This window comes from Roseovarius sp. BRH_c41 (assembly GCF_000961715.1).
GTDB lineage: Bacteria > Pseudomonadota > Alphaproteobacteria > Rhodobacterales > Rhodobacteraceae > Roseovarius.
This window is the reverse complement of the sequence record NZ_LADY01000070.1, coordinates 1-57,671: the sequence shown is the minus strand read 5'-3', so window position 1 is coordinate 57,671 and position 57,671 is coordinate 1. Positions and strand designations below refer to the sequence as shown.

Below are 57,671 nucleotides of genomic sequence, written 5' to 3'. Positions count from 1 at the left end.
CTTGGTAAATGCCACCAGCGGCCTAGACGTCAGAGAGGCCCGCGCGGGATACGCAGACCTCGCATCCGAACTGAATCGGACCGCACGTGAATCCGAGCGCCTGCGCGCCGAAACGATTCAAGTTGCGAACGCCCAAGAACAGGCCACCAGAGAGGCCGAACAGCGAACCGCCGCCCTAAATAGGCTGCGCGCCGCCCATGATCCGCTGTTCGCCAATTCGCAGCGATATGAAACCGCCCTGCGCGAAATTCAAACGCTCGAAAGCGCCGGTGCTCTATCAGCCGGACGCGCTGCACTGGCCCGCGAACAGGCCAGCCAATCGCTACTCGCCGCCAGTTCGGCGAATACAGCCTATGCCCGCACCGCCCAGACGTCGAACTTTCACACCGCCAATATGGCGGCGCAGTTTAACGATATTGGCGTCATGCTGGCCTCGGGACAATCGCCCCTGATTTTGGCCGTCCAGCAAGGCACGCAGATTTCGCAGGTCCTGAATCAAATGGGGAGTCGGGCCTCTATTCTGTCCACCCTGAGGGCGGGTTTCGCGTCTATGGTTTCGCCCGTTTCACTTCTGACCATCGGTGTAATCGCAGGCGGTGCCGCCCTGATTCAATGGGCGGCGGGTGCCCTTGGCGCGTCCGAAGAGACGCAATCTTTTTCGGACGCCCTGTCCGCCGCTGACTCCGCTATTAGCACCCTGCGCAGCGCTACAGACGCCCTTGCGGGTGGCAATCTTGAACGCCTGCGCGAACAATATGGGGCCGTGAACAGTGAGCTAGACGCCCATCTTGAACGATTGCGCAAGGTCGCAGAACTTGAGGCGGGACTCGCCAATTCGGCCCTAATCGACTCGATCCGGGGCGAACTGACCAGCGACGGCAACATATTCACAAACGATGTGGACGCGGTCCGTCGCGCATTTGAAACGACGAACGACCAAGCGCGGACCCTCTTGTCCTTGATGCAGGACGTCAAGAGCGCTCGCACGTTTCAAGAGCAAGCGGACGCGGTCACACGTCTAAGACAGGCCGTCGAATCCACCACCGGCGGACTCGACAAGGCCGAAGGGTCTGCAGCCGGTGTATTGACGCAGCTTGTTCGGTCTGAGGATGCAGCCCTTCGACTCCTTGCGGCGCAGAATGGCACGACCAGTGCGACGGACAACGCCGCCGCCGCCGCCAGTTCTCTTGCTGGTCAGGTCGGGACCGCCGCCAATGAAGCCGCCCGTCTTTTGGCAAATCTGGGGTCTGCCCCCGCCGCCCTGTCCGCCATTGGTAAGAGTGTGCAAGAACAGATTGGCGAGATTCAGGCCCAAAACAAGAGTCTGAATCTTCAAATTTCGCAGGGGCTTAACGCAGCGACGGCAAACCGCCGGGTGCAGTTGGACCAAGTAATCAGCGATGCAATCAAGCGCGGCGAACCGCTGGGCGCTGACCAGATCGCCCCGCGCCTTGAAGAGATTGCAGCCCTAGAAAAGGCCGCAAAGACGCAAGAGTCTTTGCGCAAGACATTGGCAGAGGCAAATCGCCCCGTTTCCACTGGCGGCGGTGGTGGTCGCGGCGGGTCCCGAACAACCGCCCTTACAGAAGAACAGAAAGCAATTGAGCAAACGACGCAGACCATGCGGGAACGGTTGACCAGCCTGCAAGCTGAAAATGTCGCCATTGGTCTGGTCACATCTGGCCAGTTTGAAACGTCCGAAGCGGCGCGGTTGATGGCGCAGGCCATGATGGAAGGCGGCGGCGCGGTGGACGCCCAAACGGAAGCGATGATCCGTCAAATCGACGTCGCCCAGAAGTTGAACAATGAACTGCAGAACGCCGCGAGTCAGGGGGCCAAGGCATGGCTCGACGCCGTGCCGTCCTACGCTAAGGCGGGCAGGATCATCGAAGAGGAGGTGCTTGATTCCATTTCCGCCGAAATCGCAAATTTGGCAAAGACCGGGGAACTAAATTTCGCCCGCCTTGCGGACTCAATTTTGAACACAATGATTGATTTGGCGGCGCAGCTTGCAACAAAGGAACTTGCTGGGCTGTTCGGCATAGGCGGCGGTGGTGGCGAAGGGTCTTTCCTATCGGGTCTTTTCGGCGGTGGGGGCGACGGCGGCGGCTTTCTTGCAGGCCTATTTGGGGCGGGGTCAGAGGGTGGCTATTCGGGCAACCTACCGGGGCGCGCGGTCGCGCCGATTTCAGCATTCCGACATGCGCCGCACTTTTCAGAAGGAACGGCGAACACCAGCGGAATCCCGGCCATTCTTCACGATAACGAAGCGGTCATACCTCTATCCAAGGGGCGCAAGGTCCCTGTTGAAGTAACCGGCGGCGCAAATGGCGGCGCAGCGCAGATGCTACAGTATTCGCCCACCTATAATATCACCACACCCGACGCCGATAGTTTCCGAAGATCGCAAAACCAAACTGCGGCGGATGGTCTGTCCGCAGCCCAACGCGCCCTGCGCAGGAACGGGTGAGATCATGAGCCGACTCGGAATCCACGCCGCCAAAATCGAAGCAATCCGCGAACAGCGCGGGCTAACGCCCGCCGGTTTCAGGACGGACGGAACGGACCCCGAAGCAACATCAAAGGAAGCGATGTTGCAGGACCTGTATCACCGGGCAGACGCGCGCCTTCCTGCAGGACTAGGTTACACCACGCCCCCTGAGCCTGCGTCCGACCCCGAAGAATAGGCCCGCGTTAGGGGGGGCAAAGTACCATAGAAATTAGGGGGAAAGTACCATAGAAACCGACCCCGAATTTCCCTTAAGTTCCTGTTTTTATTGGATTTTTGTAGTGGTGGGTGATAAGGGATTTGAACCCCTGACATCTTCGATGTGAACGAAGCGCTCTACCACTGAGCTAATCACCCGCCGTGGGGGCTTTTAGCGTCACTCTTCGCCCTGTGCAACCTCATCTTTCATGTCATCGTCACTGTCCTGATCATCGGTCCCGGCATCCGATCCGGACCCCGCTTTCGGCTGCCTGATCTTGGCCACGATGATCCGCGCATTCGCGACATCACGGACCCGGTTGATCTTGATCTTGCCCATTGGCGGCAGGTTCAATTCGCGCCCCTCGGCCAACGCCTCGCCCAGCACTTCAAGAACCGCCTCAACGACGGGCTTGGCGTATTTCTTCTTGATATCGCCCTTGCCCAGAACCTTGTCGATCAGTTCCTGCTTTTTCAACTCCGGCCCGGCATCTGCCGGGATCGTGTCCGTCACGGTCAGGGCGATGACATTATCCGCCGCACTGTTCTGGGGCGCGATGACCGCCGCACTCTCGACCACGGGGACGGGTTCTTTGACCACGCTGGGTTTGCGCGCCGTCTTGGGCTTGGCCGCGCTCGTTCTGGTCGTGCTTTTGGTCGATGTCTTGCGCGGGCTCGTTGATTTGGCCTTGGTCGTCATGATGCGCCTCAATTGTTTCGCTGCTGGAAACACGCTAGCGCGCAGCACGACATAACGCCAGACAGAGTTGCGCCGTCACAGGAATAGGCGCTCAACTATCCATCTTGAGCGCGGAAATGAACGCCTCTTGCGGGATGTCCACCTTGCCGAACTGGCGCATCCTCTTCTTGCCGGCCTTCTGCTTTTCCAACAGCTTCTTCTTGCGCGTGGCATCCCCGCCATAACACTTGGCCGTCACATCCTTGCGCATGGCCGAGAGCGTTTCGCGCGCGATGACCTTGCCGCCAATCGCCGCTTGAATCGGGATCTTGAACATATGGCGCGGGATCAGATCCTTGAGCTTTTCCACCATGGCGCGGCCACGCATTTCCGCGCGGTCTCGGTGCACCATCATCGACAGCGCATCAACCGGCTCATCGTTCACAAGGATCGACATTTTCACAAGACTATCCTCGCGGTAGCCCTGCAGCTGATAATCAAACGAAGCATAGCCCTTGGTGACCGATTTCAGCCGGTCATAGAAATCGAACACCACCTCATTGAGCGGCAGATCATAGACCACCATCGCCCGATTGCCGGCATAGGTCAGGTCCATCTGGATGCCGCGCCGATCCTGACAGAGCTTGAGCACATCGCCGAGATACTCATCCGGCACCAGAATGGTCGCCTTGATCCGAGGTTCCTCGATATGGCTCACATAGGTCAGATCCGGCATGTCGGCGGGGTTGTGCAGATCGGCGCGCGTGCCGTCCTTCATAAAGAGGTGATAGATCACCGACGGGGCGGTGGTGATCAGGTCGATATCGTATTCGCGCTCAATCCGGTCGCGGATCACCTCAAGGTGCAAGAGACCCAAGAACCCACAGCGAAAGCCAAAGCCGAGCGCCGCCGAGGTTTCCATCTCATAGCTGAAAGAGGCGTCATTCAGCGCCAGCTTCTCGATCGCGTTGCGCAGATCCTCAAACTCGTTCGAATCCACCGGGAAGAGGCCACAGAACACCACCGGCACCGAGGGTTTGAACCCCGGCAACGCCTTGGCGCAGGGGCGTTTTTCGTGGGTGATGGTATCGCCCACCTTGGTGTCGCGCACCTGCTTGATCGAGGCGGTGATAAACCCGATCTCGCCGGGCCCAAGGCTCTCGACCTTTTCCATCTGCGGCCGGAATACGCCGATCCGCTCGACGTTATAGGTGGCCTCGGTCTGCATCATATGGATACGGTCGCCCTTTTTCATGCGTCCGTCCATGATCCGCACCAGAACGACCACGCCCAGATAGGCGTCATACCAGCTATCCACCAGCATCGCCTTGAGCGGCGCAGCCTCGTCGCCCTTGGGCGCGGGCAGATGCTTGACGATGGCCTCCAGCGTCTCGGCAATGCCGACGCCGGTCTTGGCCGACACACGGATTGCACCGGAGGCGTCAATCCCGATCACATCCTCGATCTGTTCGGCCACCCGGTCGCATTCAGAGGCGGGCAAATCAATCTTGTTCAGGATCGGCACGATCTCATGGCCCGCATCAATCGCCTGATAGACATTGGCCAGCGTCTGCGCCTCGACGCCCTGCGTGCTGTCCACCACCAAGAGACTGCCTTCGACCGCGCGCATGCTGCGGCTGACCTCATAGGCAAAGTCGACATGGCCCGGCGTGTCGATCAGGTTGAGCACATAGGTCTCGCCGTCCTGCGCCTTGTAATCAATGCGCACGGTGTTGGCCTTGATGGTGATCCCGCGCTCGCGCTCGATATCCATGGCATCGAGCATCTGCTCTTTCATGTCACGGTCCTGAACCGTCCCGGTCGACTGAATCAACCGGTCGGCAAGCGTGGATTTCCCGTGGTCGATATGGGCCACGATCGAAAAATTGCGGATGTGAGCAAGGTCTGTCATAGCCTTGGCATATGTATGGGAATAGGCGTTTGGTCAAGGTGGGATGATGCGCGCCCACCGGCGCAGGGGCCCACCCGCGCCCGATCAAACACAGTCCGGGCTTTTGTCCCGCCCCATAGGGGTCTAAGGGGGATCAACGCCCCTTTTTTTACCGGAGTTTCCTGTTATGTCCTGCGCCCTCTGTGCCACCGATGCCCCCCTCACCCCCTATCCCGTGACGGGCGGCCCCGACGGGGCAAGCGTCAGCCTCTGTGCCACCTGCGCCGATCAGATCGCGGGCACCCCAGACCCGGAGCATTGGCGCTGTCTGGCCTCAACCATGTGGTCCGAGGATACCCCGACGCAAGTTCTGGCCGCGCGCATGCTCACTCGCCTCAGCGACCATGACTGGGCGCGCGATCTCAGCGATCAGCTCTGGCTCGATGATGACACCCGCGCATGGGCCGACAATATCCCCCGCGACAGCGGTCACCGCGACAGCAACGGCGTGCCCTTGGCCCAAGGCGATACCGTGGTCCTGATCAAGGATCTGCCGGTCAAGGGTGCCAATTTCACCGCCAAACGCGGCACTGCGGTGCGTGGCATCGCGCTGGTCCACGACAACCCCGCCCATATTGAAGGCCGGGTCGAGGGCCAGCGCATCGTCATCCTGACCGAGTTCGTCAAGAAACGCTGAACCCTAGCCCCGGAACACCGGCGCACGCCCGGCCAGATTGGCGGAAATCTGCTCCATCTGGTCCGGCTTGCCGATCAGCGCGGCCTGCTCACGACTTTCCGCCATCAGAACGGCCGCCTCATCGGCGCCGCTTTCGGCCAGACCAATCAGGCGCTTGGCGGCCCGTATCGCCGCCGGGCTCTTGCCCGCAATCTCGGACGCCAAATCGCGCGCCATGGCCAGCGGATCATCGGCCAGTTCCGTCACCAACCCCCAATCCCGCGCCTGCACGGCTGAGACGGGCCGCGCCGTATAGGTCATGCGCCGGATCACGTCCGACCGGGTCAATTTCGGCAAGAGCGCCATGCCGCCCATGTCCGGGATCAACCCCCATTTCATCTCCATGATCGCCAGTTCCGTATCCGGGGCCGCAATCCGCACATCCGCCCCCAGCGCAAGCTGGAATCCCGCGCCGTAAACCGCGCCATGCAGCGCCGCGATGACCGGCACCGGCAGATCCCGCCAGACCATCACCACCGCCTGAAAGAGATTGCCGGTGCCATGCGTGCGCGGCAGACACAGCGCCTCGGGATCACCTGCCGCCAATTGCGCAAAGCTCATCACATCGAGACCTGCGCAAAACGCGCGGCCCTCGCCCGACAGCACCACAGCGCGGATATCCGCATCACTCAGCGCCTGCCCCGTCGAAACAAGCGCCTCTGCCATCTCTGGATCGACCGCATTGCGCTTGTCCGGACGGCTCAGCGTGACATGTGCGATATGATCCTTGATCTCGGTCGTGACTCGGGCCATGGCCAATCCTCCCTTTTGCACCATGAAACACCACAGCCCTGCCGCAGACCAGCACAACGTCGCGGCACACCCTTGCAAGGCTCTGCCGCATCCCGTTAACTGCGCCCCATGACATATCCGCGCTATACCCCGCTGATCCAAAGCCTGCCCGCCGCTGTCCCCTTCGTTGGGCCGGAAGAGCAGGAACGCCAACGCGGCGCGCCCTTTGCAGCACGCCTCGGGGCCAATGAAAACCTCTTTGGCCCGTCCCCCAAGGCGCTTGCCGCACTCCGCGCCGAGGCTGAAAATGTCTGGAAATACGGCGACCCCACCAGTCATGACTTGCGCGCGGCGCTTGCCGACCACATGCGCGTGGCGCCAGAGAATGTGCTGGTGGGCGAAGGCATCGACGGCCTTTTGGGCAATCTTGTGCGGCTCGTGGTTGGCCCCGGTGATGCGGTCGTCACGTCGGACGGGGCCTATCCCACCTTCAACTACCATGTGACGGGATTTGGTGGCACGCTGCACAAGGTGCCGTACCGCGATGATCGCGAAGACCTGCCCGCCCTCATCGCCCGCGCGCATGAGCTCGGCGCAAAACTGATCTACTTCGCCAATCCCGACAATCCGATGGGCACATGGGTGCCGGGCGCGGATATTGTGACCGCCCTCGACACCCTACCCGACGGCTGCCTTCTCTGCCTTGACGAGGCCTATGTCGAGTTTGCGCCCGAGGGAACGGCGGCAGAGATTGCCGCCGATGATCCCCGCGTCATCCGCATGCGTACCTTTTCCAAGGCTTACGGCATGGCCGGGGCCCGCATCGGCTATGCGGTGGGGGCCACAGCCCTGATCAAGAGCTTCGACAAGATCCGCAACCATTTCGGCATGAACCGCATGGCGCAAGCCGGGGCACTCGCCGCGCTCCGCGATACCGATTGGCTGGCACATGTGCAGGCCGAGGCGCGCCGCTCCCGCGACAGCATCGCGCGAATCGCCAAAGAGAACGGGCTGAGCGCGCTGCCCTCGGCCACCAATTTCGTCACCGTCGATTGTGGCCGCGACGGCGACTTTGCCCGGCGCGTTCTGGCAGGGCTGGTGGCACGCGGCGTCTTCGTCCGCATGCCCTTTGTCGCGCCACAGGATCGCTGCATCCGCATCAGTTGCGGTCGGACAGAGGAGATGGAGACCTTAGCCAGAACCTTGCCCGAGGCTCTGACCGAGGCAGATCATGCGCCCGACTCCGTCCAAAATTGACCTCGCCGCCCGTGGGACATCGTAAAGGCTGCGACGGCACCCGGTGAACGTACGTTCACACCGCACAAACGTACGGCTCAGTCCTCCGCCTGCGCCGCCGCGATCAAGTCGCGCACCTGCGGCCCCAACCCTTCGACAATCCGTGCAACACCTTCTGCATTGGGATGAATGCCATCCGCCTGAAACAACTTTTGCAGCGTAGACGGATCACCTTCACCCAGCCCCGCAAAGAAATCAGGCATGAAGAGCGTGTCATAAACCTCTGACAAATCAGGGTAAATTGCATCAAATGCCATCTTGTAATCTGCCCCGTAATTGCCCGGCGCTCTCAGGCCAACCAACAAGACCTCGACCCCTTGCGCGTCTGCCACGCGCAGAATTTCCTCTATATTCCGGCGACTTACCGCCGGATCAATGCCCCGCAACAGATCATTGCCGCCCAGTGCCACAATCATCGCATCCACCTCAGGCGTCAGGCTCCACTCCACCCGCGCAGCCCCGCCCGCCGTGGTGTCACCGGACACGCCCGCATTGATTAACTCCGCCTCAACCCCTTGATTATCCAACCACTTCCGCATCTGCGGCACCAGCCCATCCTGCTCTGGCAGGCCATATCCTTGGGTCAAACTGTCCCCCAATGCCAGAACCGTGACCGGTTCTGCGGCCATCGCGGGGCTGACAAGGCAGAGAAACGCCGCTACCACCTTGGCAAAGGGCCGCAGCACCCCATATGACAGAAAACCTTTGTAAATCAGGCGCAAACGCATGAGTTCTCCTCTTCTGTCCCTCACCGACGTCACATTGTCGCTCGAGGGAAACGCCGGTCTTGTGCGAATACTCCACGGGATTACCCTGGATGTCCACAAGGCCGAGACATTGGGTCTGATTGGACCCTCCGGTTCCGGCAAATCCTCGCTCTTAATGCTCATGGGCGGCCTGGAACGCGCCACCGCCGGTCAAGTCATGGCAATGGGAAATGACCTCTCATTAATGAACGAAGACCAGTTGGCCCGCCTGCGGCGCGAGAATTTTGGTGTTGTTTTTCAATCGTTTCACCTTATTCCAACTATGACAGCATTGGAAAATGTGGCCACTCCGCTTGAACTCGCAGGCGTCGCAAACGCCTATGAGCGCGCCCAAGAGGAACTCCTCGCTGTGGGTCTCGCATCCCGGTCAGGTCACTACCCATCGCAGCTCTCGGGCGGCGAACAACAGCGCGTGGCCCTCGCCCGCGCCGCAGCCACGCGCCCGGCGATCATCCTTGCGGATGAACCCACCGGCAATCTCGACAGCTCCACAGGCGCTTCGATCATCGAACTACTCTTCGACCTGCGCGACCGCCACGGCGCAACCTTGGTGCTCGTGACCCATGACCCAGAGCTTGCCCGTCGCTGCGACCGCGTTGTCAGCCTGCGCGACGGCCGCGTCGAGGTCGCAGCATGAGTCTGCGCATAGCGGCCCGCCTTGCCCGCCGCGAGTTGCGCGGTGGCCTGCGTGGGTTCCGCATCTTTCTGGCCTGTGTGATCCTCGGCGTAGCCGCCATCGCCGCCGTCGGAACCCTGCGCGAAAGCATCCGCGCCGGTATGGTCGAACAGGGTGCCGCAATCCTTGGCGGCGACGCCGAACTTGAGCTGACCTATCGCTTTGCCACTGAGGCCGAGTATAACTGGATGGCGCTAAATGCCGATGCGGTCTCGGAAATTGCTGATTTTCGCTCTATGGCGATTGCCCCTGACGGACGTCGCGAACTGACGCAACTGAAGGCTGTCGATCACTCTTACCCTCTGGTTGGCAACGTCGTTCTCTCACCCGACATGCCACTGGATGTGGCGTTTGGCGGTGCCGGCGGCCTGCCCGGCGCGGTGATGCAGCCAATTCTGGCGGCGCGGTTGGGCATTACAGTGGGTGACACATTTCGCTTGGGCGAACGTGAGTTTCGCCTGATGGCCGAACTGGTGAAAGAGCCGGATCAAACCCGCGCAGGCTTTGGCCTCGGCCCACGCACCATCGTCAGCCGCGCCAATCTGGACGGCTCCGGATTACTTAGCCCCGGCTCACTATTTACCACGAAATACCGCCTTCTCCTGCCCGAGGGCGCAGACCTCGCCGCGCTGGAAACCCGCAGTCTCCAAGAGCTGGATGGCTCCGGCTTTCGCTGGTCCGACGCCCGCAACGCCAGCCCCCGCGTGGCTGAATTCGTCACCCGCCTGGGGGCGTTTCTGGTTCTGGTGGGCCTCTCGGGGCTTGCGGTGGGCGGCGTCGGCATCTCGGCGGCTTTGCGGTCCTATCTTGCGGGCAAGGTACAAGTCATCGCGACATTGCGCACGCTGGGGGCCGATCAACGCACGATTTTTCTGACGTATTTCATACAGGTAGGCGTTCTATCCCTGATTGGCATCATCGGCGGCCTCATTCTCGGGGTGGGCGTGCCGGTGCTGCTCGGACCCGTTATCGCGGCGCGATTGCCCGTCCCGGCGATTTTTGCCCCCTATGCCGCTCCGATGGCCGAGGCGGCGCTCTACAGCGTGCTGAGTGTGCTTATTTTTACGCTCTGGCCCCTCGCCCGCGCCCGAGAGGTCCGCGCCGCGGCCCTTTACCGCGAAGCGGCAGGTGCCGCCCGCCGCTGGCCCGGCTGGCCGTGGATTGCGACAAGCCTCGGTCTTATTGCAGCCCTGCTCGTCGCCGCTATCATCTTCTCGGGCAATCTGCGCCTCACACTTTGGACCGCAGGCGGCATCGGCAGTGCGCTCTTGGTCCTGTCTCTGGCCGCTATGCTGGTCCAGAAACTGGCCCGCACTCTGCGACCTCGCCTGCGCGGGCGCCCCGCTTTTGGCTGGGCCTTGGGTGCCATCGGCGGGCCGGGCACCACCGCCGGATCGGTCATGCTCTCGCTCGGTCTTGGCCTCGCCGTTCTGGCTGCAGTCGGCCAGATCGATGGCAACCTGCGCCGCGCCATCGCCGCCGACCTGCCTGAACGCGCGCCCTCTTTCTTCTTTGTCGATCTGCAAAAGGACCAGATGGAGTGGTTCCTCGAGCGGCTAGAGACCGACCCCGCTGTCAGCCGCATCGACAATGCGCCCATGCTGCGCGGCATCATCAGCCGCATCAATGACCGCCCTGCGACCGAAGTCGCACCCGGACATTGGGTGGTCGAAGGCGACCGCGCCGTCAGCTACGCCGACGCCCTGCCCGCCCGGACGGAACTTACCGCCGGCACTTGGTGGGGCGAGGGTTACACCGGGTCGCCGCAACTCAGCTTTGCCGCCGAAGAGGCCATGGAAATGGGCATCGGCATCGGCGATGAAATCACCATCAACATTCTCGGCCGCGACATCACAGCGCCCATCACATCGCTGCGCGAGGTGGATTTCTCCAGCGTCGGCATGGGCTTTGTCCTTTTGATGAACGAGGCTGCTGTGGCCGGTGCTCCGCATACGTTCATCGCCACAGTCTATGCCGACGATCAGACGTCCGAGGAAACGATTCTGCGCGATGTGACCGACCGCTATCCCAATGTCACCGCCATCAACGTCCGCGATGCGCTGACCCAAGTGACAGATCTCTTGGCGGGCCTCGCCTCGGCCACGTCATGGGGCGCGTCGGTGACTCTGCTCACCGGCTTTCTCGTGCTCATCGGCGCGGCGGCGGCGGATCAGCGCGCCCGTACCTATGAAGCGGCGATTCTCAAGACCCTCGGCGCCACGCGCGCCCGAATTCTCTCCAGCCTTATCCTGCGTGCCCTCATTCTCGGGGGGGCGGCGGGACTGGTGGCGCTAGGGGCCGGCATCGGCGGTGGTTGGGCGGTCAGCCATTTCGTGATGGACACGCCGTTTACGGTAATATGGTCCTCTGCCTTAGCGATTATTCTGGGTGGGATGTTGGTGACGCTGCTCGCCGGTCTGGTCTTTGCCCTGGGACCATTGCGTGCCCGTCCTGCACGGACCTTACGCGCGCGTGAATGAATGACCTCACGCACGCGCGCATGACGCCTGCGACCCGGCTTTTTCTTGGCTGAAATACTCTGGGGGTCCGGGGGTGAAACCTCTGATCTTTTTGACCATTCCCGCGTTGATTTCGACTCCCAAGGCTGGCACTCCACCTGCGCACCGACAGGAGATGCCATGATCGATTCGCTGCCCATCCCGCTTTCGCCCCCCTTCACCCCGGCGCAGCAGACCATGCTGATCAACCTCGTGCGTCGCGCCGCGCGCGCCGAGATCATGCCGCGCTTTCGTACTGTGACCCGAGCCGATGCCAGCACCAAATCCGGTCCGCATGATCTGGTGACAGAGGCCGATCACCAGACCGAGGCGATGCTGGCCCGTGGGCTTCAAAGGATGTTCCCGCATGCCCTGATCGTGGGCGAAGAAGCGGTGGCGGCCAAGCCCGCCCTACGCGATGATGTCTCCGAAGCGGAACTGGCAATTATCATCGACCCTGTGGATGGCACTTGGAATTTCGTGCATGGCCTGCCGCTCTTTGGGGTGATCATCGCAGTCACCCGCTTTGGGCGCCCGGTAATGGGGTTGCTCTATGACCCCATCTCGGACGACTGGATTATCGCCGACGAAACGTCGCCGGCGCGTCTTGAGGCCGCACTCGGGGTCGCGCACCCGGCGCGCGTCTCGCGCGGTGGCGAATTGGCGGACCTGCAAGGTTACATGCACTACTACCTGATGTCGCAATCGCGCCAAGAGCAACTGGCACCATTGCTGCCCGCAGTTGCACGTTGCATAGCCCTGCGCTGTTCGTGCCATGAATACCGGCTCTTGGCTCAGGGCGCGGTGGATTTCGTTATGTCGGATGTTCTGAACCCGTGGGATCATGCAGCGGGCGTCCTTGTCTGCCAACAGGCAGGCGGCGTTGCGCGCATGCTCGATGGGCGCGACTATTCAACGGCGATCACCAAAGGCGTATTGCTCAGCGCCGCCGATCAGGCGACATGGACACGGCTCCGTGATCACTTTGCCTGTCTTTTGGACTGATAAAGCCACAAATAGACTTTTCATTTGCCTTTAAAACGCCTTGCCTGCATGACTTAGTAGTGGCTACGGCCCGTTTTTAACCTCATCGGATTTCAGGTATGACATCGACCCGGCGCATGACGGATCAAATCGACGTTGTAACTCTGTCCGACGCGGACAGGGATGCGGCAATTGACAGACTCTATGACGTAGCGCTCGACCCCGCGCGCTACGAGGCGCTGCTTGACCACTGGGAGAGCGCGATAGGTCCGCTGCGCGCGCGCGTCGACCTGAGCATGCCTCACCTGTTGGATGACCCGCAGATTGCAGAACATTTCCGCCGGGCCACCGAATTCCTTGATCGCTTAGCCCCCGAGGAAACAGACAATCTCGGGCTGGATGGCATGCTGGTCCCATTCGACCGGGTGCCTGCCTTGCTGTTGGACCGTTGCCGCCACATCCGCGCGGCCAATCTCGCCGCGCGTCAGGCAATGGCTCTGCCTGCAAAGGCAGAATTGCACGATCTGCCGATCCATCAGGCTGATATGGACGCACTGAGATGCGCGCTCGATATCCTCTTTGACAACCGGGAAAAGGACACCGCTGTTCTTCGGGTGCGTGCGGCGCAGGCAGATCACCTGATCGTTTTCCGCCTGCAGCGTTGCATCGCGGCGGATGGCACGGTCCTCGTCCTCGCAGCGTCAAACGCCGTGAGCATGCCGCCGGGGTTCTGTGAGATTCTCATTCAAGCCTTTGATTTGACCCAGACCGAGGCCGATATTCTGTGCCATCTCGTCGATTGCCGGAGTGTCAGTGAGATCGCCGCAGAGCGGGGACGCTCGGTTGACACGGTGCGCGCTCAGATCAAATCACTGCTCGCCAAGACCGAGACCCATTCCCAATTGGAACTGGTACGTCTCGCTCTGTCGTTGATCGACATGACCGCCATGACCGTGCGCGCCGCCCCCGCTCCGCATGAGGTCAGCAAAGGCTATGCGACACTGGCGGAACGTGATTTCAAATCGTTGGTGACGCCGGACGGACGGCGGGTGGACTATCTGATCCTTGGCGCGCCACGCGGCCGCCCCGTACTCTATCTTCCGCTTGATTTCGGGTTGGTGCGCTGGCCCGCCTCGGCTGAGGCTTGCGCTGCATTGCGCGGCTTAAAGGTGATCGTGCCCCTACGTCCCGGCTATGGCCTGTCAGATATGGTGGACCGAAGCACAGATTATGACACAGCCCTTCTCGATGACACGATGCGGGTATTACGCGCCGAAGGCGTTGGACATTGTCCGATCCTATGCCTCAGCGGAGATGCCTATTATGCGGTCAAGTTGGCCCGTGCAAATCCCTTTGCCTTCAGCGGAATCATCGCGTGCTCCGGCATGTTGCCCCTCACCCGGCGCGAACAGTTCGAGCGTATGCACAAATGGCACCGTTTCATCATGGCCGGAGCCAAATACACGCCGCATCTGTTGCCCTTCATGGTCAAAGCTGGATTTCTTTTGGCCCGAAAGATCGGAAAGCGGACGTTCCTGCACGCCGTCTACGGAAATTCCGCGGCCGATGTCGCCACGATCGAAGATCCAGAAGCCTTTGAGGCGCTCGCCACCGGCTCCGAAGTCGCTCTTTCTGAGCACCACTCTGCGCATGAAGCGTTTTCGCGACAGCTTATTTCCGGCCAGCTTGAAGATTGGAGCGCCGATGTCGAGGCCCTTCGGGGCAAGCTCCCCATTGTCTTCATAAACGGTACGCAAGACCCGCAGGTGCCGCTTGCCACCATTGAGGAATTCCGCCGCGACTATGGTTGGATCGAGTTTCACCTGATCGAAGACGCCGGGCAACTGGCTTTTTTCCGGCATTGGCGCGTGGTTCTCGAGCGTTTGATGCCAATGCTCGCGGATTAATGACGGCCTTACCCAATTTGGGGGATGACAGACTCATATTACTCACACTAGCGTGAATTTACGTGATCAGAGCGGACCGTGTGAGTGATGGCGCACCCGTTCCTATCGCATATCCGGCTCAAGTTTTTGGGTCGGACACTTTTTAAGGTAGATTTTTCAGCATAACGAAAGGCGGCCCCCAAAGGCCGCCTTTTTTCGTTTCTTACAGGTGATTGAGCGGATCATTCCGCAGCATCGGCATAATCCTCGAGTGGCGGGCAGGTGCAGACCAGATGCCGGTCGCCGTAAACATTGTCCACCCGGTTGACCGGCGGCCAGTATTTGTCCACCCGAAAGGCACCCGGCGGGAAACAGCCCTGTTCGCGGCTATAGGGGCGATCCCAATCCTTGACGAGATCCTCCATCGTATGCGGCGCGTTCTTGAGCGGATTGTTCTCCGCATCAATCCGACGCTCTTCAATGTCGCGGATCTCTTCGCGGATGGCCAGCATCGCGTCGCAGAACCGATCCAGCTCGGCCTTGGTCTCAGACTCGGTCGGTTCCACCATCAGCGTGCCGGCCACCGGCCAGCTCATCGTCGGCGCATGGAACCCGCAGTCGATCAACCGCTTGGCGATATCGTCCACCGTCACGCCCGCGCTCTCGGCAAAGGGGCGCACGTCAAGGATGCACTCATGCGCCACCCGGCCACCCCGGCCCTTGTAAAGCACCGGAAAGGCCCCCTCCAGCCGCTTGGCGATGTAATTGGCGTTGAGAATCGCCACCCGCGTCGCCTGCGTCAGCCCCGCACCGCCCATCATCAGGCAATAGGCCCATGAAATCGGCAAGAGCGAGGGTGAGCCAAAGGGCGCGGCACTGACCGGCCCCTCGGACCCGCCGGTTTCGGGATGTCCCGGCAGATGCGGCACCAGATGCGCCTTGACCCCAATCGGCCCCATGCCGGGACCACCGCCGCCATGCGGGATGCAGAAGGTCTTGTGCAGATTAAGGTGGCTCACATCGCCCCCCAGATCACCAGGGCGGCTCAGCCCGACCATGGCGTTCATATTGGCCCCGTCGATATAGACCTGCCCACCATGGCTATGGGTGACCTCGCAAACCTCGCGCACGGTCTCCTCGAACACGCCATGGGTTGACGGATAGGTAATCATGCAACCCGCAAGGTTCTCGGAATGCTTCTCTGCCTTGGCGCGGAAATCCTCCACGTCGATGTCGCCATTCTCGGCGGACTTGACCACGACAACATCCCAGCCCACCATCTGCGCGCTCGCAGGGTTGGTGCCATGGGCGCTGACCGGGATCAGACAGACGCGGCGATGTCCCTGCCCCTGCGCCCGGTGATAGGCGGAAATGGTCAAGAGCCCTGCATATTCCCCCTGCGCGCCGGAATTCGGCTGCATGGAAATGGCGGCATAGCCGGTGATGTCACAGAGCTTGGCGCTCAGGTCGTCGATCATCTCCTTATAGCCAAGCGCCTGATCGGCAGGCACAAACGGATGCAAGAGCGAGAATTCCCGCCAACTGACCGGCATCATCTCGGCGGCGGAGTTGAGCTTCATCGTGCAGGACCCGAGCGGGATCATCGCGCGGTCAAGCGCCAAATCACGATCCGCCAACCGCCGCATGTAGCGCATCATTTCCGTCTCGGCGCGGTTCATGTGGAAAATCGGGTGAGTCAGGTAATCGCTCTCGCGCTGCAACGCATCGGGGATGCGGTATTCGGGCGTGAAATCGGCATCCTCCATGATGATGCCAAAGGCGCGCCAGACCGCCTCGATGGTGGCGGTGCGGCTGCGCTCATCCAGCGTGATGCCGATCTTGGTCTCACCGACGCGGCGCAGGTTGATCCCCTCGCGCACAGCCGATTGCAACACACCACGCTGCAAGAGGCCCACATCAACCGTGACCGTGTCAAAGAAATCGCCCGGCTCCACATGGAATCCCGCCGCCTCCAGACCCTTGGCCAGACGCACCGTCTTGCGGTGGATGCGCTGCGCAATGGCCCGCAGCCCCTTGGGGCCATGAAAAACGGCATACATCGACGCCATGACCGCCAAGAGCGCCTGCGCCGTGCAGACGTTCGACGTGGCCTTTTCGCGGCGGATATGCTGCTCGCGGGTTTGCAGGCTCAGGCGATAGGCGCGGTTGCCGTGGCTGTCGATCGACACGCCGACAATCCGCCCCGGCATGGCGCGTTTATAGGCATCCTTGGTCGCCATATAGGCGGCATGCGGCCCACCATAGCCCACCGGCACGCCAAAGCGCTGTGTCGAGCCCACGGCGATATCCGCCCCCATGGCACCCGGTTCCTTGAGCAGCGTCAGGGCCAGCGGATCGGCAATCACAATGCCAAGCGCGCCATTCTCATGCAGCGCTGCGATCACAGGGGTGAAATCGCGCAATGTGCCATAGGTGCCTGGATACTGGAAAATCGCGGCAAAGACCTTCTCCGCCTCCAGAACATCCGGGCTGCCGACGATCACTTCGATACCCAGAGGCGCAGCGCGGGTCTGGATCACGGCGATGTTTTGCGGGTGGCAGTTCTCATCGACAAAGAATACTTTTGCCTTGGATTTGGCCACGCGCTGCGCCATGGTCATCGCCTCGGCCGCCGCCGTTGCCTCATCCAAGAGCGACGCATTGGCAATCTCAAGGCCCGTCAGATCGCTGACCATGGTCTGGAAATTCAACAGCGCCTCAAGCCGCCCTTGGCTGATCTCGGGCTGATAGGGCGTATAGGCCGTATACCACGCCGGGTTCTCAAAGATGTTCCGCTGGATCGCGGGCGGCGTCACCGTACCATGATAGCCCTGCCCAATCAGCGAGGTCAGAACCTTGTTCTTGGACGCGGTCTGCCACATGTGGAATTGCAATTCCTGCTCGGACTTCGGCTTGCCGAAATCGAGCGGTTTGTCCTGACGGATGGATTTCGGCACCGTTTCATCAATCAACGCCTCGAGAGATGCGACGCCCAGAACCTTGAACATCTCGGTCATTTCCTCGGGCGAGGGGCCGATATGGCGGCGATTTGCAAAGTCATAGGGCAGATAATCGGTCGCTTTGAACGACATGGGTTTGTCCTCATCAGATCGCGCGGGCGGCATAGCGCAAACCCGCTGCTTCTCTTTGGCAAAAATACTCCCGCCGGAGGCCCGAAACTCTTTTGGGGCCGTCCGCACCTCCGGCGGGCGGGTTCAGGCGATATGGGCCCGATAGGCGGCCTCATCCATATACTCGTCCATCTGGCTGGGATCGGCGGGTTTGATCTTGAAAAACCAGGCATCGCCCATTGGATCCTCATTCACCTTGCCCGGATCATCCAGCAAGGCCTCGTTGACCTCGACGATCTCACCGTCGATGGGGGCAAGAATATCCGAGGCCGCCTTGACGCTTTCGATCACCACAACGCCATCATCCTTGACCACCTCCCGGCCCACCTCGGGCAGGTCGACAAAGACCACATCGCCGAGTTGCTCACTGGCATGCTCGGTGATGCCCACGACCACGACGTCATCCTCGACGCGCAGCCATTCATGTTCTTCAGTAAATTTCATCGCTTTCCGGCTCCCTGTTGCTCAGCGTTTGAAAGTGGCGGGGGTAAAGGGCAGTCTGGCCACCCGAACGGCCATGCGCTTGCCGCGCACCTCACCGTACAATTCTGTTCCCTCGACAGCAAAGTCTTGCGGCACATATCCCATCGACATCGGTGCCTCGATAGTTGGCCCAAACGCACCCGAGGTGACATGGCCAATGGGCTCGCCTCCATCTGCGGACGCAAAGAGCACCGTGCCCTCACGCATCGGCGCACGCCCTTCCGGCCGAAGCCCGACGCGGGCGCGGGATGCGCCCTCATGCAGTTCGTTCAGGACACGCTCGGCACCGGGAAATCCACCCGCACGCGCGCCACCCGAGCGGCGGACCTTCTGAATTGCCCAACTCAGGCTTGCTTCAACCGGCGTCGTGCCAGTGTCTATGTCATGGCCATAAAGGCACAATCCCGCCTCGAGCCGCAGGCTGTCGCGCGCGCCCAATCCAATTGGCTCGACATCCTCATGCGCCAAGAGCGCGCGCGCGAGCGGTTCTGCCTGCGTCTCGGGCATCGAAATCTCATAACCATCCTCGCCCGTGTACCCCGAGCGCGAAATCCACAGCTCACCGAACTCTGAGCCGAAAATTCCGACATCCATGAACCTCATCGCGGCCACATCCGGCACCAATGCCACCAACACTGCCTCAGCGGCGGGACCTTGTAAGGCCAGCAGCGCGCGGTCAGAGACTTCCGTGACCTCAACCCCTGTCAGACCTGTGCGCATATGCGCGATATCGGCGGCCTTGCACGCGGCGTTGACCACGACGAACATATGGTCGCCCCGGTTGGCCAGCATCAGATCATCCAGAATGCCGCCCGTTTCATTGGTGAACATGCCATAGCGTTGCCGCATCACGCCAAGACCCAACAGGTCGACGGGCACCAACCGCTCCATTGCCTGCGCGACGGCGGCATATCCACCCGGCGCGCGCAGGATCACCTGACCCATGTGGCTCACGTCAAACAGCCCCGCCTTGGCGCGGCAATGAAGATGTTCCTTCATGACACCAAGCGGATATTGCACAGGCATCTCATACCCCGCGAAGGGCACCATCTTGGCGCCCAATTCGCGGTGCAACGCATTCAGTGGTGTCATGTGCAAATCAGACATCCGCATCCTTCCCTTTACCTTTGGGTCCGGATCATCTGTTGATCAGTCCGGCACCGCCAAAGCGCAAAACCCATCACAGGTCGCGCCACGATGCCCCCTCTGTCCTTTCGCCTGAGATCGCTATCCCGTCGGCGCCCCGCACAAGATCGGGGTCTCTCCAGAGTTCCGTGATCGGGCAGGTCCTTGCGCCTGAGAGTTTCCGGGGCGGTTGCTCCTTCGGCACTGGCATGTGCCAGTTCTCCCTATCCGATCTGCGGTGGACGCTAGTATACAGCGCGCACCAGTTCAAGCCTGTTTGAGACAGGGGGCCGCTGAAAATATCGTGAAGAGCGCCTGATTATCGCAGACGAGCGCATCCAGCGTCACCTCGTCAAGATGGGCATAGAACGCCTCGACCGCATCGACCAATGCCACGCGAAGGCGGCAGGCCTCTGTCAAGGGACAGGTGTTGTCCACATCGGCAAAGCATTCCGCCACTGGCGTGTTCTGCTCCAACTGGCGAAATACATCGCCCACAGTGATCTCTGTCATCGGACGCCCGAGGCGCACGCCGCCCGTGCGCCCACGCTGGGTATAGAGGAAACCCAACTGTGACAGTCGATTGATGATCTGCGCCAAATGGCTCTCAGATGTGTTGCAGCGCTCGGCAATCTCGGCTTTGGTGACGAGACGGTCATTGTTCGAGGCGCAAAACATCAACAGCCGAATGGCGATATTGGTCCGTTTGGTGATCCGCATGATTGGCCCTGACCTCTGATTGACTGCGGCAAGCCTTGCGTCGAAACGGGCATGTGACCATGATTCAGATCAAAACCGGGACAGAAACCTTGATTGGAAACTCATATTTCTTTGGATACGGCAGCCTCGTGAACCGCGCGAGCCACGCCTTTGCAAGTGCAATTCCCGCGCAACTGACAGGATGGCGGCGGGTTTGGCGACACACGAACCTGCGGCCTGTGGCCTATCTGACGGTTGTGCCCGAGCCGGAGGCGGAAATTGACGGGCTCATCGCCCCCGTGCCCGAGGCCGACTGGCCCGCGCTTGATCTCCGCGAGGCGGCTTATGTCCGCGCGACGGCAACACATCAGGTGCGCCACACCCTTCCTCATACCCCGAACATCGCTGTCTACACGATCCCGGATGGGTATCACGGTGCGCCAACGCAGGCGCATCCAATTTTGCTCAGCTATCTCGACGTTGTCGTCCAAGGCTATTTCCACGAGTTTGGCGTAGCGGGCGTGCAGCGTTTCTTTGACACCACTCTCGGCTGGGACGCGCCCGTTCTGGACGATCGAGCAAAACCGCTCTATCCCCGTCACCAAAACCTCAGCACGTTTGAGCGCACTCAGACGGACGATCACCTGGACCGGTTGGGCGTCTCTCTCATAGACCATTCCGATTGACAAAGGGCCGCGCGTGAAAATTCAGATCCTTTCAACCACGGCCCTCTATCTCCTGCGCTTCAGCCGCAAACTCTGGCTCAGGGTCGCGCTCTTTGCCCTATTGGCGGTGCTGGCCTCTGCGGCTGCCATTTTGCTCAACCAGCACATCCCCAACACTCTGAAGGAACGCTTCACGCCAGATGCCGTGATGCCGATCCTGACAATTCTAGCCTCTAGCATGCTGGCGGTGAGCACCTTCTCTCTCAATGTCATGGTGACGGCACATAATGCCGCCGCCGGACAAACCACGCCGAGGGTTCACCGAATTCTATTGGCAGACACAACCACCCACACGGTTCTGGCGACTTTCATCGGCGCCTTTGTCTATGCGTTGAGCGCCATCATCCTCTTCAAGTCGGGCTTTTATCCCGAAGGGGCCAGCGTGTTGGTGCTGGGCTTTACCGTGGTGGTGGTGGTGCTGGTGGTTCTGGCGCTTTTGCGGTGGATCAACCGATTGAGCGATCTGGGCAGCATGGACGCGACGCTTCATTCCATCGAGCAAGAGGCGCATCACTGCCTGGTCCGCGCTCGTAATCTTCCCGCCCTTGGGGCAAGGTGCCTGACCGCGTCCACTGTCTTGCCTACCGACGCGCGGCCTCTCAAAGCCCCGGCCACCGGGTATCTGCAATTGATCGACATGCATGCCATCAGCGAAAGGCTGAAAACGGATCAGACCCGCGTCTACATCTATGTTCGACCCGGCGACTATTTGATCAAAGGTCAGACCATCGGCCATGCCACAGGTCTGCATGAGGACGACGCAAACACCATCTGCCAGAGCCTGACGATCGCCGCAAACCGCAGCTTTGAACAGGATGCGGCTTATGGGCTTCTGGTTCTCTCCGAAACCGCGTCACGGGCGCTCTCACCGGGGATCAATGATCCAGGCACCGCAATCGCCGTTGTTTGCCGTCAGGAGAAACTCTTGCTCGATTGGGCCAATGCCACACCCAACGAAACCAGCCCGCGCTTTCCGCGCCTCTTTATGCCTGATATCTCGCGCGCGGCGATGATTGAGAACGCGTTTCTGGGGGTGGCCCGCGATGGGGCCGGTCAGATCGAGGTGGCGCTGCGCCTGCAAGACGCGCTTGCGCGCCTTGCCGCCACACCTGACCGTGATTTGGCCGAGGCAGCACGAAACATGGCGCAGCACGCATTGGAACATGCTGAATTAGCGCTGCCCCTCGAGCGTGACAAGTCGCGGTTACGCGCTGCGGTTCTCAGCCCTTCGTCTTGATCGCCTGCAAGAGCGGCAGCACCTGCGCCATTTCCGGCCCATGCGCCTGCCCCGTCAGGGCCATGCGCAGCGGCATAAAGAGGCTTTTGCCCTTGCGACCCGTGGCCTCTTTGACCGTCGCGGTCCATTTACCCCAAGTTTCGGTGTCATAGGGACCTTCGGGCAAGAGCGCGAGCGCTTGCGCGATGAACGCTCGATCCTCGTCCTCGATGACCGGATCTGCCCCGTCACGGAAGAGCACCCACCACCCCTCAAGATCCTTGAGCGTGGTGATATTCTCGCGCGTGACCTCCCAGAATTGCGGGGCCAGTGCGTCGGGCACGCCAATTTCCGCAATCTTGCCCGCCACCGCCTCGAACGGCAGCGCCGCCAGATGACGCGCGGTAAGCGGAAATAGGTCAGTCTCGTCGAACTTGGTCGGCGCAGAGCCAAACCGCTCGATATCAAAGCCCTCGATCAACTCTGCCATCTCACTGCGCAATTCCACCGGATCGGCGGAACCAAGACGCGCCATCAGGCTGAGCAGCGCCATCGGCTCTACCCCCTGCGCCCGCAGATCGCGCAGCGATAGCGCGCCCAGACGTTTGGACAGCGCCTCACCCTGCGGACCCGTCAAGAGCGAGTGATGCGCGAAGTGCGGCGGGGTCGCGCCCAAGGCCTCGATGATCTGAATTTGCGTGGCGGTGTTGGTCACATGATCAGAGCCGCGCACGATATGCGTGACGCCCATGTCGACATCATCCACCACCGAAGCCAGTGTATAGAGCACCTGACCATCGCCACGAATGAGCACCGGATCACTGACCGAGGCCGCATCAATCGAAATATCGCCCAAGATGCCGTCATGCCATTCGATCCGCTCTTGGATCAACTTGAACCGCCACACACCGGTGCCCCGCTCGGCGCGCAGCTTTTCCTTCTCCGCATCGCTCAAGGCAAGAGCTGCTCGATCATAGACCGGCGGGCGGCCCATGTTGAGCTGCTTCTTGCGCTTGAGGTCAAGTTCCGTCGGTGTCTCGAACGCCTCATAGAACCGCTCCATGCTGCGCAGCTTGTCCGCCGCTTCGGCATAGCGGTCAAGTCGCAGCGATTGCCTCTCGATCCGGTCCCAATGCAGACCCAGCCATTCCAGATCCTGCTTGAGCGCATCGACATAGGCTTCTTTCGAGCGTTCGGCGTCAGTATCGTCGATCCGCAGGATAAACGTGCCCCCCGCGCGCCGGGCAATAAGATAGTTCATCAGCGCGGTGCGCAGATTGCCAACATGGATGTATCCGGTGGGCGACGGGGCGAAACGGGTGGTGATCATGGGCGTCTCCTGACTCTGTCGCGCGATGTGTCACAGCCGTGCCCGATTGTCCAGATTGCGGCGGATCAGCCTTGAGTGGGCCAAACGCGATGTTCATCGTCAATCACCACGGGGTGCACGTGCCTGCGGCCGCCATGGGCGCGCAAATGCGGATGATCGGGCGGCAGATCGGGATGCTCATGCCGGGGCGCGTCCGGCAGGTCGGCAGGCCATAGCCACGCCGCTGCAAGCAGCCCCAAAACCGCCAAACCGGCCAGCAGCAACAGGGCCGTCCCCATCCCAAGCACCTGCCCCAACCAGCCGGCCAATGGGTAGCTCACCAACCAGCAGGCATGGCTGAGCGCGAATTGCGCGGCAAAGATGGCCGGGCGATCCTCGGCATGGGCTGAGCGCCGCAAAAGCCGCCCCGATGGCGTGAGAACGCCAGAGTAAAGAAACCCGATCATGGCCCAAATCAGTAGAAACACGCCCCAGTCCGTTACCCCACCACGCCAAAGCACCGCCCCCATGACTAATGCCACAATAATCAAGCCCCGCGCGGCGACCACCATCAGCCACCGGTCGGTGAAATGACCCAGCAGCCGCGGCAGCATCAACGCGGCACCCATGGACCCCGCCCCAAAGGCGGCCATGGCCAGCGCCAGGTCACTCTCGCTCCCGCCATAACCGCTCCGCACCAGCACCACCGTGTTCACAAGCACGAATGCCCCGACAGAGGCTGCCGCGAAATTGAGCGCCAACAACCCACGCAGCCGGGGTGTGGCCAGGTAAATGCGCAACCCCCGAAAGAGACGCTCGCGAAACGGACGATCGGCCACCGTGCCATGCACCATCGGAACTGGGGTTACAGCCACCAGCAACGCAGATCCCACAAACCCCGCGACCGTGCCCAGAAATAGCCAGTGATAGCTCATCACCATCAGCAAAACGCCCGCAAACGCCGGGCTGACCAGGTTCTCCAGATCATAGGCCATCCGTGACAAAGACAGCGCGCGTGTATAGTCCCGCTCATCCGGGAGCACATCAGGCAGCACCGCCTGATAGGCCGGGGTGAAGGTGGCCGAGGCAGCCTGCAAGATGAAAATCAACGCGTAGATCTGCCACAGATCACTCACAAAAGGCAGGCACAGTCCAACACCCGCACGCAACAGGTCCGCCGCGATCAGAACAGCCTTGCGCGGCAGACGCTGCACCACGGCCTGCGCCACGGGCGACAGTCCCACATAGGCAACCATCTTGATCGTGTACGCCGCGCCCAAAACCAACCCCGCGCGATCCCCCGCCAGATCATAGGCCAAGAGGCCAAGCGCAACGCTGAGCAGGCCCGTACCAATCAACGCCACGACCTGCGCACAGAACAGGTGGGCGTAATCGCGGTTTTGAAAAACGGTGAACATGACCGCAAGCTAGCCTTTGGTGCGGGGCTTTTGAAGTGAGGCTTACAAACCCGCCAACACCTCAACTTTGTGTGAACGTTAATTGCACTACATCAAATTACGCTACTCTCTGTGAGGAACAAAAAACAGGAGGTGTTAATGTCCCACATCACTCTCACCCGCCGCGCCGTTCTGGGCTCGGCTGCCGCCCTCCCGCTGGCCGGTATCGCCGGAACATCCGCGCGCGCAGCAGCGCCGATGCTGGGCGCGGCCACAACCCGCTTCAACCGCGTGACGCTCGGCGAGTTCGAAGTAACCACACTGCTCGCCGCCACCATGCCGCGTCCCGATCCGCATACCATCTTTGGTCTCAATGTGACTGCCGAAGAGTTTGCCGAGGCTTCTGCCGCCCACAATATCCCAACGGATCAGGCGCAGTTCTTCTTTACCCCGACCGTGATCAACACCGGCGCGGAACTGGTGCTGTTTGACACCGGACTCAATCCCGATGCCATCACCGGCGCGCTTGCCGCTGCGGGTTATACCCCTGATCAGGTCGATGTGGTGGTCATCACCCATATGCACGGCGATCACATCGGTGGGCTGACGGGCGAAGGCGGTTCGGTGACGTTCCCCAATGCCCGCTACATGACGGCCAGCACAGAGTTCGACCATTGGGCCGGCGCTTCCAATGAGAATTTCGAGGCCAAGATGCGTCCCTTGGCTGAAAAGACCGAGATGATCGGCGACGGGGCCAGCGTGGCTTCGGGCATCACCGCCATGTCCGCCCCCGGCCATACCCCCGGCCATACCGCTTATATGATCGAGAGCGCAGGCAAATCGCTGGTGATCGCCGCCGATTTTGCCAACCACTACGTCTGGTCGCTTGGGTACCCCGATTGGGAGGTGAAATTCGACATGGACAAGGCGCAGGCCGCCGTCACCCGACGCAAGGTTTTGGACATGCTTGCCACCGACAAGGTGCCGTTCATCGGCTATCACATGCCCTTCCCCGCCGTGGGCTATGTGGAAACGCGCGGCGACGGATTTCAATACGTGCCTTCCAGCTATCAGTTGATGCTCTGATCCGACCGTTGGGGCGGATTTACATTTCCGCCCCAACGCCCCATATCCCGGCTATGCATCACGCTCTGCCCGATCTCACCGCAGTCGAGGATATGGCCCGCACGGCGATGGCCAGCCTCCCTGCTGCCTTCCGCCAAGCAGCGCAGGAGGTGGCTCTGCTTGTTGTGGACTGGCCGCCAGCGCATGTGCTCAAAGAGATGCAGATCGACGACCCTCTCGATCTCACCGGCCTCTACGAAGGCATCCCGCTGACAGAAAAATCCCAATTCGACCAACCACTTGGACCAAACACAATCTGGATTTTCCGAGAGCCGATCCTTGCAGAGTGGCGCGAGCGCGGCGATATTGAGTTGGCCGATCTGGTCACGCATGTGGTGGTGCATGAATTCGCGCACCACTTCGGCTGGTCGGATGAGGATATCGCCACCATCGACCGCTGGTGGGAATGACCGGGCTCAGATCAGCCGGTCCATGATCCGCGCAGCGGTGCTCAGCACTTGGGGCTAGGTGTCGAAAGCGCGGCACCCTCTTTCATATCCCCCGCCTCGGCGTCAGGCTTGGCAAGCGCATGACCAGAGGCCGGACCGCGCAGCGGTTGCACCAGCATCCGGTCGAGCCACAGGTCGCGCCGCGTGCGGAATTGCTCGATCCCGATCTGCATCGCGGCATGACCGCGCGCAGGCTGCGCCACATAGGTGCCCAACAGGCGATCCCACCACGGCAGGTTAAAGCCGTAATTGGAATTGGTCTCGCGCGGATCACTCGAATGATGCACGCGGTGCATATCCGGCGTCACCACAATCAGGCGCAGCCAGCGATCCACAGATTGAGGCACGTTCACATTCCCATGATTGAACAGCGCCGTGCCATTGAGCAGCACCTCAAAAATCAGCACCGCCAACGCTGGCGGACCGAGCGCCGCCACCATTGCCAGCTTGATCGCCATCGACATCACAATCTCGACCGGGTGAAAGCGCAGGCCCGTTGTGGCGTCAAACTCCAGATCGGCATGGTGCATCCGGTGCAGCCGCCACAGCCCCGGCACAGCATGGAACATCACGTGTTGCAGGTAGATCGCGAGATCAAGCAGCAGAACCGAGACAACGATCGCGACCCATTCGGGCACGGCCAAATTGTTGAAGAGGCCCCATCCCCGCTCTGCCCCGATCACCGCCAGACCGACCGCGAGAACCGGAAAAGTCAGCCGCAGAATGACCGTATCCAAGACCACGAGGCCCAGATTGTTGGTCCAACGGATCACGCGCGGGATCTCTTGTCTGCGGCGCGGCGCGGTCAGTTCCCAGATCATCATGACAACCAACAGCGCCAGAAACACCGACAGACGGATCACAGGCTCTGCGCTCAGGATCGTTTCGGACATGGGCGGGCCTTTCAGGCTTGCGCGGTGACGCGGAGTCCTTATGATTCAAGTCATCACTTGAATGATTAGAGAGGCACCGCCGCCATGTCAACAAGCCCGAAACAGGCGCTCTTGCAGGAATATGCCCTCATCGCGCAGGCTCTTGCCGCACCTGCGCGGCTGATGCTCTTGGAACAACTGGCGCAGACCGAGGCTTCGGTCGAGACACTGGCGCACAAGACCGGACTAACGGTGGCCAATACCTCGCAGCACCTGCAACAGCTGCGCCGTGCCGGCCTTGTCACCAGCCGCCGTGCGGGCAAGACGGTGATCTATGCGCTGCGCGACGCGCGCACGATCACGCTCATGGGGTTAATGAGCGAGGTGGCCGAAACCAATCTGGCGCAGGTGACAGTGATTCTGGATGGGCTGTCCGGCGACGCCCCGACACCTGAACCCCTCACCCGCGCCGAGCTTGCCGAACGCTTGACCATCGGTGCCGTCACCCTGCTCGACATTCGGCCCGAAGACGAATTTGCCGCCGGTCATATTCCCGGCGCGCGGCGGGTCAGCCTTGGGGAACTCGAGACATTGATCCCGTCGCTCGATCCAAGCCGCGAAATCATCGCCTATTGCCGTGGGCCCTATTGTCTCTATGCACATCAGGCTGTCAGCCTCTTGCGCCAACGCGGCCTGAACGCCCGCCGTTTGCTCGGTGGCCTGCCCGAGTGGCGCGAAGACGGGCGTGCTGTGCAGCACGGCTCTGCGTGACGGAACACGCCTATGATCCACCGCAATATACGGCATAAACACTTGATATAGGGGGAACTACTCTTGATCAAACTGTCACCCAAGAGGGTGAAATGGTGCGGTCGAGACGCATTGAACTCCTATATCTTGATGTAGCGTACTGTTCCTAAATATAGCTTAATCAGCTACTTAAGCGAATAAACCTGTATCACAGTGTTGCATTTTGTGCCACTGTATCCCACATGTTGAGGTGGGTAGAACAGTGGACAGAATGACCAGAGCCTTGAACAAGCTTTCCGCTTCTTTCGTGCGCACAGCGCCGATCGGTAAGTATTCCGATGGTGGCGGGCTCTGGCTACACCAGCGCAACGATGGCGGTGCGCAATGGTTTCTCAGGATCACAGTGCATGGTAGGCGTCGAGAGATGGGGCTTGGCCCCTTGTCCAGTGTGACGCTCAAGCAGGCAAGGACCGAGGCGGAAAAATGGCGCGCCATCGCCCGTCAGGGGAAAGACCCGATCAAGGAGCGCGAAAAGGAGCGGCGGCAACAGGAACGCAACCTGCACCTTCTCGCTGACGTGGCGCGAGATTGCTTCGAGTCGCGCAAGGCTGAGCTCAGGGGCGAAGGGAAAGCGGGGCGATGGTTTTCGCCTCTTGAACTCCACGTCCTGCCAAAGCTGGGCAAAGTGCCGGTCGCGGAAATTGACCAGATCGACATTCGCAACGCATTGGCCCCGATCTGGCACACCAAAGCTGCGACGGCAAAGAAAGCGATAGAACGCCTGTCTGTCTGCATCCAGCACGGCGCGGCGCTGGGCCTTGATGTGGACATGCAGGCGGTTGCGAAGGCAAGGGCGCTGCTGGGCGCACAGCGCCACAGAGTCGAGCACACAGCCTTTCTACCGTGGCAGGACGTGCCAGCCTTCTACGCATCCTTGCAGCCCGACACAGTGACGAATCTGGCGCTCAAACTCCTGATCCTGACAATCGGAACGCGGTCGCGCCCACTGCGCCACATCCACCTAGACCAGATCGACAGCGATGTGTGGATTGTCCCGGCAGACCAAATGAAGGGACGGCGCGACTCGGGCGATGATTTCCGAGTACCATTGTCGCGACAGGCACTAGACGTGATCGACCGGGTGAAACCCTATGCGCGTGACGGGTTCCTGTTTCCGAACGTGCGTAAGGGTGTGATCTCAGACGCCACCATGTCCCGCCTGATGGAGCGGCGCGGCATGGACGCAAGGCCACACGGCTTCCGGTCCAGTTTCCGGACATGGTGTTCCGAGGCGGCAGATGCCCCTTGGGAGATATCCGAAGTCTGTCTCGCCCACAGCACGGGCGGCAAGGTCGAACGGTCCTACAAGCGGACAGATTTCTTGGAGCAGCGGCGCGATCTGATGCAGCGCTGGGCGGATTTTGTCGACGGTACATCTTGATGGGAGGCCGGAGAGATTTACCAACCAGCAAATCTGCTTGGATAGACCCAATAAGCGATGTTCAATGGGCTCACTGGGAGAGCAAATTTAAAAGGTCATTCTCAGAGGACTTCCGGCATTCAGTTGACTTATGTCTGCTCGATTTTCGTGCCTATAAAGCTGCTCACTACGGGAAAGACAGAGTATCAGCTAGTGAATTGAAGAAACGGATCAAGAGGCTGGATAAGAGGCACTCAGACGGTAAATCACTCGATGATGCGTTTGCTGAAGACCAGATCCTGAAAAATAACTTAGACCATATTGAGACGTCTTTTCCAGAGAAGGTTCAGAACACGCTTAAATTGCTTAACGAGAACTTGGCTGATGTTAGCATGGACGCTCCTAAGCCAGAAGTGATATACACATTTTGCGTATTTGCCTTGTTCGAGAAAAGCGGCGCGACCGTTAGTTTAACATCGGGAAAAATACGCGATTTCATCGAGAAAGATGCTGAGGTAACTCCAACACCTATTGAGGCGTTCATCCTACATTTCATCCTACATGTCGATAAACCTGTGCGCCGACATGTCGATCGAATAAAGAAAATTATACAGCGTTTTCAGTAACTAATAGATTTCTGAAGTTTGTCCCCCTCTACCGAAAGGGAGGCCAACGTCATCATGGCACCACAAGCTCAAGCATGAGGTGCCAACGTGACCCAATATCTGACCAGCAACGAGGTGCAGGACCGCTATAAGATCAGCCGGTCGAGTGTGTATCGTTGGCAGGAAAACCCAGAAATCGGGTTTCCTGCCCCTATGAAGATCGGCGCTCGCATCCTATGGCGCGAGGCCGAACTAGACGCCTTCGATGCGCGCATCGCCACCGCATCTGAGCCACATAACCAACCCGAAACCACTGCATAAAAAAAGCCCGAACCAACCTTTCCGGGGAGAGGTTCGGGCCTTGATGCACCTTTAAGGATAAAGACATGGTAACCGAAAACAAATTCAAATTCTACACGTCAGAACAATTAGCGCAGGAATGGAGCGCAGACGCTTGGAAAGAGCCACCGTCCCTTATGGTCACATTGCCGTTTCCGGGCGGGGTTCTGTTCGGCGCAAAGACCAATAATGACGCCCAGCGCGTCAGTTTCTTCCTGCATCCAGAAGATGCGCAGATGATCGGTGAACGCCTGCTGAACGCAGCGAGGGAGTCCGATCATGGAACTGCCTGAAAGGTATGTGTTATACCGCCGCGAGTGGGACTCTGCCGCTGGAAAGTGGCAGAAAATACCGTGTGGCCATCAAGGCCACAGCATTGACCCACCGAGCCCGGATCAATGGCGCACGTTTGAGGACGCAGCGCGATATGCTACATGGAACGATACTAAACCCAATGCACCTTACGGTGTGGGATGGGTGCTGAATGGCGACGGGTTCTTCCTGCTCGACGTTGATGGCGCGCTTGATTCACAAGGTCAGTGGTCAGCCGAATCACAGGCAATATTCCTGTCATTTGGCGGCGCGCTCGGTGAGGTCTCTACCAGTGGCAAAGGTCTGCACATAATCGGGCGCTGTGACCCGGACTTACCCAAAACGCACAAGAACAAGTGGGATGGCGACAAGGAATTTTACACATCTGGCAGATTCGTTGCCCTGTCCCGCGACGGTCTGAGCGTGATTGGCGGCGGTGAGTATGTGGACAAGGACTGGACCGACCAATTGCGCCGCCTCATACCCGAGCGGCCTTTCCTGGGCGATCTGCCTGACGGACGTGATCCGACCTACACCGGACCCGAGGATGACGACGAACTGATCGGCATGATGCTGCGGACGGCTGGTGCGACATCGGCGTTCGGCGGCGGTGTGACCATCAAGGACTTGTGGGAAGCAAACGCGGAACGGCTCGCCACGAAATACCCTGACCCGGAGCGCCCGTTCGATCATAGTGCTGCTGATGCTGCACTCATGGGCCACCTGGCGTTCTGGACCGGCAAAGATATGCCGCGCATGGATCGCCTGTTTCGCCGATCGGCCCTCATGCGGGACAAATATGAAAAGCGGGCCGATTACCGGCGCGACACGACACAGAACGTGGCGCGCATGTGCAAGCGGGTTTATGATCGCGGGCAAACCGTCACATCGTCAGACAATGAAGAATGGCCAGAACCTGCGCCGCGCTTCTTGCGCACCGAATTACCGCCTGCCCCCGAACTGCCCTTGCGCGATGTGCTGGGAGAACGTCTGGCACAATGGGTGGAGAATGCAGCGGCGTCAAAAAGCGCCCCGCCCGACTACGTGTTCGCGGCGCTGCTGGCCGTGGCGGGTGCGACCATCGGAAACACGCGCTGGGTGACAGTCTGGCAAGGCTGGAACGAACCACCGATCATCTGGACCATGTGCATTGGCGCGCCCAGCTCAGGCAAAAGCCCAGCGATTGATGCGGTGCTGCAACCTTTGCGGAAGGCAGAGCGCCCCTTGCGGGAAACTGCACAAAGGCTGCAAGACGGGTGGAGGCAAGAGTCAGAGTTGGCCAACCTAGCCGATCAGGCATGGAAAGAACAGGTGAAGGCGGCAATCAAAAAGAAGGAACAATGTCCTGAGAGGCCACACGAGGCCAATGCAGGGCCTATGCCACATATCCCCCGGCTTGTGGTGAATGATGGCACTATTGAAAGGCTTGGGGCCATACTGGCGCGCCAACCGCGCGGCACACTACAGATGCGCGATGAACTTGCTGGATGGCTGCAAGGTATGCAGCGTTATTCGGGTGGCGGCAGTGACCGGCCCTTTTGGCTTGAAGCCTTCGGTGGGCGGGGTTTCACGGTCGAGCGGATGGGCCGCGAACCGCTGACGATCGACCGCCTGTCGATAGGGGTGCTGGGCGGCATCCAGCCCGATCGGCTCAAGTCGCTGTTGTTCAATTCTGATGATGACGGGCTCTTGGCGCGATTTGTTCCGATCCATCCGCAACCTGCGCCGCTGCGCCGTCCACAACCGTGGACCGATGACGCCTTAATGGAGAAACTGATTGAGCGTTTGCTTTCGCTCGATCTGGTGGCGGATGAAACAGGCGGAGTGCGGCCGTGGTTCATCTCCTTGAACGAAGAAGCCTGTGATCTGATGGATAAATTCCGGCAGAAAATTCGTGGCTGGGAAGTCGGGTTAGAAGGACTGATGCTATCCTTTATCGGTAAGCTTCCTGGATTGGCGGCGCGTGTGTCTTTGGTTCTTGCGCATCTCGATTGGGCCAGTGAAGGAGAGCAGGAACCGCGTGAAATTACAGCGGCACAGTTCGGCAGGGCCACACGTCTCGTGGAGGCATATCTTCTTCCCATGGCGCGCCGCGCATATGCCGATTCGGCAACGCCAAAAGCCGAGCGCGCGGCACGCAAGCTTGTAGAGGTTATCAAAGAGCACGGCTGGCAATCGTTTACCGCGCGACAGGTCATGCGCCTTGAAATCACAGGGGTCGCCCGCAAGGTGGACTTGGATCCGGCGCTTTCAGCTTTAGAAGACGGAGAGTGCATTCGGCTTACTGAAACAGCCCCAAACCCAAAGGGCGGTAGACCACAAAGGTTGTATGCGGTGAACCCTGCACTGCATCAGCCGGAGTCTTGACATCACACGGCGCGACAAAACCGACAGAACTGACAAAACCTTTACATGATCGGAGTTGTGTCGGTTCTGTCGGTTTTGTCGCGCCGCCCTTTACCCATCTACTTAACCAGCGCTACACAGGAATATATGAAACACAGAGTTGGATATGAGCAACGGGGTTTTTTTGAAGTTGACCTTTATTTCAGCCCACCAACGACAGCTGACAAAATTCTCAAAGTTCGTTCATTTTGGAATCCAAGTGTATCGTACAGTGTTTCATTAAGGGATCAGACGTGTGACTGTCCAGATTTTGAGTTTCGCACAGATCGCGATCGGAACCACATCAGCCGTCTTTGCAAGCACCTGATGGTGAAATTGAATGAGTTCGATGCTTTTGAGAGTTCAAACGAATGGGTCAAGCTGCTCACCGGAATGGGCACAAGGGGACCAATCGCAGCATTCGAGATAAGAACTGAACAGACGAAGCCTGGCTTGATGGCGGTCAACGATAAGGAAGATTGGGTGGATTTTTACGCCAGAACCACAAGAAAGGGAGAAACGTCTAAAAACGCCAGTGGAGCGTTCCACAAATATGGGTGGGCGATATATCAAAAGAGATGGTCACACGGGAACTACCCAAGAGGTGGACCCCATTACCGTAAAATCCTTTTACAAATTGACGCGCTGGATTTTTATGAACAGACAACATCGCCGTCTAGAAAGTGACCGTTAGGTTGCCATCAATGGAAAGGGGATTGCATCCAGCCTGCTGAATCCGCTCCAACCCGAAAGGGTAGCAGGCAACACAGGCTTCATACGATAAATCAGGAGCAGTCTTAATGTGATCTTGGTTCGCGTGACCCAGAGCACGAAGGGGACAGAACCGACAAAAATGAAAGAACCTTGCTCGACCATAGTTTTGTCGGTTTTGTCGGAAGCGCAAACGCAAGATAACCCGAAAAATTCTGTCGCTAGCAAAGTGTTGCAGTCGCGCGTTACCCGCAAGTCAAATTCGGCTCAGGAGGACCCATAAAAAAGTTGCCGCGATTCCCGTCATTCCGGTGACGCCCAAGTGGAAATCATAACCACACGTTAGTTGGCACAAGCCATAATACTAAGCAAGTTAAGATGAATAACGGCGTTCAAATCAAAGAATACCCGTGAATGTATAGAAATGAACATTTCCAGCGTAATTCCCACCGATGAATACATCGTGGCTTACCGTGTTTCCATTCAAATTTCGAACCAGTAAAATTTCCCCATACTTCGATTTAATCGGCCCAAAAGAAATCTTTGATCCTGAACCCGTTCCTGGCGCTTCCTTAACAAATTTCGCCGTTCCGATAAATTCTGAGTTTATAGTCACGTCGAGTCCGAGCAATTTGTTTCCGTCTGGCGCATTTTCTGATATTTCAATCGACGCCGGTCGTCCGTTGATTACGATTGCACCGTTACTAGTTATAGGTTCGCAGCCGAGTAAAAAAATCGCCGTACAAATCGCTAGAAATGTGCTGAAGATGCGTCTTCTTAGCATGCTAAATCCTTGATTGAGCCGTTCTAGAGCACAGTGAGAATGGTCTCACCTTCATCAGCACAGAGTCGCCCAACCGTAGGTTGGAAGCAACCAATAACTTAATACTGACAACAGATCGTTAAGGGTGGTCATTTGGGTGGATGAAACCGCCCCCTGATTTCTCAAGTTATTGAAATCAAAAGATTTTCTTGAGTGAAATGGTGCGGTCGAGAGGACTCGAACCTCCACGGGTGTTACCCCACAGCGACCTCAACGCTGCGCGTCTACCAATTCCGCCACGACCGCACGTGATCAGGTAGGTCCGGGCCGTATATGCAAACTAATCAGGCTTGTGAAGGGGCAAAACACATTGCCCCTCCGGTTTTTCAAACGATGGGCTGCGCGCCTATTCCAGCTTGAATGTCGGCAGGGTTGCAACCGGCTGCACGCTCTCTGATGCGCCCGCCGCTGCGCCCTGTGTTTTGAACGCCGCCTTGCGCAAAAGCCCGGTGCGCTCAGTGTTGCCGGGGGCGAAAACGGGCTCAGCGCCGCGCTCGATCGCCTCAACAGCCCCTTGATACCATGCCAGGGCCAGATCAGGCCGCCGCGTTGTGCCAAAGCCTTCGTTCAGGTGATGTCCCATCAGCTCACCGTAAGGTTCCTCACCCAAGGCTGTGAGCAAAAGGGCAGAGCCAAGCGCCACATTCATGTTGTCGATGCGGTAGCCCACCGAAAGGCAGATTTTCGCCGTTCCCGACAATTGCGCCGGGGATTGCCCCGATTGGAGCACGAAACCGCGCACGTTCTGCACGACCTCTTCGCGTGAATTCAGCGAGAGCGCCGCCACATGATCCCGCATCGCAGGCTCAAAGGCGCGGCACTGTTCTTCGAGTTGTGCCGGTGTCACGCCCTTGAGAGCGGCCGCCATCGTCTCGCCTTCGGCAATCGCATAGGTGCGTGCGAGGCAGAACTGCTCGTTCAACGCAACGCGCGAATCGCCCAGCGACGCCGCAGTTACAAAACCGCCGTTTGAATTGGTGATCAGGCTGACCTGATTGCAATGCGACGCCAGCGATGGCCCCTCGCCACCAGAAGCCATGAGATTGGGCAGAGCCGCGAACCCGACTGCAGCCGGGGCCGTGCTTGCCGCCGGCACCTGCGCCGCCTCTGGAATGGAGGCCATCACCGGCGAAGGGGCAGCAGGCGCAGGCACGGGCGCCGCCGCATAGGTCGGCACGCCGACTGCCTCGTCGCGATATGCATGCAACAATCCGCGCGTCCCCTGTCCGCGTTGCGCGATCAACTGCGCGGTGGCCGCCCCGCTGCTCTGTGCGCGGTAATACGAGCTGATCAAGAACTGACGCTCGTAATCGGCCAGATAGCCGGTCGCCGGATAGCCCATATGCGCCTGAAACTGCGCCGCCGCGTCGCGGGTGTTGCGTCCGCGCACGCCGTCTGGCGACCCTGCCGGAAAGCCAAAGTAATTCAGCGCTGTCTGTTCTTCGCGGACTTGCTGGCGCTCGACCGTGTTGACGGGAGCCTGGTAGACCCGGCGCGTCGTGGTCGTGGTTTGTTGTTTGCGTTCCCGCGCCTTGGCGCTTTCGTTCACGATGATGCCACTGACGGCACCACCAACCAGCCCCCCGACCAGTCCATCCTTGAAATCCGCATGGGCAACGCCCGCAGGCATTGCTACCGATGCCGCCAATGCAGCCATCATAATTCGTTTTGAAAACATCTCTCATCTCCCCTAAGCAGGTGCAAAACTCGATAGGACAATCTACCACAAGTTTTCCCTCACACGTAGACAGAGTCAAACCTTGCCGCTCGAAACCCCCATTGCAATCGACCAAACCGGCGTGGAATGGCACCTCTCCGCCGATCTTGTGCCCTATCCGGTGGCCGTAGCCGCGATGGAGGAGCGCGTTGCGCGAATCGCCGACGGCACCGCAGCCGAGGCAATTTGGCTTCTGGAGCATCCGCCACTTTATACCGCCGGCACCTCGGCCAAACCGGCAGACCTGACCGATCCTGACCGTTTTCCGGTCTATGAGGCCAAACGCGGCGGGCAGTATACCTATCATGGCCCCGGTCAGCGCGTCATCTACATCATGCTCGACGTGGGCAAGCGCGGCCGCGATGTGCGTTGCTTCGTGCGCCAACTGGAAGGCTGGGTCATCGCGACCTTGGCCGAATTCAATGTGATTGGGGAAATACGACCGGGTCGCGTGGGGGTCTGGGTCACCCGACCGGACAAGCCGCTCACAGCCACAGGCCAACCGGCTGAGGACAAGATCGCCGCCATCGGCATCCGCCTGCGCAAATGGATCAGCTTTCACGGTATCTCGATCAACGTCGAACCCGACCTGGAGCATTTCACCGGCATCGTGCCCTGCGGGATCACAGACCACGGCGTGACCTCTCTCGTGGACCTAGGTCTTCCGGTCACCATGGCCGACCTTGATGTGGCTCTGCGACGGCGCTTTTCACAGATATTTGACTGAGGCCGACCAACGCCGCTACCAAAGTTGGAGGTTGCAAGCCGAAGCAGTCGGGCTATGGTTACACCCGGAACGCAACCAAACCCCAATGAGGTAGCTTATGAAGACACTTCTCGCCGCTTCCGCCACGCTCGTGGCGCTCTCCCTGCCCGCCTTCGCCGCAGGCGACGCCGCCAAAGGCGAAAAAGAATTCAATAAATGCAAAGCCTGCCACATGATCGCCTCTGACAGCGAAACCATCGTGAAGGGCGGCAAGACCGGCCCGAACCTCTATGGCGTGATCGGCCGCGCGGCGGGCAGCGTCGAGGACTTCAAGTATTCTGACGGTCTGGCCGCCAAAGGCGCAGACGGGCTCGTTTGGGATGAGGCAGAGCTTGCAGCCTATGTCAAAGACCCGAGTGAATATCTTGGCAGCCGCTCGAAGATGACCTTCAAGCTCGCCAAGGGGGCCGAGGACGTGGCCGCCTATCTCGCGACCTTCGCGCAGTAAGAAACGAAATGCCGCAAGGCGTATAGCCCCGCGCCACCGCGCGGGGCTTTTTCTTGACCTGTCTCAGGTAAACCGCGCCCGCGTCCGGTTGGCCAGCGCCACCAGCGACAGCATCACCGGCACCTCGACCAGCACGCCGACCACTGTGGCCAGCGCCGCGCCGGAATTGAGCCCAAAGAGCGAAATCGCCACGGCCACCGCGAGCTCAAAGAAATTCGACGTCCCGATCAGCGCACAGGGGGCTGCGATCCGGTGCGGCACCTTGAGCAACCAGGCCGCCACATAGGCCAGCACGAAAATCCCGTAGCTTTGCAAGATAATGGGCACCGCGATCAGCCCGATCACCATTGGCCGCTCGACAATGACCCGGCCCTGAAGCCCAAAGAGGATCACCACCGTCGCAATCAACCCGAGGATCGACCACGGCTTGACCTGCGCCTGAAACGCCGCAATCCGCGCCTTAGATCCAAGCCTGCGCCGCGTGAACAACCCCGCCGCCAGCGGCAGCGCCACAAAGAGCAGCACCGACAGAACCAGCGTTTCCCACGGCACGACGATATCCGTGACCCCCAACAGAAACGCCACGAGCGGCGCAAAGGCAAAGACCATCACCACATCGTTGACCGACACCTGCAAGAGCGTATAGCTCTCGTCGCCCTTGGTCAGTTGCGACCAGACAAACACCATCGCCGTGCAGGGGGCAGCGCCCAAAAGGATCAGCCCGGCGATATATTGCTGTGCGTCGGCGGGGGCAATCAGATCGGCGAAGACACCCTCAAAGAACAGCACCGCCAAGGCCGCCATGCTGAAGGGCTTGATCAGCCAATTGACCACCAGCGTAATCGCCAGCCCCCGAGGTTGGCGCGCCACTTGGCCCAGGCTCGTGGGATCGACGCCGACCATCATCGGATAGACCATGGCCCAGATCAACACCGCCACCACCAGATTGACCCGCGCCACCTCTGCCGCCGCAATCGCCGCGATGAGGCTAGGCGCCACAAGCCCAAGGATGACACCCGCCGCCATGGCGAGGGCCACCCAGACCGTCAGATAGCGCTCGAAACCGCTCATGCCTCTGCCTTTTCCTGTAGACCCAGTCGTCCCGCCGCCAGAGCCGACAGCGCGACCATCCCTGTCGCCACCCCCAGCATCAGCGCAAGCCCACCCAGCTGATAGGTCAGCCCCGAGAGCAGCGTGCCCAAGAGCCGCCCAGCGGCATTGGCCATGTAATAGAAACCCACATCCATTGTCACCCGCTCGGCACGGGTAAAGGCAAGGATCAAATAGGAATGCAGCGCCGAATTGACCGCAAAAATTGCGCCAAAGACCAGCAACCCCGCCACCAGCGCCACCGTGAGCCACGTCTGCGCCCCCCCTGCCATCAGCGCCAGCGCGGTCAGCACCGCAGGCACCGCGCAGAGGGCAAGCGCCCAGCTCCGCGCCGCCGCGATCAGGGCCGCCTCAGGTCGCGATTTGGCGCGCAATATCTTGGGGGCCGAGGCCTGCACCGCGCCATAGAGGATGATCCAGCCCGCCATGAAGCTGCCGATCAGAAAGAACGCCGCGCGGTTGCCCGCCTCGGACCCGTCCGACAAGACGCCGTAGAAATAGATCGGAATGCCCACCACGAACCACACATCTCGTGCGCCAAAAAGGAACACGCGCGCCGCGCTCAGCCAGTTCACATTGGCCGATTTCGAAAAGACTTCCGAGAATTTCGCGCCCTTGCGCCCGCGTGGCAGGCCCGGTGGCATGGCAAGGACCACGGCAATCAGGATCACCGCAAGCGCCGCCGCCATGGCCCAGACCGCGCCCACGAACCCGATCCCCGCCAAGAGCGCCGCCCCCACCAGAAACCCAACCCCCTTGACCGCGTTCTTTGACCCTGTGAGCACCGCCACCCAGCGAAAGAGGCCGCCGTCCTCCTTGGGCGCCAACAGCTTGACCGCGGATTTCGACGACATCTTGGCCAAATCCTTGGCCACGCCCGAAGCGCCTTGCACAGCCATCACGAAGGCCACCGAGACCGGCAGGCTCCACAGTGGATCAAGTTGCGCCAGCGCGATGAGCGCCAGCACTTGCAGGCCAAGCCCCGCATAAAGCGTCGCCGTCAGCCCGAACCGCGCCGCGATCCAGCCCGCCGAGAGGTTCGTCACCATCCCCGCTACCTCATACAAAACAAAGAGATAGGCCAATTGCACCGGGCTGAACCCCAGCGTGTGAAAATGCAAGAGCACCAGCATCCGGAGCGCGCCATCGCTGAGCATAAAGGCCCAATAGGCCGCCGTGACAGCGATATAGGCGCTGAGGCCTTCGGGGCGTGTGGTCACAGGCTGTCCCCGACCATGCAGGCCACATCGACCAAGCGATGCGCATAGCCCATCTCGTTGTCATACCAGACATAAACCTTTACCTGCGTGCCATTCACCACCATGGTCGAGGGCGCATCGACGATGCCAGAGCGGGTGTCATTGGTGTAATCGGCGCTAACCAGGGGACGGGTTTCATAGCCCAGAATTCCCGCAAGCGCCCCATCGGCTGCGGATTTGAACAGCGCGTTCACCTCCTCGACGCTGGTTTCTCGATCCATCTCGAACACGCAATCGGTGATCGACGCATTCAGCAGCGGCACGCGCACGGCGTGGCCGTTCAATCGGCCTTTCAACTCGGGGTAAATCAGTGTGATCGCCGTGGCACTGCCCGTGGTGGTGGGGATCAGAGAATTGAGCGCCGAGCGCGCGCGGCGCAGGTCCTTGGCAGGGCGATCCACGATGGTCTGAGTGTTGGTCACGTCATGGATCGTGGTGATCGAGCCATGTTTGATGCCAATGCTCTCATGCAACACCTTGACCACCGGGGCGAGGCAATTCGTCGTGCAGCTTGCCGCCGTCACGATGCGGTGCCGTGCAGGCTCATAAATCTCGTGATTGACGCCGTAAACAATATTGGCCGCATCGCCATCCTTGACCGGGGCGGACACGACGACCTTCTTGACGCCCGCCGCAAAGTAAGGCGCGATCTTGGCCTCGGTCTTGAAAACACCGGTGCAGTCGATCACAACATCAACGCCTGCCAAGGGCAGGTCGCCGAGGTCGCGCGCGCCGACAAAAGGCAGGCGCGTGCCGTCGATGATCACCGCATCATCGTCATGGTCAAAAGCGGCGTCCCAGCGCCCATGCACCGTATCGAATTCGAGCAGATGGGCGTGCATGGCGGCATCGCCCACCGCGTCGTTGATCCAGGCTATGTTGGCCCCCCGCGCGATCAGCGGCTTGAGGATCAGCTTGCCGATCCGCCCAAGACCGTTGATGGCATAGACCGTCATGCGCCCTGCCCCGCGCCCTGCCGCGCGATGTCATCAACCGCCGCTTGCAGGCTGACACGATCCAATGTGTCGATGGGCAGCGCCGCAAAGGCGGTGATCCGGTTGCGGAGCGCGCCGTAAGCCTGTTGAAACGCAAGGCTTTTCTGTGCCTCCGTGCCTTCGACCTTGACCGGATCGGGCATGCCCCAATGGGCGCTGACCGGCTGACCTTCCCAAGCCGGGCACTCCTCGTTGGCGGCCGTGTCGCAGACGGTAAAAACAAAGTCGAGCGCCGGCGCATCGGGGGCTGTGAACTCTGACACGTTCTTGGCGCGCAGCGGGCTCACATCATGGCCCTTGGCGCGCAAGACCTCCAGAGCGAAGGGATTGAGCTCGGAATAGGGCCGCGTTCCGGCGGAATGGACGGTGAACCGATCCCCGGCCATGTCACGCAGGATGGTTTCGGCAAAGATCGAGCGGGCAGAATTGCCAACGCAGATGAAGAGCACGGTGTATTTGCGATGGGCCATATCGGGGCCTCCTCTGAGGGTGGGAAAGGGCGCGCAGATATCCGGGCGCCCGCGACAACAATCGTTGAGCAGGTAGTCAAAGGTGCGTCGCACCTCTGTCATGGCGATGGAATATCGCAGCGATGTGCCGGACCGCTCTTGCACCACCAACCCGGCCTGCATCAAGGCCGCGAGATAGGCGGAGAGGGTCGAGGGCTTGAGGCCCAGCACCGTGGCCAATTCGCCCGCCGGGACACGGTCCGGATAGCGGCGCATGAGCAGCCTGAAGATGGCCAGCCGCTGCGGATGACCCAAGGTTGCAAGACGGGCGGGGGCAATTGTTTCCATAATTCATGGATATCGGAAATAATGGAAAATTCAAGTGAAGGTTTTGTGACGGTGCAGGGCGACGACCCCCGTAGGGTGCGCATTCATTGCGCACCGATGCGCGGACGGTTGAGGTGATTTGGTGGATTGGTGCGCAATAAATGCGCACCCTACGAGTCGTCACCGTTTAACAGAGCGTTTCATTTCCATCTTACTTGCAGTTGCGAGAACCCATTTTTCAAAGGTATTTTCACTGTAGCCCGACTTGCCAATATTTACGCATTTACACACAAGCTGACTATTTTCGAGCGAATAGCCGAGACCAGCAGTAATCTGGTCTAGAGACGGCTCCCATGGGCGAGATTTGAGCCGAGCATACCCCGTTTCCGGAGCATAATCTTCCTGCTCTTCTGAAAAGTGCAATCCGCTTATTATGCAAGTTCCGTCGTTCTGAATCCAGAGTCCGACGAACTCCTCCTCAGATATTATTTGGATATTCTTAATGATTGCCCTTCGGCGGGCTGCCCGATACGCCTCTTTTGCGTATCGTGGCAAGTCATTGAATTTCAAAGATTTCCTACCTCACGAACTTCTTATGCTTCACCCGCTTCGGCTCCAGCGCATCCGGGCCCAACCGCCGTTTCTTGTCCTCTTCATAGGCTGAGAAATCGCCTTCGAACCATTCCACATGCGCATCCCCCTCAAAGGCGAGGATATGCGTGCAGATGCGGTCTAGGAAAAACCGATCGTGCGAAATCACCACGGCACAACCCGCGAAATCCATCAGCGCATCTTCGAGCGCGCGCAGGGTTTCCACGTCGAGGTCGTTGGTCGGTTCGTCAAGAAGCAGCACGTTGCCACCCTCTTTCAAAAGCCGCGCCATATGCACCCGGTTCCGCTCGCCCCCGGACAGAAGCGAGACCTTTTTCTGCTGATCGCCGCCCTTGAAATTGAACGCCCCGCAATAGGCGCGGGAATTCATCTGGGCGTCGCCCAACACGATCACTTCGGCCCCGCCCGAGATCGCTTCCCAGACGTTATCCTCGGGCTTGAGATCATCGCGCGACTGATCGACATAGGACAACTGCACCGTGTCGCCCAGCTCGATGGTGCCTGAGTCTGGCTGTTCTTGGCCCGTGAGCATCTTGAAGAGCGTGGATTTTCCCGCCCCGTTTGGACCGATCACGCCAACGATGCCGCCGGGCGGCAGGGAGAAGGTGAGATCTTCGATCAAGAGCTTGTCGCCCATGTGCTTTTTCAGCCCCTCGACCTCAATCACCTTGTTGCCCAGACGCTGACCGTTGGGGATGACGATCTGCGCGCGGCTGATACGCTCGCGCTCGGATTGACCGGCAAGGTCGTTATAGGCGTTGATCCGGGCCTTTTGCTTGGCCTGTCGGGCCTTGGCACCTTGGCGCATCCATTCCAATTCGCGTTCCAGCGTCTTTTGCTTGGATTTGTCCTCGCGCGCCTCTTGCATCAGGCGCTTGGCCTTTTGTTCGAGCCATGCCGAATAATTGCCTTCATAGGGGAGACCCCGGCCCCGGTCCAATTCCAGAATCCAGCTGGTGATCTCGTCGAGGAAATAGCGGTCGTGTGTGACGATCAGGATCGTGCCCTTATAGGCGACCAGATGTTGTTGCAGCCAGGCAATCGTTTCCGCGTCGAGGTGGTTGGTCGGCTCGTCAAGCAGCAGCATCTCGGGCGCTTCGAGCAGCAGTTGGCACAGGGCCACCCGGCGACGCTCGCCCCCCGAGAGGGTCGAGACGGCGGCGTCATCGGGCGGGCAGCGCAGCGCCTCCATAGAGATATCGACCTGGCTGTCGAGATCCCAGAGGTTCTGGCTGTCGATCTCGTCCTGCAACTGCGCCATCTCATCGGCGGTCTCGTCGCTGTAGTTCATCGCCAGTTCGTTAAAGCGGTCGAGCTTGGCCTTTTTCGCGGCAACGCCCAGCATCACATTGCCGCGCACATCGAGGCTCTCGTCGAGATGCGGTTCCTGCGGGAGGTATCCCACTCGCGCACCCTCGGCGACCCAGGCCTCGCCGGTGAAATCCTTGTCCATCCCGGCCATGATCCGCATCAGGGTGGATTTCCCCGAGCCGTTCACGCCCACGACGCCGATTTTCACCCCGGGCAAAAAGTTGAGGTGAATGTTCTCAAAGCATTTCTTGCCGCCGGGATAGGCCTTGGAGACGCCCTGCATGTGATAGACATATTGATAGGCTGCCATGATGTGCCGCTCCGTTCCGCTTGGTGACTGATAATTCAGCCCGCGTGATACCCGTATGGGCGTGCGGGGGCAATGGCCTGCGCGCCCCTCACCCCGCGAGATCATGGCCAAGGCCGGGTGGCACCTTTTGTTTTCGCTTTACACCGCCCGCGCCTCTGGCAATGAAAGGGCAATGACATATGCCCTGCCCCATGCCCGCCCCGGTCAGGTGATCGGCCTTTTGGGCGGATCGTTCGATCCGCCGCACGCAGGTCATCTGCATATCAGCCGCGAGGCGCTGAAACGCTTTGGACTGGACCGGCTCTGGTGGCTGGTGAGCCCTGGCAATCCGCTCAAGACCGCCGGCCCGGCCCCGCTTGACCAGCGCATGGCGGCCGCCCGCGCGCTGGTGGATCATCCGCGCATCGCGATCACGGATATCGAGGCGCGGACCGGCACCCGCCATACCGCCGCCACCCTGCGGGTGCTGCGCGCGCTCTGCCCCGGTGTTCGGTTTGTCTGGCTGATGGGGGCGGATAATCTGGCGCAGTTTCACCTCTGGCATGATTGGCGCGAGATCCTGGACACGGTGCCGGTGGGCGTGCTGGCGCGTCCCGGTCAACGCATATCGGCGCGGCTCTCTCCGGCGGCGCGCATCTATGCCCGCGCCCGCATCCCGGCCCGCGACAGTCAGGCCCTCGGCCATGCCAATGCCCCGGCCTGGTGCTTTCTCAACGTGCCGATGATGGATATCTCATCCACCCGGTTGCGGGCAGGCGGCGCATGGGTCGGCCCGTTGCAAACCTGACCCTCTGCGTCACAAATCCCGATTGCACCCGCACGCCACCTGCGATTTACTCTGCGCCATGACTCAGAGGCTTTCCCGTCGTTTCTTTCTTGGCACCGCGCTTGCGGCGCTCTCCACCGGCAGTGCCCTGGCGGGCGCGCCAGCGGTCTCGTTGCGCCCCGTGGCCCGTCCCGGCACCGGCCCGCGCACGACGGCGCAAACCGCCGCCAAAGGGGCGACACGCAGCGCCCCCTCTGCCGAAGCGCTGATCTCTGAGGCCAACCTCTCGGGACGCGTCGGCTATGCCGTGGCCGATGCCCGCACCGGCCAAGTGCTTGAGGCGAGCGAGGGCACGACTGGCCTGCCCCCGGCCAGCGTGACCAAGGCGGTCACGGCGCTCTACGCGCTCGACGCGCTCGGTCCCGATCACCGATTTGCCACGCGGATCATCGCCACCGGACCAATCTCGGGCGGGGTGCTGAACGGCGATCTGATTCTCGCCGGGGGCGGCGATCCGACCTTGGACACCGATGCCTTGGCCAGCCTCGCATCCAGCCTCGCCAAAACCGGCCTGCGCGAGATCCGCGGTCAGTTCCGGGTCTGGGGTGGGGCAGTGCCTTTTCTGCGCGCCATCGACGACAGCCAACCCGAGCACGCGGGCTACAACCCCGCTCTCTCGGGACTCAATCTCAATTTCAACCGCGTGCATTTCGAATGGAAACGCGCGGGCGGCAAATATGCCATCACCATGGATGCCCGTTCGAACCGCTACCGCCCGGATGTGACCATGGCCCGCATGCGCATCGCAGAGCGCAACACGCCGGTCTACACCTACAAGGACGCGGGGGCATATGACGATTGGACCGTGGCGCTCGGGGCCCTTGGCACCGGGGGCGCGCGCTGGCTGCCGGTGCGCAAGCCCGAGCTTTACGCAGGCGAGGTCTTTGCCACCTTCGCCCGCTCGCATGGGATCAAGACTGGCGCGCCAAAGCCCATCGCCAGCCTGCCCGGCGGAACCGCACTTGTTACGCATGCCAGCGCGCCCTTGTCCACCATCCTGCGCGACATGCTGAAATTCTCCACCAATCTCACCGCAGAAATGGTCGGGCTTGCCGCCTCTGCCAAACGGCGCGGCGCGGTGGTGGGTCTCGGGCAATCGGCCCGCGACATGAACGCCTGGGCCGCCAGCGCGCTCGGCATGTCCGGTGCGGCGCTCAAGGATCACTCAGGCCTCAGCGACCAGTCCCGCCTCTCGGCGGCGGCGCTCGCGCAGGCTTTGGCACGCGCGCATCGCGCGGGGTTGCTGCGGCCGTTGCTGCGTCAGGTCGATCTGCGCGACGCCCAAGGCCGCCCCAACAGCAAGCACCCGCTCAAAGTGGCGGCCAAGACCGGCACGCTGCATTTCGTGAGCGCGCTCGCAGGCTATGTCACGACGCCCGGCGGCGCGGACCTGGCCTTTGCCATCTTGACCGCCAGCGACAGTCTGCGCGCTCGGATCGACCCCTCACAGGATGACAGCCCCCCCGGCGCACGCGGCTGGAACGCGCGGTCCAAACGGCTGCAACAGGCGCTCATCGAACGGTGGGGCGCAGTCTATGGTGGTTGATCCACCGCCTTTTCAGTGTTCCAAAAATACTCAAATTTCGACAGGCGCGACAGGGCTCAGAGCTTCGAGGAAATGACACCCGTATTGAACCCGCCCATCCGCAGCTCGCCAAAGAGCCGCTGATATTCGATCTTGGGGCAGCGGTTCATCACCACATCGACGCCGCCCGCCCGCGCCATGGCCGCCGCTTCGGCATTCTCGACGCCAATCTGCATCCAGACTGTGCGCAACCCCGGCAGGACCTCGAGCGCCTCTTCGACAATCGGTCCCACATGTTCAGAGCGGCGGAAAATGTCGATCATATCGACCGTGCCCGCAATATCGCGCAATCCTGCGACGACGGTCTGACCGAACAGCACTTCGCCGGCATGGCCCGGATTGACCGGCACCACCTCGTATTTCTTGAGGCTGAGATACCGCGCCACATAGTAACTTGGGCGCACCGGGTTCATCGACACGCCGATCACGGCCACCCGCCGGGTGCGGGTCAGGATCTCGCGCAGGTGGGAATCGCTGTACTGCTCGCTCATGGCGGCACTCAAACACGGATCGCGCGCAGAAAAAAGCGCCCAAGTAAAAACTTGGGCGCCAGTCGCGGAACGAGGGACAGTGATAGGAAACACCGATGTTCCGTATCGGTGCCTCTGGGACTGATATGGGTCCGATTCTCAGAATAAAAAGAGTTTGTAATATACCTGTGACTGCGGTGTGATTTCAGGCCAGACTCCGCGTATCAGTCCAGGATATCCTCGATGCCGTCCCAAATCTCTTCCAGCATGCGCCGTCCGAACCCCTTGCGCGGCTTGACTTTGCGGGGCGGGGTCGGGCTGTGTCTCGTCGGGCTGTGTCTCTCTGGCCCATAGTCCTGTCGGGGCAAGGTCATGGGGCGCGCCTTGGGGCGCACGGCCTCGCTGTCGCGCCGGGGCATCGCCTTCATTTCATGCAGCGGCGCCCCACAATTGGCACAGGTCAATTCGTGCCGCCCCCGGTCCAGCACCAGCACGGTGCGCGCCCCACAATATGAACATGTTGCGATCTTGTGTCCCATGCGCCCCATATCGGTCAGATGGTCAGGCTTGCCAAGCCCCCGGGGGCAAAATGCCTCGGGCGAAAACGCCAGTGCGCGCCTTAATAGTTCTGCGCCTTGCGGATTTTCGTCATCCGCCCCTCTTCGGCAATCGCCCCGCCCAGCGTGGTGACGCCCTTGGCCTGCAAGAGCCCCAGCATGCGCACAAAAACCTCCGCCGTGGCGACCGTATCGCCCATAGCGGTATGCCGCGCCTCAGGCGGGATGGTGATCCCGAACCGGTCGCAGAGCGCATCGAGCGTGTGCTGCCCGCTGTGATCAAAGAGCCCCGCCGACATCAACACGGTGCACAGCACCGGATTGTCGAACCGCCGCCCGATCACCTTTTCCTTGAGCCGCAGAAACGCCAGATCAAACGGCGCGTTATGCGCGACCAGCACCGCCCCCTGACAGAAATCGTGAAACCGCCGCCCGGCCTCGACAATACCGGGGGCACCCTGAACCATCTCGTCGCTGATATGATGCACTCGGGTCGAGGCCGGCGGAATCGCGCGGCCCGGATTGACCAGCATGTCGAAACACTCGCCGCGCAGAATACGCCCGTTGACGATGCGCAGCCCCGCAATCTGCACGATCTCATCACCGCCACGCGGCGAGAGGCCCGTGGTCTCGGTGTCGAATACGACGAAACTCAGATCCGACAGGGGACGGTTGGCCAATTCGCCGCCCGCAACCTCGGGCAGATTGAAATCATAGAACTCGGGCCGCGCATCGCCGGGCGCAAGCGGCGGCGCGGCTGTGGCCAAGGGCAGCACGATGCGATGCTCCCCAACCCCCGCCTCAGCCCAGAGATCGGTTTGATGCGCGCTCAGCGCGTCGCGCGCGGAATAATCCCCATAGGCCGTGGATAACGGCTCCTTGAGCCAGCCGGTCAATTGCCCATCCGTCACCGCCTCGCCCTGCCACCTCAGAATCAGCCGCGTCTCGGCCCCCTCCGGCTCGGCGCTCAGGCTGAATCCGTCGCGGGTGCCCTCCTCCGCCAGATGGCCAAGCAGTCCGCCCAAGAGCGTGGTTACGGCAAAGCCATCACAACTCAGCATCGCCTCGCTGCGCGACACGTTCAGCGGCACCCGCGCCTGAACGCTCAGCCCGTCGAACACATGCGCTGCGGCAACCGGCGACATCGGCCAACGTCGGGATTTGACACCGGCATGCTGCACCCCCATGTCGCGCACGCAATCAAAGAGCCGCGCCACCTCTTCTTCGATCCCCTTGCGGAATGTCGCGCGGGTCTCGGGCGGCAAATCATCAGCCGATTGCAGAACATCGAGCAACGCGCCGATGGTGGCCGCCGGACGGCGCACGCCCTCCAAGAGCGTGTTGAACAGGTGATCCTGCTGCGCATGCGCGCTCAGATCCTCGGTTGCATCACGGAAAATCAGCACATGCCCCGAAAGTTCCTCATCCGACAGGATCGGGCTCACGCGCCCCAGAAGGAACCGCTTGCCATCGGCCGAGGCCGCGAGAAAGGTCTCGGCCCCGATATGCCCGCGCACCCGCGCGTCCTGCATCCGCGACAGCGCATCCATGACCGGCTCGGGGCGCAGAACATTCGACAGCGGCCGATCAAGGCCAATATCGCCCAACAACTCCTGCGCCATGCGGTTGTAGAGCATCACACGGTTGTCGGGCGTGGCCACCACCGCCCCCTCACCCAGATCCCGAAACAGCGCCTCAAACAGCGCCTTCTCGCGGGCAATCCGTGCGGTTTCCCGCTCGACCGCGCGGGTCCGTGCGGCGCGCGCTTCCGAAAGTGCAGCGTTGATCGCATTGGCGGCAGGGGCGAGCGTGCTCAGATGCTTGGCTTGCGCCTCATTGATCTGCAAATCCACATCGGCGCGGGCGCGCGTCGTCAGATCAGAGGCGAGGGCGAGGATCGGCTTGGCCACGTTCTCATCAAACAAGAGACCGATCCACGCCGCCAGCCCCAGCACGCCCAAGACCGCGATCATCCCGGCCATGGCATAGCCATCCATCGGGCCACCCGCACGCGCATAGCCGAACCAGAGCGCACACAGAATGATCAGCGCGCCGCCGAGCCCCAATACCGCAAAGAAAAGCGCAAACCGCAGCCGCAGCCCAAGCCGCGCCGTGAGGCGCTCAATCATGCGCGACCTCGGCCAGAAGCGCGCCGATTTGCGCGGTCAGGTCAGCGGTGGCAAAGGGCTTGGTCATAAAGGCATCCGCCCCCACCGCCAGCCCCTTGCGTCGCTCCACTTCGCCACCCCCAGCGGTCATCATCAGCACCTTGATCCCTTTGAGGCCGGCATCACTGCGGATCATCTGGCAAATTTCATAGCCCGACCGCTCGGGCAACATGACATCCAGCACCACCAGATCGGGACGGTCCTCGGCCAGCGCCGCCAGCGCTGCATTCCCCGAGGCCACCCGCCGCAACCGATAGCCGGCGCGTCCGATCAGATGCTCAAGCGCCAGCGCAATGTTGTCTTCATCCTCCACAAGCAGAATAGTTTTCTCGGACATGACGGGCCTCCTCTCCCGGTTACGTCTGACTTTAGGTCTGGCACAGCGCCTTGATCACGGGATCCTCTGCCCCCACGGTGATCCACTCGGCCTGCGACGGATCGGTCAGCGCCGCTTCGCTCACATCGGCGCGCGCGGCATTGGCGCAATCCACCAGTTGCGGACGTTTGACCGGCACAGCCCAGCGTCCAAAGAGATAGATGTCGGCCAAGAGAATCGACGGTGCGGTGGGATTGGTCTGCACCCCGGCCCGGTCGAGCACCATCATCCGCGTCACCTGCGGCACCACATAGGTCCAGGGCTTCCAGAATCTGGCTTCTTTGACCTCGCTCACCACCTCGACGCTCTCAGGCAACGTGCTCAACGTGCGATTGGCCCAGGTGTATTCCGACCAGACCGCATAGATCAGCATCGCGATCCCCGCCAGAATCGGCGCGGCATAGCGCGGCAAACGACCCCGGCTCAGATGCCCCAGGACAAGCGCCAGACCGGCGGCGCCGATACCCACGGCGAATGTGGCGATCAATTCAAAAAACATAAGTTATCCCAGTGCTCCTCTGGATTGTGCGATCGCGGATTGCATGGTTTTGACCACCATGAAGGCATCGCGCAGATGGTTGCGCTCCAGATCCGAAAGCTCGGCTGGAGCCATGAAATTGTCAGGTTTGCGCCCGGCGCGGATCTGGTGCGCCTGATGTCGCAGCCGGGTTTCGGCGATGAGATCATAGGCATCCAGAAGGTCGCGCGCGCCGCTCTCCGAAATGGCGCCCACCCCACGCGCGCCGGTGAGCCGCTCGCGGGTGCCTGCCACTTCGAGCGATCCCAAAAGCGCGTAAATCCGTCCCAGATCGACCACCGGCACCACCCCCGACAGTTTGAGATCAATCCGGTTCTTGTGCTCGCCCGACCGAATGAGGGCAAAGCCCCGAAAGAGGCCCAAGGGCACCGTATGCTTGAGCGAATTTGAGACCATATGCGCCACGAAAATCGAGTTCTTGCGCGCCTGTGCCAGAACCTCGGCCTGAAGATCCTCAAAGAGGGCGTTCTCGCCCGCGATGGCGCGCAGATCGAACATGACCGAGGCCAACATCTGCGCCTCATTGTCCGGCTGCGCGATCCAGCCCGCGAAATAGTTGCGCCAGACGCGGCGCGGCTGCCGCCAGCGCGGGTTGGTCGCCATCATGTCGCCCGGACAATAAAAGAACCCACAGGTGTTCAGCCCGTCGCTGACATATTTCGCAAGCGCCGCGAAATAGGCGTCATGCTCGGGCTGGAACCTGTCGTCGAGAATGAGACAATTGTCTTGATCGCTCACGCCGGTCTGTTCACGCCGGCCCTGTGATCCGCAAGCGGCCCAGAGATAGGGCACCGGGGCGGGGCCAAGCTGCATCTCGGCCAGCCGGAGCAATCGCCGGGTGATGGCATCGGTGATATCGGTGATCCGTCGGGTGATCGACTGTGGCCGCACCCCGGCCTGCACCAGTTGCACCAAGAGCATCGGCACCCGTTCCATCACATGCGCCATATCCTCGGGCGCATCGGCGCTGGCAATATCGGCGACCATATGGCTCGCCGTGGCGGCCTGTTGGCGGAACAAATCGGTCTTGCCGATCATCCCCAGCACGCGTCCGCCCTGCGCCACCGGCAGGTGATTGATCTTGAGATCCGACAGGAGCATCAGCGCATCAAGCCCCAGCCGTCCCGGCTCGATCGTCACCGGGTCCGGTGTCATCACCTGCGCCACGCGGATGTCACCGCCCAGCCCTTCGGCCAAAACCTTGTTGGAGAGATCGCGCACCGTGATGATGCCCGCCAGACGCGCCCCCTCCATCACGACCACCGAGGAAATCACATGATCCCGCATCAACCGGGCCACATCCTTGATGGTGGCATCCGGGCTACAGGTGATCGGTGTGGCTGTCATCAGATCTGACACCTGAAGCGCCGTCAGGCCGGTGGCATAGGGCCCGTCATCCCCCGAGGTCGAAGGCCGCGCGCGCGCGAACCATCGGGCAATCTCGTCAGAGCGCTCGATCAGATCGAGAAACACCTCGGTCGGAATGACAATCAGTTCCGAGACCTCGGAGGCGCGCGCCGTCAGCATCGCAGTGCCATCGCGCAAGAGGCCGCGCTCGCCCATGATGTCGCCCGGCCCACGGTGTGACACCAGATCCGCATGACCTGTCTCGATGTCCAACCCACCGGATTCCACCACATAAAGCCCCGCCAGAGGCGCGCCCTTTTCAAAGAGCAGCCCCCCAGCCTCTAGCCCGACCCGCGCCAGCTTGGGCGCGAGTTCGGCGCGCAGGACATGCGGCAGCCCATCAAAGGGCGCGTGGCGTGTCAGGCTGTCAATGGGGTCGGGTTTGACGTCGCTCATCGGGCGCGGCTCTCCTCAGGGACTGGCGGGAAAATGACCTAAAAGCGCCCGGTTCCCGGAAATATCGGCAGGCGTCAGAGGAAACAGGGGCGGCACACGCCGCCCCTGTCCAAGTTTGTCTTAGTGGTTCACAGCCGTGCCGGCACCGCGCGGAACACGCACGCTTTCGACCAGATCCTGGATCTCCTGCGGCGGCTCTGCCGTCATGCTGGCGACGACAAAGGCGACGCCAAAGTTCAAGAGCGCACCAATCGGGCCGAAGTGGGTCGGCGGAATACCGAACAGGTATTGATCCGCGGTCAGCATGTTCGTCTCCGGGATAAAGAACCAGCCCAGGTAGAGGAACAGGTAGAGCGTGGTCGAGAGCAGACCGGCCAACATGCCAGCAGTCGCACCCGCAGAGTTCATCCGCTTGGAGAAGATGCCCATCATCAGCGTCGGGAAGAGCGACGCCGCCGCCAGACCAAAGGCCAAGGCCACAACCTGCGCGGCAAAGCCCGGAGGGTTGAGACCGAGATAGGTCGCCACAACGATCGCCACAGCCATCGAGATACGGGCAGCCAAAAGCTCGCCTTTTTCAGAGATGCCCGGATTGATCGTCGACTTGATCAGGTCGTGGCTGACAGCCGAAGAGATTGCCAGCAAGAGACCCGCAGCGGTCGAGAGGGCCGCAGCAATACCACCTGCCGCGATCAGGGCAATCACCCAACCCGGCAGACCAGCGATTTCGGGGTTGGCAAGCACGAGGATGTCACGGTTGAATGTCACAAGCTCGTTGCCCTGCCAGCCACGCTCAGCCGCCAGTGCAGTCATCGATTCGGCTTTGTCGTTGTAGTACTGGATCTTGCCGTCGCCGTTCTTGTCTTCCACGGCCAAGAGACCGGTGGTCGACCAGGTGCGGAACCAATCGGGCAGATCGTCAACAGCCACAGCTTCGCCTTGCACACCCTGCGGCCACATGGTGGTCATGATGTTCAGACGCGCCATGGCACCCACTGCCGGAGCGGTGAGATACAGCAGCGCGATAAAGACCAGCGCCCAACCTGCGGACCAACGCGCATCAGCCACGCGCGGCACGGTGAAGAAGCGGATGATCACATGCGGCAAACCGGCAGTACCGATCATCAGCGACAGGGTGAACAGCGCCATCAGCCAAGGGCTCGACCCCGAGGTATACTGGTTGAAGCCCAGATCGTTCAGCAGACCGTCCAGCGTCACCAGCAGATACTGACCCGATGCGGTGTGCTCGGCGAACAGACCCAACTGCGGCAGAACATGGCCGGTCAGTTGCAGCGAGATGAAGATCGCCGGAATGGTGTAGGCGATGATCAGAACGCAATACTGTGCCACCTGCGTGTAGGTAATGCCCTTCATGCCGCCCAGAACCGCGTAAACAAACACCACGGCCGACGCGATCAGAAGGCCGGTCGTGTTGTCCACTTCGAGGAAACGCGAAAAGGCCACACCAGCACCCGCCATCTGACCGATCACATAGGTCACCGACATGGTGATCAGCGCGATAACGGCCACAACGCGGGCCTTGTTGCTGTAGAATCGGTCGCCCACGAACTCGGGAACCGTATATTTGCCGAACTTGCGCAGATAGGGCGCAAGCAGCATGGCCATGAGAACATAACCACCCGTCCAGCCCATCAGGAAGGTCGAGTTGTTGTAGCCCACAAAGGCGATGAGACCCGCCATCGAGATGAACGAGGCCGCCGACATCCAGTCCGCTGCCGTTGCCATCCCGTTGATGACCGGATTCACGCCGCGTCCCGCTGCGTAGAATTCAGCCGTAGATCCCGCCTTGGCCCAGATCGCGATACCGAAGTAAAGCACGAAGCTGAGACCAACGACGATGATATTGAGTGTAGTCTGATCCATTGTCCCTCCCCCTATTTATTCTTCACCGACGCCATGTTCGGCATCGAGTTTGTTCATTCGCCAGGCGTAGAAGAAGATCAGAATCAGAAAGACGATGATCGACCCTTGCTGCGCGAACCAGAACCCAAGATCGGTGCCGCCAATGGCGATACCCGACAGCATGGGGCGCAGCAGAATGCCAAAGCCGAATGAGGCCATGAACCAGACCACAAGGCTCCATTTGATGAGGCGCAAATTCGCCTTCCAGTAGGCGTTTGCTCTTTCTTTATCGGACAAAGCGTGCCCTCCCTTTATAAACGGCTTCCTCCAGACCGCGCCGGGACCATCCCGGCACGGGCACTCCTTTACGCGACCGCCTTTGCGACGATGGCGTTCAGCTCTCTTGCGACGGCCTCGATCTCGGCCATCGCATCGACGCGGGCCAGAACACCGCGCGATTCGTAATAGGAAATCAGCGGTGCTGTCTGCGCATGATAGGCGCGCAACCGCTGTTCCACCGTTTCCGCATTGTCGTCGGCACGCCGCTTCATTTCGGTGCCGCCGCATTTGTCACAGATGCCGAGCCTGCTCGGCACCTTGAAGCTGTCGTGATAGCCCTCACCACAGCCGCCGCATGTGTAGCGGCCCGAAATCCGCGTCACCATTGCCGCATCATCCACCTCGAGGCTGATCGCCGCGCGGATGCCTTGCCCGATCTCGGCCAGCAATCCATCCAACGCCTCGGCCTGCACCGTGGTGCGCGGAAACCCGTCGAGGATCACACCCCCGGCACAATCCGGCTCTGACAGACGGTCGCGCAGGATCGCGATGACAATCGCGTCCGACACCAGATCGCCCGCCTCCATCACCGCCTTGGCTTGGCGTCCCGCCTCAGTGCCCGCCGCCACAGCCGCGCGCAACAGATCGCCGGTCGAGAGCTGCACCAGCCCGAATTGCTCTTCGAGCATCCGCGCCTGCGTGCCCTTGCCCGCGCCCGGCGGTCCAAGCAGGACCAGATTTGCTCCCGCTCGGGGTGTGTCGCTTCCATCCATCACGATCATCCCCCTCAAGCTTTGGTGCGATTGGCAATCAACTCGTCCACGACCGACGGATCGGCCAGCGTCGAGGTATCGCCAAGGCTGTCAAAATCGTTCTCGGCAATCTTGCGCAGGATACGGCGCATGATCTTGCCCGAGCGGGTTTTCGGCAGGCCCGGCGCCCATTGGATCACATCCGGCTTGGCTATCGGCCCGATCTCCTGACGGACCCAGTTGCCCAGTTCCGTGCGCAGCGCATCGGTCGGCTCCACCCCATCCATCAGCGTGACATAGCAATAGATGCCCTGCCCCTTGATGTCATGCGGATAGCCGACAACCGCGGCCTCGCTGACGGTGGCATGCGCGACCAGCGCCGATTCCACCTCGGCGGTGCCCATCCGGTGGCCAGAGACGTTGATCACATCATCGACGCGGCCCGTGATCCAGTAATCGCCATCCGCATCGCGGCGGCATCCGTCACCCGAGAAATAATAGCCTTTGAACATCTCGAAATAGGTCGAGACAAACCGGCTGTGATCGCCCCAGACGGTGCGCATCTGCCCCGGCCAGCTGTCCTTGAGCGCCAGAACGCCGGTGGTTTCGCCCTCCAGCTCGTTGCCCTGATCATCCAGCACGACCGGCTGCACGCCAAAGAACGGCTTGGTGGCCGAACCGGGCTTGGGCGTGTCGATCACACCGGGCAGCGGCGTGATCAGGATGCCGCCGGTTTCGGTCTGCCACCATGTATCGACGATGGGGCAGGTCCCCTTGCCGACATTCTCATTGTACCAGTTCCAGGCCTCGGGATTGATCGGCTCGCCGACCGAGCCAAGGATACGCAGGCTCGACAGATCGCTGCCCTCGACCGGCCCGGTGCCCTTGCCCATCAAGGCACGAATGGCGGTGGGGGCGGTGTAGAACTGCGTGACCTTGTGGCGCTCGCAGACCTGCCAGAAGCGGCCCGCATCCGGCCAGGTCGGCACGCCTTCGAACATCAGCGTCGTGGCGCCATTGGCCAGCGGGCCATACACGATATAGCTGTGCCCGGTGACCCAGCCCACATCGGCGGTGCACCAGTAAATATCACCCTCGTGATAGTCGAAGATGTATTCATGCGTCATCGACGCATAGGCCAGATAGCCGCCGGTGGTATGCACCACGCCCTTGGGCATGCCGGTGGAGCCAGACGTGTAGAGGATGAACAGCGTATCCTCGGCGTTCATCTCTTCGGGCGGGCAATCGGCGCTGACTTTCTCGGCCTCTTCATGCCACCAGAAATCCAGATCACGCCGCCATGCCACCTGATCGCCGGTGCGCTGCACCACAAGACATTTCACATCCGACGTATCGTGCAACAGCGCCTGATTGACGTTGTCCTTGAGCTTGGTCTTGCGGCCGCCGCGCGGCGCGTGATCGGCGGTGATCACCACCTTGGCATCACAGCCATTGATCCGCGCACCCAGCGCATCGGGGCTGAAACCCGCAAAGACGATCGAATGAATGGCACCAATCCGCGCGCAGGCCAGCATCGCATAGGCGGCCTCGGGGATCATCGGCATGTAGATCACAACCCGGTCGCCCTTGCCCACGCCCATGGATTTCAGCACATTGGCCATCTTGCAGGTCTGCGTGTGCAATTCCGTGTAGGTGATGTGCTGCGGTTCGTCGGTGGGATCATCCGGCTCCCAGATGATCGCGGTCTGATTGCCGCGAGTCGCCAGATGCCGGTCGATGCAGTTGGCAGCCACATTCAGCGTGCCATCTTCAAACCATTTGATCGAGACATTGTCATAGTCGAACGAGGTGTTCTTGACCTTGGTGTAAGGCTTGATCCAATCCAGCCGCTTGCCGTGCTCCCCCCAGAATGCCTCCGGGTCCGTGATTGAGGCGGCATACATCCGCTCATAGGTCTCGGAATCGATGTGAAATCCGGGTCCTGTTGCTGCTGCACCAGTCTTTGTCTCGGTCATGACTTGAAATCCTCCATCCCAACGGCCACCTGACATCCAGATCAGGTCACGCCGCATTCTTTGGCATACCCTAACGGAAAATGCGCAGAAATTAACAGAATCCTGACAAACACCCATAAGATCAGTGAATTTCTTGCATTCACTGGCTATATTTTTTGTAAAAAAATTTTCAACTGATGTTTTGCTGGCGTTTGCCAAGGTCTCAAACGACGCAATCGCCTAAAATTGCGACACCGCCTCGCAGGAACCTTGTCCCAGCGTGCCCGCTGCGGCACTATGACCCGACCAAATGGCCGGTGACGTGACGTCACGAATCACCTCAGCGATTCGCCCCGGTCTGCCCCGCGACGGGATAGCCGACCCCCCAGACCACCGGCGCCTCGCGCGCCAGCGCCCGCCCCTCGATCCGGTCCAGACGCGCCAGTGCCGCGGCCTCGCATCCCCCC

50 protein-coding genes, 2 tRNA genes and 1 riboswitch (1 of these 53 running past the window's edge) are annotated in these 57,671 nt (G+C 60.7%); of the genes, 22 read left to right on the top strand and 30 right to left on the bottom strand.

Annotation, left to right across the window (positions count from 1 at the left end; translation table 11 throughout):
• Window positions 1-2,470 carry the 3' portion of a phage tail length tape measure family protein gene (locus tag VR71_RS23725; RefSeq protein WP_045686763.1) on the top strand. It extends 392 nt beyond the left edge of the window, so the window shows 2,470 of its 2,862 coding nt (coding positions 393-2,862); its start codon lies beyond the left edge, outside the window; the stop codon is at window positions 2,468-2,470.
• A gap of 321 nt (window positions 2,471-2,791) precedes the next feature.
• Here the strand turns inward: VR71_RS23725 and VR71_RS23715 are convergent.
• From VR71_RS23715 to lepA, 3 genes are all read right to left on the bottom strand, one after another.
• Window positions 2,792-2,866: transfer RNA gene (locus VR71_RS23715), tRNA-Val, on the bottom strand.
• Window positions 2,867-2,885: 19 nt separating this feature from the next.
• Complete coding sequence (locus VR71_RS23710) at window positions 2,886-3,407, bottom strand: HU family DNA-binding protein (protein WP_045686761.1); 522 nt, start codon at window positions 3,405-3,407, stop codon at window positions 2,886-2,888.
• 91 nt (window positions 3,408-3,498) lie between these two features.
• Window positions 3,499-5,298, bottom strand: coding sequence for a translation elongation factor 4 (gene lepA / locus VR71_RS23705; RefSeq protein ID WP_045686760.1), 1,800 nt, complete (start codon window positions 5,296-5,298; stop codon window positions 3,499-3,501).
• A gap of 166 nt (window positions 5,299-5,464) precedes the next feature.
• On the opposite strand from lepA, the gene VR71_RS23700 reads away from it, so the two are divergent.
• The gene (locus tag VR71_RS23700) at window positions 5,465-5,974 is read left to right on the top strand and encodes an alkylphosphonate utilization protein (RefSeq protein ID WP_045686759.1); all 510 of its coding nucleotides are present in this window, start codon (window positions 5,465-5,467) and stop codon (window positions 5,972-5,974) included.
• A gap of 3 nt (window positions 5,975-5,977) precedes the next feature.
• Here the strand turns inward: VR71_RS23700 and VR71_RS23695 are convergent, their stop codons facing one another.
• Window positions 5,978-6,766, bottom strand: coding sequence for a crotonase/enoyl-CoA hydratase family protein (locus VR71_RS23695; RefSeq protein WP_045686758.1), 789 nt, complete (start codon window positions 6,764-6,766; stop codon window positions 5,978-5,980).
• A gap of 108 nt (window positions 6,767-6,874) precedes the next feature.
• Between VR71_RS23695 and VR71_RS23690 the strand changes: the two genes are divergently transcribed.
• Complete coding sequence (locus tag VR71_RS23690) at window positions 6,875-8,002, top strand: pyridoxal phosphate-dependent aminotransferase (protein WP_045686757.1); 1,128 nt, start codon at window positions 6,875-6,877, stop codon at window positions 8,000-8,002.
• A 77-nt stretch (window positions 8,003-8,079) separates the two neighbouring features.
• On the opposite strand, the gene VR71_RS23685 is transcribed toward VR71_RS23690, so the two are convergent.
• Window positions 8,080-8,769, bottom strand: a complete 690-nt coding sequence (locus VR71_RS23685) for an arylesterase (RefSeq protein WP_045686756.1) — start codon at window positions 8,767-8,769, stop codon at window positions 8,080-8,082.
• Between VR71_RS23685 and VR71_RS23680 the strand changes: the two genes are divergently transcribed.
• From VR71_RS23680 to VR71_RS23665, 4 genes are all read left to right on the top strand, one after another.
• Window positions 8,768-9,445, top strand: a complete 678-nt coding sequence (locus VR71_RS23680) for an ABC transporter ATP-binding protein (RefSeq protein WP_045686755.1) — start codon at window positions 8,768-8,770, stop codon at window positions 9,443-9,445. The genes VR71_RS23685 and VR71_RS23680 overlap by 2 nt on opposite strands.
• A complete protein-coding gene (locus tag VR71_RS23675; RefSeq protein ID WP_045686754.1) occupies window positions 9,442-11,964 on the top strand; it encodes an FtsX-like permease family protein in 2,523 nt (840 codons plus the stop codon). The genes VR71_RS23680 and VR71_RS23675 overlap by 4 nt, the downstream gene beginning before the upstream one ends.
• 159 nt (window positions 11,965-12,123) lie before the next feature.
• Window positions 12,124-12,987 carry an inositol monophosphatase gene (locus tag VR71_RS23670; protein WP_045686753.1) on the top strand — a complete coding sequence of 288 codons (864 nt, stop codon included), beginning with the start codon at window positions 12,124-12,126 and terminating at the stop codon, window positions 12,985-12,987.
• 98 nt (window positions 12,988-13,085) lie between these two features.
• A complete protein-coding gene (locus tag VR71_RS23665; protein ID WP_045686752.1) occupies window positions 13,086-14,873 on the top strand; it encodes a LuxR C-terminal-related transcriptional regulator in 1,788 nt (595 codons plus the stop codon).
• 221 nt (window positions 14,874-15,094) lie between these two features.
• Here VR71_RS23665 and gcvP read toward each other — a convergent pair whose 3' ends face one another.
• The 4 genes from gcvP to VR71_RS23645 form a co-directional block, all read right to left on the bottom strand.
• Entirely contained in the window at window positions 15,095-17,944 is a 2,850-nt protein-coding gene (gene gcvP / locus VR71_RS23660) for an aminomethyl-transferring glycine dehydrogenase (RefSeq protein ID WP_045686784.1), read from the bottom strand.
• A 123-nt stretch (window positions 17,945-18,067) separates the two neighbouring features.
• Complete coding sequence (gcvH, locus tag VR71_RS23655) at window positions 18,068-18,427, bottom strand: glycine cleavage system protein GcvH (protein WP_045686751.1); 360 nt, start codon at window positions 18,425-18,427, stop codon at window positions 18,068-18,070.
• 21 nt (window positions 18,428-18,448) lie between these two features.
• A complete protein-coding gene (gcvT, locus tag VR71_RS23650; RefSeq protein WP_045686750.1) occupies window positions 18,449-19,573 on the bottom strand; it encodes a glycine cleavage system aminomethyltransferase GcvT in 1,125 nt (374 codons plus the stop codon).
• A gap of 167 nt (window positions 19,574-19,740) precedes the next feature.
• A riboswitch (glycine riboswitch) is annotated at window positions 19,741-19,827 on the bottom strand.
• Between the two features lie 31 nt (window positions 19,828-19,858).
• On the bottom strand, window positions 19,859-20,311 hold the full coding sequence (locus VR71_RS23645) for an Rrf2 family transcriptional regulator (protein ID WP_045686749.1): 453 nt from the start codon (window positions 20,309-20,311) through the stop codon (window positions 19,859-19,861).
• A 59-nt stretch (window positions 20,312-20,370) separates the two neighbouring features.
• Between VR71_RS23645 and VR71_RS23640 the strand changes: the two genes are divergently transcribed.
• Together VR71_RS23640 and VR71_RS23635 are read left to right on the top strand one after the other, a co-directional pair.
• On the top strand, window positions 20,371-20,976 hold the full coding sequence (locus VR71_RS23640; RefSeq protein WP_045686748.1) for a gamma-glutamylcyclotransferase family protein: 606 nt from the start codon (window positions 20,371-20,373) through the stop codon (window positions 20,974-20,976).
• Window positions 20,977-20,989: 13 nt separating this feature from the next.
• Entirely contained in the window at window positions 20,990-22,252 is a 1,263-nt protein-coding gene (locus tag VR71_RS23635) for a DUF2254 domain-containing protein (protein WP_296430835.1), read from the top strand.
• Here VR71_RS23635 and gltX read toward each other — a convergent pair.
• Both gltX and VR71_RS23625 read right to left on the bottom strand, forming a co-directional pair.
• Window positions 22,236-23,561 carry a glutamate--tRNA ligase gene (gene gltX, locus VR71_RS23630; protein WP_045686747.1) on the bottom strand — a complete coding sequence of 442 codons (1,326 nt, stop codon included), beginning with the start codon at window positions 23,559-23,561 and terminating at the stop codon, window positions 22,236-22,238. The two genes, VR71_RS23635 and gltX, sit on opposite strands and share 17 nt — an antisense overlap.
• 65 nt (window positions 23,562-23,626) lie before the next feature.
• Window positions 23,627-24,958 carry an MFS transporter gene (locus VR71_RS23625; protein WP_045686746.1) on the bottom strand — a complete coding sequence of 444 codons (1,332 nt, stop codon included), beginning with the start codon at window positions 24,956-24,958 and terminating at the stop codon, window positions 23,627-23,629.
• Between the two features lie 138 nt (window positions 24,959-25,096).
• On the opposite strand from VR71_RS23625, the gene VR71_RS23620 reads away from it, so the two are divergent.
• Window positions 25,097-26,023, top strand: a complete 927-nt coding sequence (locus VR71_RS23620) for an MBL fold metallo-hydrolase (RefSeq protein ID WP_045686745.1) — start codon at window positions 25,097-25,099, stop codon at window positions 26,021-26,023.
• 53 nt (window positions 26,024-26,076) lie between these two features.
• Window positions 26,077-26,472 carry a metallopeptidase family protein gene (locus VR71_RS23615; protein WP_045686744.1) on the top strand — a complete coding sequence of 132 codons (396 nt, stop codon included), beginning with the start codon at window positions 26,077-26,079 and terminating at the stop codon, window positions 26,470-26,472.
• 41 nt (window positions 26,473-26,513) lie between these two features.
• On the opposite strand, the gene VR71_RS23610 is transcribed toward VR71_RS23615, so the two are convergent.
• Window positions 26,514-27,404 carry a sterol desaturase family protein gene (locus tag VR71_RS23610; RefSeq protein WP_009818061.1) on the bottom strand — a complete coding sequence of 297 codons (891 nt, stop codon included), beginning with the start codon at window positions 27,402-27,404 and terminating at the stop codon, window positions 26,514-26,516.
• An 84-nt stretch (window positions 27,405-27,488) separates the two neighbouring features.
• Between VR71_RS23610 and VR71_RS23605 the strand changes: the two genes are divergently transcribed.
• From VR71_RS23605 to VR71_RS25455, 7 genes are all read left to right on the top strand, one after another.
• A complete protein-coding gene (locus tag VR71_RS23605) occupies window positions 27,489-28,154 on the top strand; it encodes a metalloregulator ArsR/SmtB family transcription factor (protein ID WP_045686743.1) in 666 nt (221 codons plus the stop codon).
• A 250-nt stretch (window positions 28,155-28,404) separates the two neighbouring features.
• Window positions 28,405-29,574 carry a site-specific integrase gene (locus VR71_RS23600; protein WP_045686742.1) on the top strand — a complete coding sequence of 390 codons (1,170 nt, stop codon included), beginning with the start codon at window positions 28,405-28,407 and terminating at the stop codon, window positions 29,572-29,574.
• Window positions 29,574-30,179, top strand: a complete 606-nt coding sequence (locus tag VR71_RS23595; RefSeq protein WP_296430832.1) for a hypothetical protein — start codon at window positions 29,574-29,576, stop codon at window positions 30,177-30,179. The genes VR71_RS23600 and VR71_RS23595 overlap by 1 nt, the downstream gene beginning before the upstream one ends.
• Window positions 30,180-30,266: 87 nt before the next feature.
• Complete coding sequence (locus VR71_RS23590; RefSeq protein ID WP_045686740.1) at window positions 30,267-30,479, top strand: helix-turn-helix domain-containing protein; 213 nt, start codon at window positions 30,267-30,269, stop codon at window positions 30,477-30,479.
• A gap of 65 nt (window positions 30,480-30,544) precedes the next feature.
• Window positions 30,545-30,790, top strand: a complete 246-nt coding sequence (locus VR71_RS23585; RefSeq protein ID WP_045686739.1) for a hypothetical protein — start codon at window positions 30,545-30,547, stop codon at window positions 30,788-30,790.
• Entirely contained in the window at window positions 30,777-33,176 is a 2,400-nt protein-coding gene (locus VR71_RS25460) for a DUF3987 domain-containing protein (RefSeq protein WP_296430828.1), read from the top strand. Before VR71_RS23585 ends, VR71_RS25460 begins: the two co-directional genes overlap by 14 nt.
• Window positions 33,177-33,221: 45 nt before the next feature.
• Window positions 33,222-33,881 carry an SWIM zinc finger family protein gene (locus VR71_RS25455; protein WP_296430826.1) on the top strand — a complete coding sequence of 220 codons (660 nt, stop codon included), beginning with the start codon at window positions 33,222-33,224 and terminating at the stop codon, window positions 33,879-33,881.
• A 421-nt stretch (window positions 33,882-34,302) separates the two neighbouring features.
• On the opposite strand, the gene VR71_RS25450 is transcribed toward VR71_RS25455, so the two are convergent.
• The 3 genes from VR71_RS25450 to VR71_RS23560 all read right to left on the bottom strand — a co-directional run bounded on the left by VR71_RS25450 (window position 34,303) and on the right by VR71_RS23560 (window position 36,406).
• The gene (locus VR71_RS25450) at window positions 34,303-34,689 is read right to left on the bottom strand and encodes a hypothetical protein (protein ID WP_296430824.1); all 387 of its coding nucleotides are present in this window, start codon (window positions 34,687-34,689) and stop codon (window positions 34,303-34,305) included.
• A gap of 198 nt (window positions 34,690-34,887) precedes the next feature.
• Window positions 34,888-34,974 (bottom strand) — tRNA-Leu (locus tag VR71_RS23565).
• Between the two features lie 100 nt (window positions 34,975-35,074).
• Window positions 35,075-36,406: a peptidoglycan-binding domain-containing protein gene (locus tag VR71_RS23560; RefSeq protein ID WP_045686737.1), complete on the bottom strand. Its 1,332-nt coding sequence runs from the start codon at window positions 36,404-36,406 to the stop codon at window positions 35,075-35,077.
• Window positions 36,407-36,488: 82 nt separating this feature from the next.
• Between VR71_RS23560 and lipB the strand changes: the two genes are divergently transcribed.
• Window positions 36,489-37,172 carry a lipoyl(octanoyl) transferase LipB gene (lipB, locus tag VR71_RS23555; RefSeq protein ID WP_009818058.1) on the top strand — a complete coding sequence of 228 codons (684 nt, stop codon included), beginning with the start codon at window positions 36,489-36,491 and terminating at the stop codon, window positions 37,170-37,172.
• A gap of 97 nt (window positions 37,173-37,269) precedes the next feature.
• On the top strand, window positions 37,270-37,659 hold the full coding sequence (locus VR71_RS23550; protein ID WP_045686736.1) for a c-type cytochrome: 390 nt from the start codon (window positions 37,270-37,272) through the stop codon (window positions 37,657-37,659).
• 63 nt (window positions 37,660-37,722) lie between these two features.
• Here VR71_RS23550 and arsB read toward each other — a convergent pair whose 3' ends face one another.
• The 5 genes from arsB to ettA all read right to left on the bottom strand — a co-directional run bounded on the left by arsB (window position 37,723) and on the right by ettA (window position 44,032).
• Complete coding sequence (arsB, locus tag VR71_RS23545; RefSeq protein ID WP_045686735.1) at window positions 37,723-38,730, bottom strand: ACR3 family arsenite efflux transporter; 1,008 nt, start codon at window positions 38,728-38,730, stop codon at window positions 37,723-37,725.
• Complete coding sequence (gene arsJ, locus VR71_RS23540) at window positions 38,727-39,989, bottom strand: organoarsenical effux MFS transporter ArsJ (protein WP_045686734.1); 1,263 nt, start codon at window positions 39,987-39,989, stop codon at window positions 38,727-38,729. The genes arsB and arsJ overlap by 4 nt, the downstream gene beginning before the upstream one ends.
• Window positions 39,986-40,984, bottom strand: coding sequence for an ArsJ-associated glyceraldehyde-3-phosphate dehydrogenase (locus VR71_RS23535; RefSeq protein ID WP_045686733.1), 999 nt, complete (start codon window positions 40,982-40,984; stop codon window positions 39,986-39,988). The genes arsJ and VR71_RS23535 overlap by 4 nt, the downstream gene beginning before the upstream one ends.
• On the bottom strand, window positions 40,981-41,820 hold the full coding sequence (locus VR71_RS23530) for a helix-turn-helix domain-containing protein (RefSeq protein WP_045686732.1): 840 nt from the start codon (window positions 41,818-41,820) through the stop codon (window positions 40,981-40,983). Before VR71_RS23530 ends, VR71_RS23535 begins: the two co-directional genes overlap by 4 nt.
• A 556-nt stretch (window positions 41,821-42,376) precedes the next feature.
• The gene (gene ettA / locus VR71_RS23525) at window positions 42,377-44,032 is read right to left on the bottom strand and encodes an energy-dependent translational throttle protein EttA (protein ID WP_009818049.1); all 1,656 of its coding nucleotides are present in this window, start codon (window positions 44,030-44,032) and stop codon (window positions 42,377-42,379) included.
• Window positions 44,033-44,204: 172 nt separating this feature from the next.
• Here ettA and VR71_RS23520 point away from each other — a divergent pair, with 172 nt between their 5' ends.
• Both VR71_RS23520 and dacB read left to right on the top strand, forming a co-directional pair.
• The gene (locus VR71_RS23520; RefSeq protein WP_045686780.1) at window positions 44,205-44,819 is read left to right on the top strand and encodes a nicotinate-nucleotide adenylyltransferase; all 615 of its coding nucleotides are present in this window, start codon (window positions 44,205-44,207) and stop codon (window positions 44,817-44,819) included.
• 58 nt (window positions 44,820-44,877) lie between these two features.
• Window positions 44,878-46,404 (top strand): D-alanyl-D-alanine carboxypeptidase/D-alanyl-D-alanine-endopeptidase, encoded by a 1,527-nt coding sequence (gene dacB, locus VR71_RS23515; RefSeq protein ID WP_045686731.1) that lies wholly within the window; start codon window positions 44,878-44,880, stop codon window positions 46,402-46,404.
• A gap of 56 nt (window positions 46,405-46,460) precedes the next feature.
• Here dacB and VR71_RS23510 read toward each other — a convergent pair whose 3' ends face one another.
• The 10 genes from VR71_RS23510 to acs form a co-directional block, all read right to left on the bottom strand.
• The gene (locus VR71_RS23510) at window positions 46,461-46,934 is read right to left on the bottom strand and encodes a CoA-binding protein (RefSeq protein WP_045686730.1); all 474 of its coding nucleotides are present in this window, start codon (window positions 46,932-46,934) and stop codon (window positions 46,461-46,463) included.
• A gap of 203 nt (window positions 46,935-47,137) precedes the next feature.
• On the bottom strand, window positions 47,138-47,461 hold the full coding sequence (locus tag VR71_RS23505; RefSeq protein WP_296430823.1) for a hypothetical protein: 324 nt from the start codon (window positions 47,459-47,461) through the stop codon (window positions 47,138-47,140).
• Window positions 47,462-47,532: 71 nt separating this feature from the next.
• Window positions 47,533-49,599 (bottom strand): exonuclease domain-containing protein, encoded by a 2,067-nt coding sequence (locus tag VR71_RS23500; RefSeq protein WP_045686729.1) that lies wholly within the window; start codon window positions 49,597-49,599, stop codon window positions 47,533-47,535.
• Window positions 49,592-49,975 (bottom strand): response regulator, encoded by a 384-nt coding sequence (locus VR71_RS23495; protein WP_045686728.1) that lies wholly within the window; start codon window positions 49,973-49,975, stop codon window positions 49,592-49,594. Before VR71_RS23495 ends, VR71_RS23500 begins: the two co-directional genes overlap by 8 nt.
• Window positions 49,976-50,006: 31 nt before the next feature.
• Window positions 50,007-50,513, bottom strand: a complete 507-nt coding sequence (locus tag VR71_RS23490; RefSeq protein WP_045686727.1) for a hypothetical protein — start codon at window positions 50,511-50,513, stop codon at window positions 50,007-50,009.
• A 3-nt stretch (window positions 50,514-50,516) separates the two neighbouring features.
• Entirely contained in the window at window positions 50,517-52,355 is a 1,839-nt protein-coding gene (locus VR71_RS23485) for a DUF294 nucleotidyltransferase-like domain-containing protein (protein WP_045686726.1), read from the bottom strand.
• 120 nt (window positions 52,356-52,475) lie between these two features.
• Window positions 52,476-54,239, bottom strand: a complete 1,764-nt coding sequence (locus VR71_RS23480) for a sodium:solute symporter family protein (protein WP_045686725.1) — start codon at window positions 54,237-54,239, stop codon at window positions 52,476-52,478.
• Window positions 54,240-54,254: 15 nt separating this feature from the next.
• The gene (locus VR71_RS23475) at window positions 54,255-54,515 is read right to left on the bottom strand and encodes a DUF4212 domain-containing protein (RefSeq protein WP_045686724.1); all 261 of its coding nucleotides are present in this window, start codon (window positions 54,513-54,515) and stop codon (window positions 54,255-54,257) included.
• A gap of 68 nt (window positions 54,516-54,583) precedes the next feature.
• Window positions 54,584-55,270: an adenylate kinase gene (locus VR71_RS23470; RefSeq protein ID WP_045686778.1), complete on the bottom strand. Its 687-nt coding sequence runs from the start codon at window positions 55,268-55,270 to the stop codon at window positions 54,584-54,586.
• 14 nt (window positions 55,271-55,284) lie between these two features.
• The gene (acs, locus tag VR71_RS23465; RefSeq protein ID WP_045686723.1) at window positions 55,285-57,225 is read right to left on the bottom strand and encodes an acetate--CoA ligase; all 1,941 of its coding nucleotides are present in this window, start codon (window positions 57,223-57,225) and stop codon (window positions 55,285-55,287) included.
• Window positions 57,226-57,671 lie beyond the last annotated feature (446 nt).

What these genes read in the sequence shown, in the direction of transcription:
- VR71_RS23530 (WP_045686732.1), bottom strand. Translation starts at nt 41,820, where the DNA reads ATGGAAACAATTGCCCCCGCCCGTCTTGCAACCTTGGGTCATCCGCAG.
- VR71_RS23585 (WP_045686739.1), top strand. Translation starts at nt 30,545, where the DNA reads ATGGTAACCGAAAACAAATTCAAATTCTACACGTCAGAACAATTAGCG.
- VR71_RS23645 (WP_045686749.1), bottom strand. Translation starts at nt 20,311, where the DNA reads ATGCGGATCACCAAACGGACCAATATCGCCATTCGGCTGTTGATGTTT.
- VR71_RS23560 (WP_045686737.1), bottom strand. Translation starts at nt 36,406, where the DNA reads ATGTTTTCAAAACGAATTATGATGGCTGCATTGGCGGCATCGGTAGCA.
- VR71_RS23615 (WP_045686744.1), top strand. Translation starts at nt 26,077, where the DNA reads ATGCATCACGCTCTGCCCGATCTCACCGCAGTCGAGGATATGGCCCGC.
- gltX (WP_045686747.1), bottom strand. Translation starts at nt 23,561, where the DNA reads ATGATCACCACCCGTTTCGCCCCGTCGCCCACCGGATACATCCATGTT.
- VR71_RS23480 (WP_045686725.1), bottom strand. Translation starts at nt 54,239, where the DNA reads ATGGATCAGACTACACTCAATATCATCGTCGTTGGTCTCAGCTTCGTG.
- VR71_RS23620 (WP_045686745.1), top strand. Translation starts at nt 25,097, where the DNA reads ATGTCCCACATCACTCTCACCCGCCGCGCCGTTCTGGGCTCGGCTGCC.
- VR71_RS23600 (WP_045686742.1), top strand. Translation starts at nt 28,405, where the DNA reads ATGACCAGAGCCTTGAACAAGCTTTCCGCTTCTTTCGTGCGCACAGCG.
- VR71_RS23520 (WP_045686780.1), top strand. Translation starts at nt 44,205, where the DNA reads ATGACATATGCCCTGCCCCATGCCCGCCCCGGTCAGGTGATCGGCCTT.
- gcvH (WP_045686751.1), bottom strand. Translation starts at nt 18,427, where the DNA reads ATGAAATTTACTGAAGAACATGAATGGCTGCGCGTCGAGGATGACGTC.
- acs (WP_045686723.1), bottom strand. Translation starts at nt 57,225, where the DNA reads ATGACCGAGACAAAGACTGGTGCAGCAGCAACAGGACCCGGATTTCAC.
- VR71_RS25450 (WP_296430824.1), bottom strand. Translation starts at nt 34,689, where the DNA reads ATGCTAAGAAGACGCATCTTCAGCACATTTCTAGCGATTTGTACGGCG.
- gcvT (WP_045686750.1), bottom strand. Translation starts at nt 19,573, where the DNA reads ATGTCTGATTTGCACATGACACCACTGAATGCGTTGCACCGCGAATTG.
- lepA (WP_045686760.1), bottom strand. Translation starts at nt 5,298, where the DNA reads ATGACAGACCTTGCTCACATCCGCAATTTTTCGATCGTGGCCCATATC.
- VR71_RS23625 (WP_045686746.1), bottom strand. Translation starts at nt 24,958, where the DNA reads ATGTTCACCGTTTTTCAAAACCGCGATTACGCCCACCTGTTCTGTGCG.
- VR71_RS23610 (WP_009818061.1), bottom strand. Translation starts at nt 27,404, where the DNA reads ATGTCCGAAACGATCCTGAGCGCAGAGCCTGTGATCCGTCTGTCGGTG.
- VR71_RS23680 (WP_045686755.1), top strand. Translation starts at nt 8,768, where the DNA reads ATGAGTTCTCCTCTTCTGTCCCTCACCGACGTCACATTGTCGCTCGAG.
- VR71_RS23675 (WP_045686754.1), top strand. Translation starts at nt 9,442, where the DNA reads ATGAGTCTGCGCATAGCGGCCCGCCTTGCCCGCCGCGAGTTGCGCGGT.
- gcvP (WP_045686784.1), bottom strand. Translation starts at nt 17,944, where the DNA reads ATGTCGTTCAAAGCGACCGATTATCTGCCCTATGACTTTGCAAATCGC.
- VR71_RS23690 (WP_045686757.1), top strand. Translation starts at nt 6,875, where the DNA reads ATGACATATCCGCGCTATACCCCGCTGATCCAAAGCCTGCCCGCCGCT.
- VR71_RS23470 (WP_045686778.1), bottom strand. Translation starts at nt 55,270, where the DNA reads ATGGATGGAAGCGACACACCCCGAGCGGGAGCAAATCTGGTCCTGCTT.
- dacB (WP_045686731.1), top strand. Translation starts at nt 44,878, where the DNA reads ATGACTCAGAGGCTTTCCCGTCGTTTCTTTCTTGGCACCGCGCTTGCG.
- VR71_RS23695 (WP_045686758.1), bottom strand. Translation starts at nt 6,766, where the DNA reads ATGGCCCGAGTCACGACCGAGATCAAGGATCATATCGCACATGTCACG.
- VR71_RS23535 (WP_045686733.1), bottom strand. Translation starts at nt 40,984, where the DNA reads ATGACGGTCTATGCCATCAACGGTCTTGGGCGGATCGGCAAGCTGATC.
- VR71_RS25460 (WP_296430828.1), top strand. Translation starts at nt 30,777, where the DNA reads ATGGAACTGCCTGAAAGGTATGTGTTATACCGCCGCGAGTGGGACTCT.
- VR71_RS25455 (WP_296430826.1), top strand. Translation starts at nt 33,222, where the DNA reads ATGATCGGAGTTGTGTCGGTTCTGTCGGTTTTGTCGCGCCGCCCTTTA.
- VR71_RS23595 (WP_296430832.1), top strand. Translation starts at nt 29,574, where the DNA reads ATGGGAGGCCGGAGAGATTTACCAACCAGCAAATCTGCTTGGATAGAC.
- VR71_RS23700 (WP_045686759.1), top strand. Translation starts at nt 5,465, where the DNA reads ATGTCCTGCGCCCTCTGTGCCACCGATGCCCCCCTCACCCCCTATCCC.
- VR71_RS23640 (WP_045686748.1), top strand. Translation starts at nt 20,371, where the DNA reads ATGATTCAGATCAAAACCGGGACAGAAACCTTGATTGGAAACTCATAT.
- VR71_RS23505 (WP_296430823.1), bottom strand. Translation starts at nt 47,461, where the DNA reads ATGGGGCGCATGGGACACAAGATCGCAACATGTTCATATTGTGGGGCG.
- VR71_RS23485 (WP_045686726.1), bottom strand. Translation starts at nt 52,355, where the DNA reads ATGAGCGACGTCAAACCCGACCCCATTGACAGCCTGACACGCCACGCG.
- VR71_RS23605 (WP_045686743.1), top strand. Translation starts at nt 27,489, where the DNA reads ATGTCAACAAGCCCGAAACAGGCGCTCTTGCAGGAATATGCCCTCATC.
- VR71_RS23490 (WP_045686727.1), bottom strand. Translation starts at nt 50,513, where the DNA reads ATGTTTTTTGAATTGATCGCCACATTCGCCGTGGGTATCGGCGCCGCC.
- VR71_RS23685 (WP_045686756.1), bottom strand. Translation starts at nt 8,769, where the DNA reads ATGCGTTTGCGCCTGATTTACAAAGGTTTTCTGTCATATGGGGTGCTG.
- VR71_RS23670 (WP_045686753.1), top strand. Translation starts at nt 12,124, where the DNA reads ATGATCGATTCGCTGCCCATCCCGCTTTCGCCCCCCTTCACCCCGGCG.
- VR71_RS23500 (WP_045686729.1), bottom strand. Translation starts at nt 49,599, where the DNA reads ATGATTGAGCGCCTCACGGCGCGGCTTGGGCTGCGGCTGCGGTTTGCG.
- VR71_RS23665 (WP_045686752.1), top strand. Translation starts at nt 13,086, where the DNA reads ATGACATCGACCCGGCGCATGACGGATCAAATCGACGTTGTAACTCTG.
- arsB (WP_045686735.1), bottom strand. Translation starts at nt 38,730, where the DNA reads ATGAGCGGTTTCGAGCGCTATCTGACGGTCTGGGTGGCCCTCGCCATG.
- ettA (WP_009818049.1), bottom strand. Translation starts at nt 44,032, where the DNA reads ATGGCAGCCTATCAATATGTCTATCACATGCAGGGCGTCTCCAAGGCC.
- VR71_RS23510 (WP_045686730.1), bottom strand. Translation starts at nt 46,934, where the DNA reads ATGAGCGAGCAGTACAGCGATTCCCACCTGCGCGAGATCCTGACCCGC.
- VR71_RS23710 (WP_045686761.1), bottom strand. Translation starts at nt 3,407, where the DNA reads ATGACGACCAAGGCCAAATCAACGAGCCCGCGCAAGACATCGACCAAA.
- VR71_RS23550 (WP_045686736.1), top strand. Translation starts at nt 37,270, where the DNA reads ATGAAGACACTTCTCGCCGCTTCCGCCACGCTCGTGGCGCTCTCCCTG.
- VR71_RS23495 (WP_045686728.1), bottom strand. Translation starts at nt 49,975, where the DNA reads ATGTCCGAGAAAACTATTCTGCTTGTGGAGGATGAAGACAACATTGCG.